This window comes from Psychromonas sp., assembly GCF_047632955.1.
Lineage (GTDB): Bacteria > Pseudomonadota > Gammaproteobacteria > Enterobacterales > Psychromonadaceae > Psychromonas.
Genome location: NZ_JBLIED010000003.1, coordinates 173,014 through 226,728, shown reverse-complemented (window position 1 = coordinate 226,728; position 53,715 = coordinate 173,014). Strand labels below are relative to the sequence as shown.

Here is a 53,715-nt window from a genome sequence, read left to right as displayed (position 1 = left end):
TGTGGTACAACGGTAATAGGCTTCATTCTTACCTGGGTTATTGTTGCCCAAACACTTTTGAAATGATGAACGGGTATTTGAAAAAAGTAGCTTAACTAGGGTGAGTGAATTTAGTTGACCACGTCATGGTGATGAGCAGTTAAGTAACAGAGTAAATGCAGAAATTTTGGTTAAAGAGTATGATCTGAATTAAGCATTGTTATAACTATAATCAAAACTGTAACGTGTTTATCAAAAAGCCAGGTGAAATAATATAGCGTCGGTTAGTTAGGTTACGAACAGCCAAGTTAGTTATGTCATTTAAGTTAATTGACCTGGTGATCAGCAGTTAAGTAACAGAGTAAATGCAGCAAGCTGCAAAAAATGAAGAAAGATAAATAGTCTGGATAATAACAAGCGATACAAAGTTTAAAATAAATTTAGAGTTTAACTGGTAAGCCGTTGTTTTAACCTACCGGAAATAGCACAAGTGAAAATATTCCGTGGCAGTTAGTAGTAGAGATTTATATTTTAGGTAAAGAGCAAGATTGCCAAATATATAATTCATAAATCAAATAGACAGTGATGTATAACGTAGCCATTTTATTTGTAACGTTACAAATAGCTTTAAAATACATAGGGTGAATGATTCACAATAGTTTGCCAATAACGTGTAATATCAGGGGCTATGGACAGTTTGATACCTATGCTCAGACATAACCATTAATGCGCATAATGTATATTATGTTAAATAGGATTTATATATAAGCATATAGATACACCGCTAATTTGTTAGTCGTGTTTTAAAATGAGATCCGATCTCACGTCGATTTAAAACAGTATTTACCATAATCCTATTTAACATAAAATGTATAACATACTGTTATCTTTATAGCGTTTTGCAGTTCAGTCGATTTCAACGTTAAAGCAACTTTGATACGTCTAAACTCTCAATATTCTCCGAATGTAAAATAAGCATGAGATTCATTATCTAGTGAATAACAGCTTAACCTATCAATCGCAGGATCAATGATTAGTAGCGAGTAGCATCAGAAAAGTCATATTTTTCACTGTAATATCTGTTGTTACACATACTAAATGCCTTAAACCCTTTCTAACTGTAGTTTTAATGGAATACTGGATGATATTTCGGCGCTCTGTGCTGCAATCTGACAGATAATTAAGGTGTTTCCCTTGATTGATGAAAGCTACGATAGGTTTTTACTAATTCTCTGTAATATTTCAGTTAAATATAATTTCATGTGCTGTCTTTTGTAATTAAGGACCACAACCTGGTTTCGTTATCTTACGTAGAAATATCATTTCTACATTCCTCAAAACCACCCGTGATAGTTACAAACACTTATTAAGTAGTTAAATATATAAGTACAATAAATTATTTATTATCGCACCAACCCAGATTTAAACTCTCACACATAGTAACTTCCTGTGTTGTTACTTTTTAAATAAAGCAATCTCCCATGGAATCCTAGAACGGTAAAGTTTTGGGAAAATGTTATAACTGTATTGCTGGGATATTTGTTGGATAGAATAATAAAAGTATTTTTAAGTGCCCTGTTTGTATTCTTTTTTTCAGTGACCAACTTGTTCTATAAAATAAAAAATATAATGCGTTTAAAAATAATTTTTGTATTAAGGTGTTACTCCTCCTATGTTATTTATGGTTTATCACTTTTTAATTATACTGATTTATAATGTTGGGGATAAACCTAATAGAGGAATTAAAATGGAATTATTATTGGTAGTTGCGGTTTTTATTGTATTGATATGGGCATTAAATAAGAAGATATTTATAGGAAAGCTATTTGTTATCAAGCTTACCAAGTCCAAAGCAATTATCTTAAAGGGAATACCACCTAAAAAGTTTATTGCTGAATGTAATATCATGGCCCGAAAGAAAAATTCACCTGGTTACATCTATGGGATAAAGAATCATCAAGGAGTTGCATTAAAATTTTCCTCAAATATAAAGGAGGAAACCGCACAACGTTTTAGAAACTTATTCCCCTTTGAACAATATCACCGTTCAAGCACATCAACTTCACCAGATGGAAGAACCAATAGAAAAAAAGCAAAGTAATATGAGCTCTTTTTACTTGTTGTAACACACAAATAAATCATTTGTTATCGCGTAAATAATCTTGAAGCCTTGTCAGCTAAGACTTTTATAACGTATCAAACAAAAAACAAGCGCCCTCACGTAAAATATAGAAAGGAATGAAGCTATTGTATTCAATAATAAAAACTGTCGAAGTAAAATAATATTTACCTTTAGCCTACCTTGAATCAATACTGCCACTTTTCATTTACCAAAAGTTGAAGTATTTAAAGTGTTCCTATGTAGGCTTCATTTAGGAAAAAACTCATCCATTAACATTTTGAAACGGTAATATAATTAATAGCTTAAGCAAGCTTAGGCAATACACCATTTATCAGAAAACTGTCTATATGAAATGATATCGGCTTATTTTCATGTGCATTAAAACTTATTTTTTTAATGGTTGTGTGACAAATCCAGTTAACATTATTTTCTGGTTTCTTTGAAATAATCACATCTGGATGGGTAACTGCAATGTTAACACCTTTATTTTCCTTTGCTCTGGCAGAATAAAATCTTAATGCTGTAGCGCCAGCTATCTGTGTTAAATATTTTCCTAACTGTTGTGTGAAAATGTAGTTTACGGGAGAAACAAGTGCAGCGACAATATCCTTTGATTCGACTTTGGTTAAATCAGCAGTTGCTAGAGCATCTATATTTACACTAAATGACATATGCTCTGATTTAATTGGTTTGTTGTATGGTACAGACATATCGTCAAGAAAAACAAAGCGATAAAATGCGCATTCAGATAAAGCGGTTTTTACATCTTCACTGGCGTAAAAATAGCTGGGCATGGTTACATCGCCAAACCGAGAGCCATGTTTCAAGGGGGGATATCTAAAAGGTGTGGATATTAGATAATGTAGGGACTCCGCACCCTTTCTGTGATCGGGTTTAACTTCATCGAGCAGTTCTTCTAATAATGATTGCTCGTCTAAATCATCAACGATACTTGTTGTTGCTGCATACTCTTGTGTCTCAACGATACGAGTCACATCAGCATTGAACCGCTGTAACTCGCCAATTTCTAACAGTGTACGCGCTATCATAGTTAAACTTTACCTCGCATAGCGTCTAAATATTGATTGGTTCTAAATAGCCCGTCTATTTTCAAAATAATCGCTGCCGGCACGCCATTTAAAGCAGTGTTGTCCGTCTGAAACCAATGATACATAAACTCTGAATCACCACCTGCAATTGCATATAATGAACGATAAAGTCTAATAAAGTGAAGCTGAAGCTCCCATGTTTTTGAGTCTGAAGAAAATCCACTCTGAACATGACGATTTAAAGTCGCCCTGTTTACACCGAGTAATTGAGATCTTTCTTTAATACCCAGTTTTAAAGCGTCGCAAGCATTGTTAAATGCTTTCATTAATACTTCTGACGGGTTAGGTTTAAGTAATGCATTCATAAAAAATATCTCCATTTTCAATATAATTTAAGCTTAGCATTGCGTAGTGCAAATGCAACAAAATATAATAAAATAACGCATTTGCGCCAGTATTTTGCCTTTATATTAAGATTAGCGCAAAAAGGCTGGACACCCACACCTTATATTTTCACGAATTGAAATACTGAACAGATAAAGCCTAATGATTTTTTGTCCGCTAATTACGCAGATTTTCATGAATGGAAAGATTACAAGATTAAAATGGCCTCATCAAATCACGAACTGCACGGGATGTTCTTTGATAAATATTGTGTCTCACAGAGTAATTTAGCATAACGTTCCATCGGAAGATTCATCTCCTCTTGCAACCATTTACCTTTAATAAGCAGCTCTTCTCTTTTTATTAAAGGGATGTTGTTTTTGAATGCGAGTACGATCGTGTTGCCACTTTCCACTTCGAAACTAAGTAGTTGGTTTTCAAATTCAAGTGCGAGTAATTGATCTAACTCCTCTCGTAATTTAAGTGTCGTATGCCAGATATTGAGCACCAATACACCTTGTTTATTGAGTGCGTTTTTGCAATCACGCAAGTAGGATGATTGTACCTGCTTTGGTTCCATGCCTTGTGAGCTATATAGATCTGAAAAGATAATATCGCTTTTCAGCTCGGTGCTTTTCATGTAGTTAACCGCATCGTCTATATGAATGAGAAGGCGATCAGTATCGGGTAAGTGAAAATGTTTTTTTGCCACATTTGCCACTTCTTCACGGAGTTCAATCGCATGAACATTCAACTCGGGAAAACTACTGAGCAGGCTCTTTACCATTGAGCCGGCACCCAGCCCCATGATGGTCGCTGTTTTTATGATAGGGAGATAAAACAACCCCGCCATCATCGCTTGGGTATAACCGAGATTTAATCCATTAATGTCATTTAGTTTCATACAGCTTTGATATATTTTCCCGTCAAAGCTGAGGATCCGGCTGGTTCTTGTTTGGTAAACATAAATTGGGCCGTGCTCATCTACTGTTGATGATATACAGGTTCCTCTGATATCCATGATGGTTTTAAATCCTTATTAAATTCAGTTACATAACGGTGGAAGGATGATTTAGGATACCCAAATATTTCATCCTTTAATAATAGCTGAGTAAGGCCTTTAATTTTGATTTGTTGCAATTAAAGGTTTTCTACCCAAACGATTGGTCTTCTATATTTTCATGAAACAATTATTATTAGATAAAAAGATAATCACACACTATATTCCAATCTATGCAGTCTTACTTGATATTCATTAAATTTCAATTAGATATGGAGGGAAAATAGGGATCTAATTTATTAAAAGAGGCTCAATTGCCATGTTAACTAGGCGGGTAACCGTCTTGAAAAAAACGTAGTACTTTATAAGTAAAATATCGGCCAGCCAGGTTCAATTTAACATGATGAATGTTGATTTTACGCTTATTATTCAATCGATTAACGTCATTCATTTTTAGAAAAACACCTTGAACACCCTTATGGTACTGGCCTCACATCTATTTTGTTGGTTATTTAGGCGCGCTGTGCTGCGATCTGTAATTGAAGTAAGGTATTTTCCCTTGATTGGTGAACGCTGGAATATACTTTTTAGTAAAATAAAAATTCAAATAGCGTCGAGTGAATTAATAATTTTTATTCTGATAAAAGTTAACAAGTAAAATATGTGCAAGTGCCCTGCTTGAATCAGATTAAAGGCTAGGCGTTATTAGCGAGGCCAGACAACAGAAAACCTTTTTTAAAAGATAAAGTCTAAATATTTTTGTCATCTAATTATACAGATTTTCGCGAACTAAAAGATTAAAAAACAAAATGGCTTTCTATTGTTGTGCGCATTAAGTCATGGGCTGCACGATCTTTTTGGTGTAAATATACCCTTCGGGAAAGACGCCTAACCAGGAAATCTTTAATTGGAAAAACACTGTTGTTTGAATGTAAATCAATACCATCATATAGTTTCATTTTTACGTTCTCATTTCAGCTGCGTGTATAACATACACTCTAGGCTTGAACATCAATAGTAGGAACTTACTCTATGATTATCAGGTCTTGTTTTTTGTCTAAAAAAGCAAAACGAAAGACCTGATAATGGTATAGGGGTATAACTATGTTTTGATAATTCTTGATCATTCTCAAATGAATTTTGTACGTGCCTTCGAAAACGCCAAATGATGGAGTTTGAATATTTTTTGATACTCTCTCTTATACCATCATGATGGATAATATCTTTATCTAAGAGTTTATTGAGATAGTTATATGCATATACCTGATAATAATGAGTGTGCTCTTCATTATAAAGGCAATTAGATAACCATATTAAGCCTGTAACTAACCGATATAGTTCAACTTCTTCAGCATCACCCTGATACTTTGTTCCTTTTATCCAAAGTGGAATTGCTTCAAAAGAGCGACAAAGTGTCTCTAATGTATTCGCGTGATTAACTTCTACTTGAGAAAGTAGTTCATCTGATTTTTGTTTATATCTATAGAATTTTCTATGACAAATGATAGCATTTGCATAATCGGTATTGTTCCACTGATCGTTGTTTTGCGATCCTAATTGCTGATATATGTTTGATAAATAATACGTTAATGTACTCTTTATGTTTTATGGAATTTCACAAGTATCTGATACTAATTTTTTTATTTCTTCGCTAATTTTAATTAATGAATCAACATTATTATTCTCAATATATAAATCAATGTCTTCTGCGAAAGATGAAATTTTATTGTTCAAGTCGTTTATTACAACTCTCAATTAAGTGTGTGATATTGATTTAGGTACTCTAATGCCAAGCTCACCGGAACATTAGACGAAGATCGTTTTTGTGGAAAATGAAGCGCAGCGGAATGCACAAAAACGAGCGTAATTAAATGTTTCCGCGTGCAGATTTTTGTTAGGCATTTGACCCCATACGTACCGAAACAAGTTTAAAACCCAGCTTCTCATAGAAATTTCTAGCTAACTCGTTGCCCCAAAACACCTGAATCTCTATATTAGATGTACCATTACTTTCAGCCCACTTCAATACATGCTGGTATAGCGCGGCACCAACACCTTTTCTCCGATGAGCCGACTTTACAAATAAATTGTCTAGGAGAACAAAATTTCTACCGACCCTAAATCTGTCATCCTCAATGTAGTGAAATACTGTATTAGCGAAACCAGCAATTTCGTCCTCTTCCATACAGATGAATAGTTCAGCGTTTTTTCCGGTCATGTAGCGAGCAAACTCTTCTTTGTTCCGTGCAGTTCCGTTGTGTTTCTGAACCCGAGAAGAATCGATATTCGCATGGAGCTCGTCAAGCTCTCTGAAAAGCTCTAGCAAACTTTCGTAATCCTCTATTACTGCGTTTCGAATCTGCATACCTATTACTGCCTAACAGTGTATTACCCTACATTCTCACTAATACACATTTAAAATTTCATTTATTGATAATGATTATATAATAACAGACTTATAAAACAGTTAGATAGACCCAACGCATGATTGTAAATTGACATTTCATATTAGTAAAATGACGCATTGGTATTTATAGAGATCTCTATAAATACAAACCATAAAAATTAACTGATTATTTTCAACAGGTTAATGCATTAATAATGTGAAACTTTTGCATAAAGTATTCATATAATGTTCAATATAAGTGGCAAAGCTCCTCATATGAATTATAACTTTATTTAAAAACAGCTATATTATAAGGAGCGTAAAAATGTCAAACTCTTGTTTTATTGCATCAATACGTACCGAATTAAGAACACAGCATGATCGGCTTCTACACCCAAGTGGGAAAAAATGGATAGCTATCTCTTGTATACCACGTGATAAAGGGTACTTGAGGGCACTCAAAGGAAGAGTGAATTTATTAAATAATCATGATTAGTTTTGGTCGTTGAGTCAGAGGTTATTTTCCTGTGGCTCAATGACCAAAATTTTGTAGGAGTACTCTAACAGGAAATATGCGGAATATGATGCCAGTTAGTTGTATATTGCGGAGTCAGTAATTCACGGCGCATTGACCATTGTCCATCTATGCCTTGGGCTACAAAAAAGGCGCTGTCAGTACCATAACGTTGATTTATTTTATCGAGCACATTCATTAAAGGATCGTTTCCCAGTGGTGGATTGAATAAATCCCATTGTTGGTGCGTTTCACTGCTTAAGTTTAATAAGCCTATGCCTACTTTGTAATAAGCAACGCCCGGTTTAAATAGTTGATGAATATTATTGCTGATCACTTTAAGGAGTTGAGATGTATCATTTGTTGGTGGGTTAAACTGTTTGATGAGTTTATAACTACATGGGTTTTCATCAAAGGGACTATTCGCTGCGAAAGCCATTAAAGTACCACACAATGATTTTTGTTCTCTTGCTTTAAGCGCTGCAATTCCAATATGCTTAGCAAGCGCCTGGTTCAAGCTTTCAATGCTGGTTATTCGCTTTCCCATGCTTCTGGTGGAGAATATCTGTAACTTATCTGCCCTTACACCATCCCATGTTTTACAAGCCTCTCCATTTAACTCTTTAATGGTTCGTTGTAACTCGACATTAAAGCCAGCGGGCAAATAGCGCATGTTTAATTGGCTGAGTTGCTGTGCTGTTGAGATGCCGTTCTGATGTAGTTTGGCATTGGTTTTTCTGCCAATACCCCATACATCAATCGGTGATAATTGCTCAAACACCTTTCTTTTAAAATCATCATCATCAAGTACACAGACACCATTAAACCCAGGCCATTTTTTAGCAACGTGATTAGCCACTTTTGCCAGGGTAAGTGTTTTACCAATCCCAACACAAACGGGTAAACGGGTTTCTTTCCATACTGCCTGACGAATTTTTTGCGCGTGAAGCACTAAGTCAGGTATCGCTTTATGGCAGTTTTTAAAGTTTAAGAAAGATTCATCGATCGAGTAAATATGCTGTGCAGGGCCAAACCGCCCTATTACTTGCATCATTTTATGGGATAAATCTGCGTAGAGTTCGTAATTTGAAGAGCAAGCAATAATGCCCTTTTGTGCACATAACTCCCGGACTTTAAAAAAAGGCTGAAACTTTTGAATACCTAATGCGATGGCTTGTTTATTAGCAGCAACAATACAACCATCGTTGTTAGAGAGGACAATGATGGGTTTACCGCGCCATTGAGGCCTAAAGACTTGTTCAGCACTGCAATAAAATGAATTAGCATCCACCAAAGCAAACATTAAGTGTTTGCCTCTAGCAAGTGACTGGGTCTATGGCATCGTATTGAGCGTATGACAACGCCTTCGATGGTAAATTGATCATCTTCTTTAATGCTAATGGCTTTATACTGGGGATTTGCTGAAAGTAAAAGGCGCTCGGTTATATTCAATATTTTACAAATAAATTCGCCATTATAATTAGCCACAATGACATCAAAGTTTTTAACCGTCACATGACGGTCAACAATTAAGATATCGCCACTGAATATGCCTACCCCTTGCATTGAATGGCCACCAGCTTTACCAATGAACGTGGCGCTTGGGTGCTCGACTAATAGTTCATCCAGGCTTAAAGGTAACTGTAAATAATCACTCGCAGGACTTTCAAAGCCAGTAATACCTGCACTTGCTGTAATTGGAATAAATTTCATAGATAACAACTGTATAAAAACACAGTATTATTATAATTCAGATATTAATATGCACAAGTTAAATTTAGCACTTTGAGATTATCATCTTATTCCCATGCTCTGCGTGGTAACCTCTTCGCTGTTATATGCCTGTTGGAAAATCTTTTTTAAATCTCATGCGAAGGCTCCAATCGGTGAATTTGACCTGTTCAGGCGTTTTAAAAATCGCTGTTTGGTAATTCTTTAATTTAAAATTTTATAGCCGATGCCTATAAAAGATGAGTTATACGGCGCAGCTGTATTTATTATCGAAGGCTTATCAAAGCCTTTATATTTACATTAAACCCCCTTTGTTATGATAATCATCATCATACTTTTTTTAGATTTAAATGGTTGTGATAATTCAATAAATAGACTTTAAATTTGATTTTTACCTAATGCTCGATCAAGTTAATAGCCTGCGGAAATTGGCAGGCTTACCAACATGAATGGGACAGTAAAATTAATCCTAATGTTACTATCCCATTTTTATTGTTTCATTTTTGTTGCGTGGCTATGTTTGCGACCAGTACTCGGTGGATTACCACAAGCAAAATACTAATACGCTATGGTTTATTCGTATGCGTAGTCTCCATTTTGCTTAACAAATGCCAATGCAACAGCTTGTGCTTCTGAATTTAACTTAAGGTCATTTTCTAGCCACTTCCATGTTTGTTTAATCAGTTTATAAGTACCGCGCCCGCCCTGATATTCAGTGCCATAACTGGTCAGGAAATTGTTTCTATTGAGGTGCTCGGCTAACTCCTCACCAGACATTACCATTTTTTGAGCTTGCAAAAATTCAGCGAGTTTCCAAATATAGACCTTCTTATCATTCATACTTTATTCTTCCTTTTTAATTAAAATTTTATTGTAAGCGCGCAATTAATCAGTGCGCCACAGCCCTAAGGGTCCTGGGGAAGGTGTGGGGGGTTTTTGTCACTAATTTAAATTATTTAACCCCTTTTCAACATTCTTCCGTTTATAGCGAGTATCAGTATCAATTAATCATAACGGAGAATAACAATGAAATATTCGACCAAGAAAACAGTACAAGTTGTGGCGCTTTCTAGCGTGTTACTACTGGCAGTTTCAGCATGTGAACCAAATATTGAAGTGGATAACCCCAATAATGTGAATAATGGTCAGATAAAAAAACAGCCGTTAAAGAAAGATCAGGATATTTTGGTAGACGTTGCAGACGTCCGGGAGGTTGATGCGCTAAAAATTGCACAACCAGAGAAAACTTCAAGTTTAACAACAAGTAAAGCTGATTATATGGAAAGTACCACGGCTAAAATAGCGCTTCAGCCACCAGCTTTTCGCCAGCATTCTATTGATAATATGACCCGACAAACCACCAGCAATCGTGAAAACTACTCACACAATACAAACAATCCATTTCATTTGGTGACAGAGCAACCCGTCTCGACCTTTTCCGTTGATGTGGATACGGCGTCCTATGCCAATGTACGAAGAATTCTTAATCAAGGCACCCTGCCACCGTTTGATGCCGTGCGCGTGGAAGAGATGATCAACTACTTTTCATATAATTATGCGCAGCCGCAAAGCGTACCGTTTTCCGTTTACAGTGAAGTTGGCCCTAGCCCCTTTAATGCACAAAAACACTTAATACATATTGGCATTCAGGGTGACAAACAACTGGATTCAACCAGACCCGCGGCAAATTTAGTGTTTTTGGCGGATGTCTCAGGCTCGATGAACAGTGCCGATAAACTGGGTTTATTAAAAAATGCGCTGAAAATGTTAAGTAAACAACTTACCGAGAAAGACAGCGTAGCGATTGTTGTTTACGCAGGCGCTGCGGGCACTGTGCTTACGCCTACCAAAGGAGATAACAATGTGGCGATCAGTGAGGCATTAACCCGTTTATCAGCAGGCGGATCCACCAACGGAGGTGCCGGCATCGAACTGGCTTATAGCCTTGCTAAACAATCATTTATTAAAGGCGGTATTAACCGCGTTATATTAGCTACCGACGGCGACTTTAATGTTGGTATGGTTAATCAACAGGCGTTAAAAAATAATATTGTGCAGCAAAGAAAATCCGGTATTTCCTTGAGTATTTTAGGGTTTGGTCGCGGTAATTATAATGATGCTTTGATGCAGGAGCTTGCACAAAATGGTAACGGTAATGCGTTTTACATTGATAACCTTAACGAAGCACGGAAAGTATTAGTGGAAGAGTTATCGTCCACCCTGGTCACTATTGCTAAAGATGTGAAAATTCAGATTGAATTTAATCCTGAACTAGTCAGTGAATATCGCCTGATTGGTTATGAAACGCGCGTTTTAAAACGTCAAGATTTTAACAATGATAAAATTGATGCGGGTGACATTGGTGCGGGTCATACGGTGACCGCTATTTATGAAATCAGTTTACGGGGGTCAGCGAATCAGAGTGTTGATCCACTGCGTTATCAGTCTTTGCTCAACAAAAAACAGTCAAATGCTGAGCCAATTGAAAATAGCATCTCCCTTAACGAGCTGGCCTTTTTAAAATTACGTTATAAATTACCCGAGCAAAGCAGCAGTCAATTGATTGAAATCGCCATTAACCGCGCCGATATTAAAGACACGCTGCAGGCCACCAGTGAGGCTTTTCAATTTTCTGCTGCTGTTGCAGGTTTTGGTCAACTACTGCGCGAAGGTGAGCATCTTTCTACCATGGATATCAGCAAGGTCATAGCCCTTGCTGAGCAGAGCAAAGGGGTGGATCAACACGGTTACCGCGGAGAATTTATCAACATGGTGAAACTCGCTGATGCCTTAGCACCACAACTTGTTAAAAAATCTACTTTTGCGCAATAAATCGGTGCTAGAGTGGGCTGTTAATGGATTCAAAATAGTTATTTATAGAAGGGTGATGGATTGGACATGAAGGCGAAGGAAAAAATAAGCCGGAAACAACAAGATCAAAGACTGATGCTTGCCTATGCAAAGGGTGATGCCGCTGCCTTTGATCTACTTTATGGCAGGCATAAGGTCGCTGTTTATCGCTTTTTTATACGCCAAAATTTGACCAAAGCCGTGGCCGAAGAGCTCTGTCAGGACACTTGGTTTAAACTTATTAATAACCGGGAAAGTTATCAGGCTAATGCATTATTCAGCACTTATCTGTTTACCATCGCCCGGCGTATCGCGATAGATCACAGCCAAAAGCAAAGTGTAATATTTGATAAAAAACAGGTCCAAGATAGTTTAAATTGCTTAGATAACCAACATAACTTGGCTAATCAAGAGCGGAATAAACCGCTGCAAATAATGGACAATAATCATAGCTCGCCTGCTGATGCCACTGCTAATCAAGCATTAGCCGCAGCATTAAAAGCGCAAATAGCGGCTCTGCCCTATGAGCAACGGGAAGTCTTTTTATTAAAACAAGAGGCAGGGTTTAGCATCGATGATATTGCTAAGATAACCTTTCAGAACAAAGAAAAAGTAAAAAGCTGTTGGCGTTATGCGCTACAGAAAATGCGTAAGGGGTTAAGTTTTTATGGTAACTAACAAGCAAGATGATAAAGCACTCACAGAGGACGAGGCTTTTATACAGTCACTTTATGATGACTTGTCCGATCATAAAACTGAGCATCAAACTGATCAGCCCAGTGAGGCGTTAGACCAGCATATTATCAAAGCGGCACATAAAGCGGTAGAGACTAACCCTGCGCCGTCAATAGATAAAGCATTAAACCGGCCTGCTCCTAAACGGAGAAAAGTGGCCTGGTACTACCCTGTTGCTATGGCAGCTTCCGTGCTGTTAGTTGTGACCATGGTTAATCATCAACTTAGCGGCCCAATTTATGAAACTCCGTCAGTATTGATGGATAATATGGAGAGCTCTGAGCAAAGTGAATCGTTAGTTGCATCGCTAGCAGAAAAGAATTTAAGCACTGCCAGTGATCAAACGCTGCGATCTTCAGGCGCACAACCCGCATTGACAGATAAAATACTGATTAAAGAATCCGATGCTGCTTTTTTTGAACGCGATCAGGCGCTTATTGCATCGGCTGTTTCCCCTGATAAAAAAGCCATTATTGAGGAGCAATCCAAAACAGCAATAGTCACCGCCCCTTTAACAGCAAAAATACAACAAAGCGAATTGGTTATGACGTCTAAGGCCGAAGGAGGTCCTTCAGTTAAAGAGAAACTGCTCAGTAAACAACAGGCAAATTCGCTGTTATCCCCGACAGCTTTGTCGCACGAGGAATACAAAGCACTGCAGGCGCAATCTCAGCAAAAAACCTTATATTGGTCAATGCAGCAAGAAGATCAGCGCAGTTATGTGATTAAGCTGTTTAAAACAGAGCAAACGTCGGTTTTTTATCGCTTAAATAAAAATAGCTTCCAATTAAAACAAAGCCGTGATGATAAAAGTCAGCCCTTTGCTGAGATAATTTATATTGCAGAAAATGACAAATAAAGCTTAAAACGAGTGTGGCAGCGCGTTCCACTCTCCGTTTTGGGATCTATTAATTATCGACCTGTCCTATAATACAAAGGTTCTATAATACAAAGGTTCGATTATACAAAAGTTCATGCGCTAAACGCCATTAGGATAGGATTAAGATTCTTATGACAATGACAACTACAGATAAAAAATCATAGCGCACCACTTCCCAGGCTTATAGAGAAGTATAAATATGCCAAAAAAATCAAATAAATTGCTCAGCATTGTTTTTTTTCTGCTTGCCCCATCTATCTTCATATCCCCCGTTTTCGCTGAGACAGTACGGGTGCCGATCAAACTCGATTATCCCGTTTTACGGCAATTGATGTTAAGCCAACTGTTTAAAAGCCCAGATAAAAAGGTAGAAATCTTAGATGATGCGGCCGGTTGCAGCACTGTTTTTCTGTCTGATCCACGCCTGCGTGAGGATCAGAATAAACTGCGAATCACCACGCATGTAAAGGCAAAGATAGCAGCGCCAGCTTTTGGTAAATGTACACAGCTGTTCAACTGGGAAGGTGACGCCAGATTTATCACTGAACCTGTCATTCAGCCGGACGGCAGATCCATCCGAATGAAGATCCTCAGCAGCCATCTTTATAATGTGCAAGGCCAGTTGATCACCGGACAAATATGGACCTTAGCTAGCGGGCAGCTGCTGTCTTTTATGAAACGTTATGAAATAGACCTGTCACCGACCCTCAATCAGCTGCACGAACTGCTACCGGACATATTAGACAAACGCTCCGCGGTGCAGATAAGCAAAATCGCAGACAGCCTCAAATTGGCTGCAATATCAATCAACCCTGATGGCATCGATGTTGCGGTCACGCTTAAGATAGACAGGCTGTCCGTCACGCAGGCCCCGGTCGCAGTGCTCTCCTTCGAGGAGATAAAACTACTGGAAGCGAACTGGCAAATGATGGATGCGATGCTCACCTTTGCAGTCAAACGTTATGCCAGCACCACTGATCAACAGGAACTGCGTGATACCCTTGCGGAAATATTTTTGGATGCCCGTTATGACCTGGTTGAGGCTTTGACGATGCAGGTCACGGCAAGCAATGATCCGGTTCGCCACTGGTTTATCAACAGTTGGCAAAAATTGGGGCCGATCATGCGCCAGGTAAGTATGGAAAATCCCGGCCATGAAGTGATGCTGATAAGTCTGCTGGCCGCAACCGATGTCCTTGCCGCACTGGACAAGCTGGGCCCTTCAATCGGTCTTGATATTTCTGCAAATGGTTTGCGCCGCATGGGACGGATGCTTATTGATCAACCCGGTATTAATCCTTTGTTTTACGATGATGCCGTTGACCCGGAGCTGCGTCTTCTTTTTAACCTTCCACCCACTGCCGAGTTAAACCCGCCGTCGGGATTCAATTTCAGCTTATGGCCAATCAGTTCCGCCTGGGCAGAATCATCAAATGACCGCCTTAAGCTCTGGGTTCCCACGAAAGACGAGTTGCCTGAGTATCTACCGATCATTCGTGATTTACTTGAGGATAGTGCCGACAGTACTCTCAAGGATCACAGCCTGGATGCTTCGACGAAAAAGATTTTTCAAAATCTGGTGCTGACGACTGCCTGGCAGGAAAGCTGCTGGCGGCAATATGTGACAGAAAACAACAAGATAGTGACAATAAGTTCAAGTACCGGCGATACCGGCATAATGCAGATCAATGAGCGGGTTTGGCGCGGATTATATAACACTCAGAAACTGCGCTGGGATATTGCTTACAATGCCCGTGCGGGTACTGAGATTTTGCTTGGTTATCTGGTTAAATACTCCCTTAAAAGAGGCGAGCACAAACAGCGAGGCGGGCTGGACAATCTGGCGAGATCCGCCTATTCAGCATATAACGGAGGGCCCAGTAAAACTTCCCGCTATCGCGACGCCCAAGCAATTTCGCCGCATAAGAAAATAGATGCTGCATTCTGGAAGAAATACCAGGCAGTCAAACAAGGCAACGAGTTGCAGGTTGCACAATGCCTTGGAGGTGAAGTTATTGCCTCTCCAGTCAATAAACAGTCGACCAAAAATACGCCTATTAAGTCAGACAAGCAGCCATTGGTTATTCCCAGAAACGAGGTCGGTAAAGCATGGCTATTAGCGCAAAACAAGCAACACTATACCCTGCAACTGGCTGTTTTCAGTTCTCTAAAGGCTGCACAACAATTTACCGCCAACACACCGTTAAAGGGCACTGTCGCTATTGCTGCGCTGGGCGGAGATAAAAAGGGGCAGTTTGTGGTACTAAACGGCAGCTTTAAGGAAAAAGCAACGGCTGATAAACTCAAACAGCACTATAAGAATCTCAAACCCTGGGTGCGTCAGATTAAAGACATACAGTCATCTATAAAGTGATGATCAAAAAAGATAGCTAATGTGGCAAAGCGCTGTGTTAATAGCATCCCTTTTAAAAATTGCGACTCGTGGAAAGTTATGTATTAAATATAATAACCACTTTGGCTCAATGTGGAATACTTTTATTTGACACTAATGTGGTTTTATATAACATAAGCCAACTGTTAACAATTACTAAAGCTGTTAGCACTTATAACTGTAACGTTTTTTGGCCGCTTGCTTTTATTCAATCAATAAAAAAGGAATTATTATTATGAAATTAAAAACATTGATGACTTCCATGATCGTTTTATCGTTTTCTGGTGCTGCTTCTGCTATGGATATAAAATTTGCTGACAGTGCATGGGACGGCATAAAGATACCGGAGGGACAACAGTGCCAGAAATTTGGAGGCAACAACCCTTCAACCCCTAAATGGATAATCACTGGGATAACCCCGGGTGCCAGTGCAGTCGTTTTAGAATACAGTGACCGTGATTCAAAGAATATGAATAACGGCGGGCATGGAAGAATGAGCTTTGCAATTGATTCAACTGCTAAGAATGTTGAAATCCCTTCCATTCCCGGGCATACCTTTGATATTCCACCTAAATTTACAATGATCGAAGAACATCGCGGATCGGGTTGGGATATTGCGGGTGCATACATGCCCCCTTGCTCCGGTGGTAAAGACCATGCTTATTATGTGACCATAAAAATACTTAAGGGTGACATGGTAACAGCCGAAAGCGTTGTTGAAATGGGTAAGTATTAAAGCAATTCTTAAGGATCTAGATATACCCTCCCCCACAAGCCCATGACACAAATGTGAATCAATTGCGGATATTCCGGTATTGATTCACATTTTTTATCAAAAATAATCAGTATTGCCACTGTTATTTTTGAAAACATATTCCGCCAGGGCGATTCAAGTTACTGTCTGCTCAACAATCACATCGGCAAGCTGACGTTCGTTTTGTTGGGCTCTGTTTAAGCGTGAGTTTAAACGTGAGTTTAATTGATCGCATATTGAAAAAAGCGCATGTAACTTAGCGACAATGTTAATTGATTCAGAATATGGCGATAGTGTTGCAGGGATAACTCTTCAATAAGGCAGATGAAAACGTTTTAGTTATAGTTTTAGTTATAATAGGGGGAAAATAAAAGGCTGTTCCCGATTTTTAATTTAATTTGAATAGTCACATTGATATTTCCAGTACACCCAAAATTGAAGTTTACTTTTCATCTTCTTCGCATACAAAAGAGTCTGAGCATAGGATAATCACAAAACTATTTTTTTATAGCAATAGCCAAAAATATCGGGAATTCATTTCCTTCTTTTACAACAGTGTGCGCGGTGTGAAAACAGATATTCTCAAACCCGTGTCTTTCTAATAAGGTCTGAAACTCAAACCGATCAAAACCGAGATGAAATACACCCTTTGTTCCGGCAGGATGAAAGCCCCCATCTTCTTTGTCAAGATCAGCCAAAGCAACTATTGCTCCAGGTTTTAAATGCTCGCTAAAGCGCTGGATAAGTTTATCCGCATCGTCGACATGATGCATTGCCATCGCACTCATTATCAAGTCAAACTTTGTAGATAGCGGGTTATCTACAATATTTTGACAAAGTACTTCAACTTTTCCCTGTAAATCAGGTTTTAGCAAAAGTTGCTTGAGCATAGATTCAGAAATATCTAAGGCAATAATTTGTTGTACCAATGGTGCAACGTGAGAGCTTATCAGCCCCGTACCAGCACCGAAATCCATTACTTTCATATTCTTATGAAGCGGTACATGTTTTAGAATTGCAGCACCGATAGTGATGGAAAGTTGAAGTCCAAGATTGTTTGAATCCCACTCTATTGCTTTCTCTTTAAAAAGATCTGTCATCAGATATATCCATTTAGATATATAAATACTATTTTAGAGCATTTATATATCTAATATTTTATTTTAACTCTGCCGCTATCCTTCTGGTTGACTTGCCGCTATTTGCCAGAAATGCTCAGAAAGGCAAACATCCACCATTATTGAGAATAGATGCTGCATCAACTTAGTTGTTTAGTCACTACTATTAATAACAGTATCTGCATCGTCAACCGAGGGGGTTTGATCCTCTTCAGCACTTTTTTCCAGTTTATTAAGTCGTTTTTCTTCCTTTTTCTTTTTCTTTGCAATTTCTTTCTGTCTTTTTTCGAACGAGTAATTAGGTTTTTTGGCCATTAGAATTCTCTACGTTAATGAGGGTGTAACTGATATTTTTATTAAAAAAAACAGCTTTACTGATATTACTATGCACTAAAACACATGTATTTATTTTCTTTACAGTATCTGCTTTTATCATTAAACAAATAGGTTATTTAATAAAGATGTAAAAATAGGCTTTGTGACAGCGGTTACCTTAACATTTTCAAATCATGTGTAACCTTTTAATTCATAAGGAAAATTAAAATAGTCTTCAAAGTGCCATTTATCTGCCGGGAAAATGAATAAAAAACCATTATAAAAACACACTGTGGAACTGAATTATGTATGAGCTAATTGCTAAAGACTTCAATCGCTTTATGGTGCTATTCTCCCTATCAGCAGTCGCCATTAGGCTGTTAAAACAGAGCAGACCGACTGCTATTATTAACCGGCATCAGCGTTCATCTTCCGACCTTCTGCCTGAATAGAGTGTTTTTTTATAAAAATTTTACAACCGAGGAATCATATAACATTAACTTTCGGCGTCTCATTACTTACTCCGGTTATACAAAAATAGTGTATTACTCCACACGGGAATGAATTAAATATGCTAACAGCCCCTTTTTGGTGCACATCGCACCATTCTGGTGCGATTATTGGTGGGTTTTCATAAGCCTGCGTCGAATTAGTTCTAATTAATATGATTAACTCATTCAGGGAATGAGAAGAAATAGGTTCGCAGTGATGGCCATCATATAAATAAATAATATTTAAAATCTTTATTTTTGACATGTTTTTTATCAATAAATTTTCTCCCAAATCACTGTCGATTCCGGTACTCATTTTGCGTTGTTTCACATCATCTATTAGATCACTTTCACTGCCGTTGGTGTTTATAGTAATCTCTGGCCGTTTTAATACCAGTAGTCGCTTATATTTTTCTGGATTATATAAACATTTAACCTGTAAGTGATCCAACACTAGAATATCTATTCACAGACACAAAAAACCTAAGCTAGGCATTAGCCTTGAGTTTGAAACTCTGAATACCAGAGCGGTTTAACATACTTTTCCCTTTTGGTGTCCTCCTTCAGCCTATTTTAGGATGTATAGAATTTGCAGTGGTGCAATCAAATGTTGAGCACTCATTACAAGTAAATACAGTCAGAATAAACATGAATTCCCGCACCCTTATCTTGGTCTATAGGTTGCTGTGCATGGTGAATGATGACGTTAGTATTTGTGCCTTAGCTGGATTCCCCAACCTCAATATACGGCGAAGTGATTTATTGCTTTTATGTAGCGAGGGTTATCTTTGATTTCTTGAAAATGGAGCACAATAGACTGTATTAAAAGCTGTTTTTATTTTTTATGTATTATAATTTTAACTTTGGCTCGTTATTTGCTTTGATTACAACAGTCCAATCTATTCACCTGCTAGTCCCTGCATAGTCAAACAGCTTAGGTATCAGATTTTACGTGGTTGTAACATAGCGTTATACAAAAAAACACACAAACAGGAAGGCTTAAATGAAAATGGATTTAACGAAAAAATTAGCGGTATTATTAGTTGGTATGCCAATAGCTAGCGCGAGTGTTTTAGCTGCAGAACTTAGCTCATTTACAAATGAGGTTAAGGTAAATGATTATGATAATGGATATCAAATAACCGAATGGACTCTAGGCAAAGGAGCTTATAAGTTAAATGATGATCTTAGTTTCATTTTCGATGTAGACAAAAATTTCGTAGACAACGCTGACGGAACAAAAGAGCAAGGATGGGATACTCAATTCGGAATCGTTCAAGCAGTTGACCAACAAGTAGCAGGATTTGATATTGACCTTAACTACTTAGTCAGATATGACGCAGCGTGGAATGCGGGTGATGGTAGTGATGATTGGTATGTTGCTCAATATATTTTCAGTCCATGGCTAAGCAAAGATATAACAATAGCTGGCAAGGACTTCTCATTAGGAATTGAATTATGGGCACAAGTTGGTGAAAAAGATGGTGCCAGCCTTCAAGATTACAATGGCTATGAAACCAGCTTCTACTTAGATGGCGATTTATCTGATAACTGGGTGCTTAACCTTGCATGGTATAACTTTGATTATTATGATGGAGATAAGTATGCCTATCAAATCGGAACTGAGGATTACCTCACTTACACTCTACCATTAAAGTCTGGTTTTTCTTTCGCGGTAGAAAGCTATGTCGAAGCTTATTACACTCCGGATAATTACGATAAATGGGTTTCGGCTCATATTCAACCTATGGTTAAATATAACCAGAAAGTTAACGACGACTTCTCATGGCATGCTTCTATCGCATACAATGCGGTAGAGTATACAAACTCAGAGAGTGTTGATTCTAGCTGGGGTAATAACGAAATGGAAATCCTACTAGGATTTACAATTTAAGCATACTTTAACTTAATTGACTCTAAATATTTTAAAAATACCGCCATGCACAACTTGGTGGTATTTTTTATTTAATTTATTCGATGGTCTTTTCAGTAGATAAGTTACCAAGGTCATTACGTTACAGCGTACAAATGCGGCTGTTTTATTAACAATAGCATTCCCGTCTTATCTCACTAAGTAAAGCGAGATGCCTCTTTTAACGGAGTGCTCATCGGGCATGAATACCAAGTTTGTCGCGGTTTTGCATTAATTTATCTTTATGGTTTTCCCGCTTTACCTCCTTTTTTTCGACATTAATTTCGGGGCAGTTGCATGCGCACGGCTGTTCGCTCATAAGCTTGATATCGTAGGCTAATTCTTTCCTTTGATCGTTATTCTCAGCCAGAGCCAAACTAGCAGACAATGACAGAGCAATAACGATAACTGTTTTTATCTTCTTCATAATGAACTCCCTTGTTAGGTTGCTGAACTTCAGGCACCGCCACTGCAACCAGCTCATGGCTGCACCTACCAGAGCATTAGACTGCATGCCCATTACTTAAAATGTTCATATAAAAAACTAACCACTGATTGAGATTCACTGCATAATCTTTTTTAGCTTTACCAAAAACGAATTTCTATCCAAATAATAGTATAGCCATTAATAAAGCTAAATTTTCCTGCAAGTATTTAGTAACCTAATTGAATATTTTTACAAAATAGGTGATCTCTTATTTAAAAGTCAACGTATCAAGTAGCGCAAACCATTATATAATTATTTTAACCTTAACTTAAAAGGAACGTATTATGTTTAAAAAAATATTAACTGTTGGTGCGTTATTAATGAGCAGTTTGGCTTTCATGCCTGCGGCACAAGCTGAGCACCATGGCATGGACAAAGATATTGTTGATGTGGCTGTTGAAAACGGTTCGTTTACAACCCTAGCGGCAGCATTAACAGCCGCCGGTCTAGTCGATACTTTGAAAGGTGAAGGGCCATTCACAGTGTTTGCACCAACCGACGAGGCTTTTGCTAAATTACCTGAAGGTACGGTGGAAATGTTACTACTGCCTGAAAACAAAGCACAGTTGGTTTCGGTGCTAACCTACCATGTCGTTGCCGGTAAAGTGATGGCTGCAGATGTAATGAAAATGGACAGTGCAGCAACACTTCAGGGACAAAATGTAATGATAAAAATCATGGATGGCAACGTGATGATAAACGATGCTAAGGTAGTGACAGCAGATGTAGAAGCAAGCAATGGTGTTATCCATGTAATAGACAGTGTGATTTTACCAAAATAATTTACCCTTCCAAAGGCACAGCTTAATCATTAAGCTGTGCCTTCTCAATCTACCTATCAATCTACCTATCAATAATTGAACACAAAATATACTCAACATAAACTTCCAATATAATATTCGGAAACAACTACAGTCGCTCATAATTAATTGTAATTATTATGCACTATGCACTATGCAGATTTTAAGATAGATTAGCTGACTACTTGTTAATAAGAAATTGTTATGGATAGTTATAAACATAAAAAAATAGTCGCTATTGGTGGTGGTCACGGTTTAGGGCGCATATTAGCTGCTATAAAGGGAATTGGTGACAATGCTACCGGTATTGTCACTACAACAGACAACGGAGGCTCTACGGGACGAATACGTCACTGTCAGGGAGGCATCGCCTGGGGTGATACACGCAACTGCATAAATCAGCTGATCACGGATCCGACGGTAGAATCGACCATGTTTGAATATCGTTTTAAGGGTGCGGGGGAACTGCATGGTCACAATCTCGGTAATTTAATGCTCACCGCTTTAGATAATTTATCGGTTAGACCTATGGAAGCAATTCGACTGATCCGCAACATGTTAAAAGTACAAGTTAATATTGTTCCCATGTCTGAACACCCTTCCGACCTTAAAGCATTAGCCGTTGACGGAAATTGGGTACATGGCGAAACCAGTGTGGATGAGATGAAACAAGATTTGTTACGGCTAGAACTTGATCCGGTGGTTCCCGCAACCAATGAAGCTATTGTTGCCATTGATCAGGCAGACTACATCGTGCTTGGACCCGGTAGCTTTCTGACCAGTATTATGCCGCCGCTATTATTGCCGGAAATTGGCCGTGCAATACTCAATAACCGCACTGCAAAAGTGATTTTTATTGAAAATATTTCACCTGAAGATGGCCCGGCTGGAAGAATGAAAATCAAACAGAAACTTGAATGGTGTGAGAGAGCATGCCAAGGGCGGAAAATTGATGTGGCTATTGTTGATAACTCTCACCCTGATGTTGAACCGGAATGGTTTTTCTTTAAGGCCGACTTGGCCTCGCCCAACCGTGAATGGCGCCACGATAGAGAAAAACTCAAAAATGCTATTGTCGCGCAATTTGATCATTAGCCAGTAATTTAAATAGAATCACTTTTCAAATTTGAGTTACTTTCTCTAAGATAATCTGGATATTACGGCAAATATTTTTTCCGATATCCAGATTTTCCCATCCAGCACTTTTAAAATGCACTATTCCCCCTTTTCTAAGTGCTAAATTTCATCAGTCATTGTATTTTGACCACCTCACAATCGCTTATGATCGTAAGTTGTCTTTTTTGTAAGACTGGCATCACCCCAAACTACATTACACTTACGAAATAATGTAGTATGGCAATTTTCATAATATACGTATTTTATACAACTTAAAGGTATCACTAATAATGTTTGAGACTCTCTCATTTATTAATTTAACGGCAACTCGCATTTTCCATGTGCTGATTTCGAATCAAATTGTATTAACCATCATTCTGATTTCATTCGTCATGCTGAGTAAATTTTTACTTGTAAAGTTAATCCATAAAAAAGAAAAACAAAATAAACGCTTAAAAATCAACATGCTTGATAATGCAGTCACGGTGCTTATTTTGATTGGTATTTTTAATATTTGGGCGGTTGAATTTCAAAAGTTTGCTATCTCTATTGCGGCCTTTACGGTTGCTATTGTGATTGCAACAAAAGAGTTTATTCAGTGCTTTATTGGATTTTTGTACATTATATCCAGTCGCCCATTTCGCATTGGCGATTGGATACAAGTGGGAGATGATTATGGCGAGGTTCATTCCAATGACTGGGCTAAACTTACTTTATTAGAAGTTGATATTGATGCCTATGAATATACGGGTAAAACGCTTTATTTACCCAATAGTAAATTAATTACAGCTTCAATCAAAAATTTGAATTTTTTAAAGCGTTATGCGATGCATCATTTCACTATTACCCGTGATGCGAGTGTCAACCCGTTTATTTTTTTGGATGGGTTATATACAAAAGCTTATGAATATTGTGCTGATTTTAACGACGTGGCTATACGTTATAATCAGATCATTGAAAACCGTTTAGATGTTAATATTGCGGGGCCTGATCCTAAGATACAAGTAGCGACTTCCGAGGTTGGTGACACGCAGGTTTTATTTACTATTTTTTGCCCGACAGACAGGGCCATGGACATAGAGCAAAGCTTAACGGCTGTTTTTATGGCGTTTTGGTTTGAGCAGAAACAGTTACAGGAAAAAAATATTATAGATGACAAAGTAGAATCGCTCACTTAATCCAGATTAAACCTGGTTAAATTAATATGTTAGTGCAAAAAAAAATGGCAAACCGGTAAAGGTTTGCCATTTTTTATATTAAATTAACCCGCTATTATGCTTTCAGTTTGCGACCTTTAATCACGTAGCAAACAGGATAACGCGTGAATATCCCCCCCTTTTAATTGCGGTCTTTCAGTGCTGCACTGCTCCGTTGCAATTGGGCAGCGTGTCCTGAAAACACAACCCGATGGAGGGTTGATCGGTGAAGGCATCTCCCCTTCCAGCATCTGCACTTTTTTACTGCGTTCGATTTTAGGATCTGGAATCGGGACCGCAGACATTAGCGCCTGTGTATAGGGGTGTTTAGGTTCGGCAAAAATGGCCGCGCATTCGCCCAGTTCAACGGGCTTGCCCAAGTACATTACCAGAACCCGATCGGCGATATGTTTGACCACCGAAAGATCATGCGCAATAAACACTAGGCTTAAGCCAAATTCCTTTTGCAGCTCCTGCAAAAGATTGACCACCTGCGCTTGAATGGAGACATCTAGTGCAGAAACTGGTTCATCACAAATAATCATTTTAGGTTTTAGAATCAATGCGCGCGCAATACCGATACGCTGGCATTGACCACCAGAAAATTCATGGGGATAACGGTTGATAACGTTGGGCAATAAACCCACACGATACATCATCTCTTTGACCTGCTCTTTAACTTCATCTTTACTTAATTTTGGATAAAAAGTGCGCAGCGGCTCGGCAATAATATCGCCAACATTCATGCGCGGATTCAAAGATGCGAGAGGATCTTGAAATATCATCTGAATCTCTTTACGCTTAAGGCGCAGTGCCTCATCTTTAAGTTGCGTAAGATCTTCACCAAGCCACAGCACCTGTCCTGCACTGGCCGGTACTAAACCTATGATGGCACGCGCTAAGGTTGATTTGCCGCAACCCGACTCGCCCACCACGCCAAGTGTTTCACCTTCATATAATTTAATACTGATGCCATCAACCGCTTTTAAATTATCAGGCTTTGCCCAAGGCCAGGGTGATTTAGATGGAATACTGAACTGTACTTTAAGATCTTTAATATCGAGAATTAATTTTTTGTCAGCACTCATGACCAAGACTCCCACTCTGAAAAACAAGCACGAGAACGTTGCCCTGCAAACGGAATTAACAGTGGCGATTGCTCTTTACATTTATCCATCACACGATGGCAACGATCTTGATACGGGCAACCCGTTGGCAGATTAAGTAGATTCGGTGGGTTACCGGGAATAGTCGGCAGGATATCATCCTGAGTATCTAACCGCGGAATGGATTTTAACAACCCTTCGGTATAGGGGTGGCTTGGTTGATAGAATATCTCATCCACTGTGCCGTATTCCATGGTGCGCCCGGCATACATCACCAGCACCTTGTCACAACTTCCTGCGACGACGCCTAAATCATGGGTTATCATAATAATAGCGGTATTAAACTGATCTTTTAAATCATTAAGCAGCGCCATTATCTGCGCTTGAATAGTCACATCTAATGCCGTGGTCGGTTCATCTGCAATAAGCAGTTTAGGACGACATAAAAGTGCCATTGCAATCATCACCCGTTGACGCATGCCACCGGAAAACTCATGCGGATACATATTAATACGCTTACGCGCTTCGGGAATTTTAACCGCTTCAAGCATCTTCAACGATTCTTCAAAAGCTTCTTTTTTACTCATGCCTTTATGCAGAATAAGCACTTCCATCATCTGCGCACTCACTTTCATATAAGGATTAAGTGAGGTCATTGGATCTTGAAAGATCATGGCAATCTGCTCTGCACGTACTTTATTTAACGCTTTTTCAGGCAAATTAAGAATTTCATTACCTTCAAATTTTGCGCTTCCGGAAATAATACCGTTTTTTGCCAGTAGACCCATTAAGGCGAATACCGTTTGTGACTTACCTGATCCAGACTCGCCAACAATGCCGAGTGTTTCACCGGGTTGCAGTGAGAAGTTGAGATCATTCACTGCGGTAAGATTGCCGTCTTGAGTGGTAAATTCGACGCGCAGATCTTTTACATCTAATAAATTCATTGTCTTTCCTTCGATTCTTTTATCTATCTTTAGGATCCAGCGCATCACGCAGACCATCGCCGATATAGTTAAAACAGAACAGCGTGACCACCATAAAAATGCCCGGGAAAATTATCTGCCAGATGGCAATTTCCATGGTCTGTGATCCTTCCTGCAATAAAGCGCCCCAACTGGTCATCGGCTCTTGTACCCCTAACCCTAAAAAGCTGAGAAAAGATTCGGTTAAAATCATACTCGGCACAAGCAAAGTAGAATAAACCGCGACTATACCTAATACATTCGGAATAATATGACGTCTGATGATATTCCATTTGCTGACGCCGGAGACATGAGCAGCCTCAATAAACTCTTTACCGCGTAAGCTTAAGGTCTGACCGCGTACAATACGCGCCATATCCAGCCAGGCAATAGCGCCAATCGCGACAAATATCAGTACAATATGACGACCGAAGAAGGTCACTAAGACAATCACCAGAAACATAAAGGGAATAGAGTAGAGTATCTCCAGAAGACGCATCATCGCCCGGTCAACTTTCCCGCCGATAAACCCGGATGTTGCACCGTAGACAGTGCCTATTACAACAGCCACTAATGCTCCGAGCACACCAACCATTAAAGAGATACGTCCGCCAATAAGAGTACGCACAAAAAGATCGCGACCGAGACTGTCAGTACCAAACAGATGCTCCGCAGAAGGCGGTTGATGCAAGGCGTACCAGTCGGTATCAGCATAGGAAAATTCAGCAAACATAGGCACAAAAATAACCGCCAGAATAATAGCGAATAATATAATCAAGCTAAACATGGCCGCTTTATTGCGCATAAAGCGAATGCGCGCATCCTGCCATAGACTACGTCCGGTAATTTCTAGATTTTCTGTGAAATCATCTATGGTATCTGAATTTAGTTTTTTAGTTAACATAAGCCCCCTCCTTTAGTAACGAATTTTGGGATCAACATAAGCGAGAAGAATATCAACGATAGCGTTGAACAGAATGAACAGTAAGCCAATCAAAATAGTGACCCCCATTACCAACGAATAATCGCGGTTAAAAGCGGCATTGACAAACAATTTACCGATGCCGGGCAAACCAAAGATGGTTTCGATTACCACGGAACCTGTAATAATTCCCACAAAAGCAGGCCCCATATAGGAGACAACGGGCAGCATAGCTGGCTTTAAAGCATGCCTGATAACAATATAGGGAAAACTCAACCCTTTAGCGCGCGCTGTGCGAATAAAGTTACTGTTAAGGGTTTCAATCATACTGCCGCGTGTTATACGGGCAAAGGTGGCAACATACATCATTGCCATCCCAAGAACCGGCAAGACCATATATTGCAGTGACCCATCTAACCAGCCACCTGCCGGAAACCAGCCTAAATTAATTGAGAAGATATAGATAAGAACAGGTGCCAGTACAAATGACGGCATCACAATCCCGAGCATAGCCGTCGACATAACGCAGTAATCAATCCATGTATTTTGCCTCAGCGCTGCGATAGTGCCGATCAAAACACCAAAAAACAGTGCAAAGATAAAAGCAAAAGAACCAATTTTTGCAGAAACTGGCAGTGCTGCGGTAACCAATTCATTGACGGTGAAATCTTTATATTTAAATGAAGGCCCTAAGTCACCCTGAATAACATTGGTCAGATAGGTGGTATATTGCTCCATGACCGGTTTATCCAGTCCGTATTTAGCATTAATGTTTTCCATTATCTGTGGTGGTAAGGTGCGCTCGCTTGAAAATGGGCTGCCCGGGGCAAAACGCATTAAGAAGAAAGAGACAGTAATTAATATCAATATTGTAGGTATTGATTCAATGACTCTTTTTAGTATGAATTTGAACATAATTCACTCAGTGAAGGAAAGTTAAATAAAAAAGAGGCGTTAATAACCTCTTTAAGCTTGGTTGTAATAAAGATTACTCAGCGATAATATACATATCTTTTGAGTAGAGTTTATCTTCTGCATTATTGACCGCGTAACCGCCCACATGAGGGTTTACTAAACGCGTAGTAACATACTGATAAATAGGAGCAATCGGCATGTCTTTGGCAAGCTGAGCTTCTTGTTCGTAATACAGCTCTTTACGCTCAGCCGTAGAGCTTGCTTCAATCCCTCGTTTTATTAAGCTGTCATATGCAGCGCTTTGATAATGGATTCCGCCCGCGGTATTGCTTCCTTCCATTAATGAAGTAAAGGTTGAAGGTTCGTTATAATCACCACTCCAACTCGAACGTGCAGCTTGAAAATTACCCTGATTTAATGTTTCCAGATAAGTTTTCCACTCTTGATTATTCAATGTCACTTCAGCACCCAGTGTTGTTTTCCACATGGAAGCGATTGCGACGGCAAGTTTTTTATGGTTTGCACTGGTGTTATACAACAAACTAAATTTAAGCGGATTAGATTTATTATATCCGGCATCGGCTAACAGTTTTTGAGCTTCGCTATTACGCTCTTTCTGAGTCAACTTACCATAAGCTGGCAATTGAGGATTAAAATCAGCAACAATTTCAGGTGTTAAGAAATAAGCAGGTTTTTGACCCTGTCCCAGTAGTATATTGGCCACGACATTACGATCAATGGCATAGGAGACGGCTTTACGAACGCGCAGATCGTCAAAAGGCGGCTTATGGGTATTAAAACTATAATAATAGATACCGAGATTGCCTTTAATCTGCAGTGATTCCGGGTATTCCTTCTGTAAACGTTTAAAGTGCTCGCTGGGTACTTCGTTAGTTAAATCAATCTCACCAGAAAGAAAACGGTTCATCTCAGCAACCTGATTTTCAATCGGCAAATAAGTGACTTTGGTTAAGACTGTATTGGCATTATCCCAGTAATTTTTGTTGGGCGTCAGTTCAATACGCTCATTGACTACCCAACGACTAACAACAAAGGCACCGTTACCAACAAAGTTTTCTGGCTTAGTCCAATGAGAGCCGTATTTTTCAACCGTTGCCCGATGCACAGGTTTAACCGTTGTGTGTCCCATCATCATCACAAAATAAGGGACGGCACTTTCTAAATGTACCTCAAAGGTGTAATCGTCAACGGCTTTAACGCCTAATGTCGACTTGTCTTTTTTTCCGGCAATGATATCGGCGGCATTGGTCATGGTCGTCATCTCAAGATACCAGGCATAGGGAGAAGCCGTTGCAGGATCAACAACACGTTCAAAACTGTACACAAAATCATGCGCGGTAACCGGATCACCATTTGACCATTTAGCATCTTTACGAAGATGAAAAGTGAAGTTTTTATTATCAGTTGTTTCCCAACTCTCTGCGGCACCGGGGATAGTATTGCCATCGGCATCCTGGTTGACCAGCCCTTCTAATAGATCGCGAATAATCATTGATTCCGGAACACCTTCCGTTTTTTGCGGATCAAGTGAAGCGACTTCTGCACCGTTACCCCTTACCAATTCTTGTTTGGCCGCTAATTTTACGTCCGCGGGAACGTGAGCGGCGACTGCTGTAAATGAGGTTGCAGTAAATGAGATACCGACTGCTAAAAGTAGTGCTTGTGTTATTTTATTTTTATACACTTATGAAGTTCCTTCAAATTTGAAAATAGTTTTAATTACTAATTATATGTTTGATTTCATATCTATACCTATCCAAGATCGAAATTCATGATATAACATTTAAAAAATATGATCAGTTAAACTTGCTAATTTGATCATTAAGGCTTAAAAGATTTTCAGTTATTTTTGGTTTTTTTTGTATTGTTGCGAATGAAATACTGCCAATGGTTTATCATTTGGTTTTTTAAATCCAATATACTCGGTGGCAAAACGGATAACGGCGACTATCAGAGCAGTAATCATTTTTTTATTTATTAAACCATTGATAAATAAAGATAGTTAACAGCTGCTTGTAGCATATAACATGCCAGATAAACAAAGGTATTTCTTTAGTACATAAAGCACTGCTATGAATGCTTGTTTATTCACTATTGGTGACATGACGTGAGATTAAATTCAAAAAACAGAGACTGCGGATAAAGTAAGCAGGCGTTTTCCTCCACAAAAAAACAATCGGCACGAGATATTGCCCGAAAACGTGCAATCTAAAGTGTTATTGCACTATTTTGGTGCGCAAAGGCCGGGGTTTATTTGCTGGCTTGTAATGGTATAAGCTGGTGGGTTTTAATCAAGCGTCAAAACGGGATGGGTTATCTCTCCCGACATTGACTGACCTTTCCTGCAAGAGAAAAGGTCAGTATCAATGCAATGTCGCTTATAAGGATAGCAACATTGTTGGGTTACTCAGCGATAATATACATATCTTTTGAGTAAAGTTTATCTTCTGCATTGTTGACTGCGTAACCGCCCACATGAGGGTTTACTAGACGCGTAGTAACATACTGATAAATAGGTGCAATCGGCATATCTTTGGCAAGCAGAGCTTCTTGTTCGTAATACAGCTCTTTACGCTCAGCCGTAGAGCTTGCTTCAATCCCACGCTTTATTAAGCTGTCATATGCAGCGCTTTGATAATGGATCCCCCCCGTGGTATTGCTTCCTTCCATTAATGAAGTAAAAGTTGAAGGCTCGTTATAATCACCACACCAGCCCGCGCGCGAAGCTTCAAAATTGCCCTGCTTTTTGGTTTCCAGATAAGTTTTCCATTCTTGATTTTCCAATGTCACTTCAACACCCAGTGTTGTTTTCCACATGGAAGCGATTGCGACCGCAAGTTTCTTGTGATTTTCACTGGTGTTATACAACAAACTAAATTTAAGCGGATTAGATTTATTATATCCGGCATCGACTAACAGTTTTTGAGCTTCGGCATTACGCTCTTTCTGAGTCAATTTACCATAAGCTGGCAATTGAGGATTAAAATCAGCAACAATTTCAGGTGTTAAGAAATAAGCAGGTTTTTGACCCTGTCCCAGTAGTATATTGGCCACGACATTACGATCAATGGCATAGGAGACGGCTTTACGGACGCGCACATCGTCAAAAGGTGGCTTATGGGTATTAAAGTTATAATAATAAGTACAAAGATTACCTTTAATCTGTAGAGATTCAGGGTATTCCTTCTGTAAACGTTTAAAATGTTCGCTGGGTACTTCGTTAGTTAAATCAATCTCACCAGAAAGAAAACGGTTCATCTCAGCAACCTGATTTTCAATCGGCAGATAAGTGACTTTGGTTAAGACTGTATTGGCATTATCCCAATAATCTTTATTGGGCGTCAGTTCAATACGCTCATTGACAACCCAGTTGCTCACCGTAAAGGCACCGTTACCCACAAAGTTTTCTGGTTTTGTCCACTCATCACCGTATTTTTCAATCGTTGCCTGATTCACAGGTTTAACCGTTGTGTGTCCCATCATCATCACAAAATAAGGGACGGCACTCTCTAAATGTACTTCAAAGGTATAATCGTCAATGGCTTTAACCCCTAATGTCGACTTGTCTTTTTTTCCGGCAATGATATCCGACGCATTGGTCATGGTCGTCATCTCAAGATACCAGGCATAGGGAGAAGCCGTTGCAGGATCGACAACCCGTTCAAAACTGTACACAAAATCATGCGCGGTAACCGGATCACCATTTGACCATTTGGCATTTTTACGCAGATGAAAGGTGAAGGTTTTATTATCAGTTGTTTCCCAACTCTCTGCGACACCGGGGATAATATTACCATCGGCATCTTGATTGACCAGCCCCTCTAATAGATCGCGAATAACATTTGATTCCGGAACACCTTCCGTTTTCTGCGGATCAAGTGAAGCGACTTCTGTACCGTTACCGCGCACCAATTCCTGGTTAGCGGCTAATTTTACGCCCGCGGGAACGTTAGCAGCGACTGCTGTAAATGAGGTTGCTGCAAATGAGATGCCGACTGCTAAAAGCAGTGCTTGCGTTATTTTATTTTTATACACTTTCGAAGTTCCTTCTTATGTGAAAACAGATTTAATTGCTGATTATATGTTTAATTTTATATTCATACCCATTCCAGATCGAAATTCCGGATATAACATTTAAAAAAACGTTCAGTTATTTTTGCTCTTTTCTGTGCTGTTGTGCATGAAATACTGCTATCTGCTTATCCTTTAATTTTTCCAATCCAATATACTCGCTGGCAAAACACCTAACGGTGACTGAACTAACCGTAATCGTAATGATTCGCGGGCGTTATTTATTAAAGCATTGATAATTAAAGATACTGAATAACTAAAGAATATACATAGCATATAACATGCCAGATAAATAAAAGAATTTGTTTAGTACATAAAGCTCTGCTGTGAGTGCTTTTTTTATTCACTTTTATGGGCCATGGCGTGAAATTAAATTCAAAAAGCAGAGACTGCGGATAAATTAAGCAGGAGTTTTCCTCCACAAAAAACAATCGGCCCGAAATATTGCTCGAAAACGTGCGAATCTAGATTAGATCCGCACTGTTGTGGTGCAGGCGGAGTCCGGGAGAGTTTATTTGCTGGCTGGCAATATGCCATAAAGTTGGCTCTATTGTATTAACGGGTGGGTTTTAATCAAGCGTAATGGGTTATATCACCTGTTATTGAGTGACCTTTCTCGTAGGAAAAAAGGCCACGATGAAGGGAGTTGCTTATAAACTAAGCCCCCCTCTCTACTGCTGCCCTATGCTTTACTGGTCAGAGATTTTAACCGCTAAACATCCAATTAAATCAGGTATTAGCAGCGTTTATTTAGACGTTGCGGCTTTACTTAACATGCTAAGAACCCCGGAAATTTTATTAATAACCGGATCACACCCTTGAATATTATGACGTTCTTTTAGATACTCAGGGTTATTATAGGAAAGCCATACCTGACCTTGGTTATCTTCCCAGAACAGGGCTTTTTGAGGAAGATCTATCGCAACTGTTTTGGAGCACTGCATTAGCGGAGTTCCAACCTTAGGATTACCAAAGATAATCACTTCAGTGGGCGCAAGTTCAAGATTAATACTTGCAGCATTTTCTCCGTGATTTATTCTGGCAAAAACAGTGAGACCTTTTTCTTCTAATATTTTTTCAAAGCGATCCGCGGTTTGTTTGACTGTTGCATGACTCTCCACTGAAATCATACTTTCAGTCGCCAACACCGAATTTGAGAACGCTAATGAAAAAATAATATAGGAAATTTTTTTTATCATAACTTTTTTTATCATAATAAGACCTTTGTGAATGTTGTGAAATACTCAAAAAGCAAACTTTTTAAAGGTTTACGACTCAACTTTGCAGTATAGACTATCATTTACTAATCATGATTTGAGCGGGCTTTTTAGTTCTTTTGCTATAAATAGACACTGCTATTTCATTGAGGTGATGGATAAAGAGGTTACCTATTTAAACCCCCTATTTATTTAAACCACCCATGCATAAATACTTAATTTCCAAATAATCATCTAAACCATATTTAGAGCCTTCTCGGCCACTACCTGACTGCTTCACGCCACCAAATGGCGCTGCTGCATTGGAAATAAGGCCTTCATTAATACCAACCATGCCATATTCAAGGCCTTCTGCAACACGCCAAACACGGCCGATATCACGCGCGTAAAAATAAGCGGCTAAACCATATTCACTGTCATTGGCCATGGCAATCACTTGATCTTCGTCTTCAAAGGCAATAATAGCTGAAACCGGACCAAAAATTTCGTTGCGCGCAATCGGCATGTCATTATGCACATTGGTTAATATAGTGGCTTGATAGAAGTTATCACCGGCACTGTCACGTTGTCCGCCTAAGAGTACCTTTGCGCCCTGTGCAACAGAGTCGCTTACCAGCTTACTGACTGCATCTACGGCGCTGATTGAAATCATCGGCCCGAGATTAACACCCGGTGTTAAACCGTTGCCTAAAGACAATTTAGCCACCGCGGCGCTTAATTTTTGTGTAAATAAATCAAGGACAGAATTTTGCACAAAAATGCGGTTGGTACATACGCAGGTTTGTCCTGCATTGCGGTATTTAGAAGCCATTGCCCCTTCAACCGCCGCATCAATGTCGGCATCATCAAAGACAATAAAGGGCGCATTGCCGCCCAACTCCATGGACACTTTTTTCACTGTTGTCGCACATTGGCTGATTAATAGTTTTCCAACGGCGGTTGATCCGGTGAAGGTGAATTTAGCAACATCAGGGTGCTGAGTCAGTATTTTTCCCATACCCGCTGCATCTTCACCGACTACCACGTTAAACACTCCGGCCGGAATACCCGCCCTTTCGGCAAGCTCAGCCATTGCCAGTGCAGACAGCGGTGTTTGCGTTGCGGGTCGCACCACGAAGGTACAGCCTGCTGCTAACGCCGCTGCCGCTTTTCTGGCAATCATTGCATTGGGAAAATTCCAGGGCGTGATCGCGGCAACCACACCAACGGGTTGCTTAATAACAATAATACGTTTGTCAGCCGATGGTCCGGGAATAGTATCACCGTAAACGCGTTTCCCCTCTTCGGCAAACCACTCAATAAAAGACGCACCATAACCGATTTCTCCCTTTGCTTCGGTCAAAGGTTTACCTTGCTCAAGCGTCAAAAGGCGCGCCAAATCATCCTGATGCTGAATAATCAAATTGAACCAATTACGCAGTAACAACCCGCGTTGATTGGCCGACTTTGCTGACCAGGATTTTAAGGCAGTTTTTGCAGCTTTTACGGCAAATTCGGTTTCAACAATTCCCGCATTACAAACTTTAACAAGGATTTCTCCCGTGGCGGGATTAGTGACATTAAAATAAGATTCACTGCTCTGCCAGCTGCCATCAATATACGAAAAGCTCTTAATTAATTGACTATCTTGTATTCCGTGCATACTTATCTCCCAATTGATTTAACTCGCCTGAATCTGCAACTTAAGCAAACAGCAGTTTTTTTTAAGCTTATGTGTCTTTTAGATCTGCATGTTTTGATCTTTTCGCAGAGCATAACCGTATTCTTTATGCGCACAATAAACAACAAAAAAGGAATCTGAGGTTATGGTTAACAGACAAAGTGCTAATCGTATTAGTCACAAATCATTACTGCACAGTAAATGGACAAAAATACCTGTGTTAAATAAAGAGAAACATTTTATTGTCAGTGAACTTGAGTTTAATGAGGATCAAACAATAATACGCTGCGTTATTCAGGCTGTTATTAACCGTGCAGAATATGAAATAAATTGGCGTTCTCTGAAGGATCCAAAACAGTGGTTAATTGGTTGGCGTTAGACAGTTTTTAGGCAGAACCGGTGAGCTTTAGCTAAACTTATATTAGGTTTGGTGACAAAGGAGGTTATTATGAGTGGCTTTAATGAAAAAATCCACATGCGTGGGAAAGTTGAAGAAGACATTTATTTTGCTAAATTAAACCAGAAATTGCTTGATGTGTTACATGATAAAATGGCTCAAAAGACCAATAAAGAAAGCACTCAATGTGAACAGCCGGCAAACGCTTCTAAAAATATTCCTAAGTAAAAATGATATTAATGAATTTAGGATAAAAGGTTTATTATGGATAAATTATTGCCAGTTTGAAAGCAGACGATGCACCGCCGACGCGGGGGTTTTACATAACTTTTGCAGTAACGCGAAAGAGACCGTTGGTATTTTATAATGGTGCTGAATTTTAGTAATCATGGCCAGCCAAACCTGCGCTGTCATTTCTGAATCAAATAAAGCACGGTGATAACCCCCCTCGCTTTGAATATTTAAATAATCAACCAAAGTGCCAAGCTTATGATTAGGGGCATCGCGCAGAATTCTTCTTGCCAACAGCATTGAACAACTGATTTGTCCCGAGTAGTGCCTTGATATTCTCTGTAATTCAGCATCTAAAAAACTTTTATCAAAGGAGGCGTTGTGGGCAACAAGATTATCGGAGTCGATAAAATCACAAAAGTTATCCATTACCACTGCACAGGGTTGAGCTTCCGCTAGCATTTCATTACTGATACCGGTAAAGTTCTCAATAAAAGAATTAACCCGCATGCCCGGGTGCATTAACGCCTGAAACCGCTCAACCACCAGACCGTTTTTTATACGCACGGCCCCTATTTCAATCGCCCGGTCACCCATTTTTGGGGATAGGCCCGTCGTTTCAAAATCAAATATGACAATATTATTAGCATCGGACATTTTATGGTTTCACTTTAAAAAATTATAAGGTCAAAAAAATATTTTATGGTTTTGCGGAAAACGACTAAACACAGCTAAAGCTAACAGTGCATAGTTGCTGTTATTCGCGTAATTTTAAAACCGCTTTTTTAGTCGATTCAAAAGCAAAACGTGTGATATCAATGTCTGCCAACTTTACCCATTCAACCGCGACAACATCATCCTGTGCTTGAACAGTTGGCTTTTCATCTAATTCAATCACAAAGAAAGCATCACAGGTTTTATATTCCACATCTTTATACAAATAGGTATTACTGTTGGAGAATATATATTTTGCAGCTGTTACGGTAAGTGCTAATTCTTCATACAACTCACGCACCACCGCGTCTTCAAGTGATTCATCCGGATCAACAAAACCACCGGGTAGATCCCACATGCCTATTCCCGGATTTCTCGCTCTAGTGGCAACCAGCAGTTCATTCTGACAACAGATTGCGACCATGACAGCAGCAGCGGTGTTCTGATAAAAGGTAAACTGACATTGATTACAAATAAATTTCTTAGATGAAATAGTTTCAAGCGACTTTGAACCACATTTAGGGCAATAAAACATATCTTCTCCGGATCAAAAAATAAGGCTATATTAGCATCCTGACCGTATTCGGATATAGTACAATCTCAGCTGCACGGATAAAACCATCGAAGAATCTGCTTGTTCTTGTAAAAGTCTAATTTATTAACAGAGTAAAGCGTATTTTATACACTCCATTTGATGGAGCAGCCCATACTGGGTGTTTGCAGTTTCGGGCCGTGACCGGTTTTTGCTATCAAACGCATGGCATTAATGAGTTCAGGCACTCGATTTTTTATGTTCCCAATGCGGACATCATCAAGTCTTCCACGATACTGAAGTTCACCTTTACTGTTAAACCCAAAAAAGTCAGGCGTACACACCGCACCATATTGTCGGCCAATGGACTGATCTTGATCGATCAAATAGGGGAAAGTAAAACCATATTGTGCAGAAAAAATCTTCATATTCTCCGGTGAGTCCGCCGGGACATCTTCATAATCGTTGGACATAATTGCCAGCACATTAATACCTTCTGCCATCAGCAACTTTGTATCTTCTGCCAACTGTAGGCCAATGCGCTGCACGTAGGGGCAATGGTTGCAGATAAAGGCAATCAATAAGCCTTTATCTCCCAGTTGTTCACTCATGGTGAAGATTTTTCCGTTGGCGTCTTTTAATGTAAAATCCGGTGCTTTCCAACCGAAATCACAAATTGGTGTATCCAGTAGCATGGTTAAAATCCTTTCTATATTCAGTGATTGTTCAGTGATTACAAACGACCATCATGAGCCGCTAAACAAATATCAACATCTGTTTCATCATCCCACTTAAAGACGATTTTTAAGATTATTCAGGCTATTCTGGTCATTTCGTTAACACTGAACTTTGCAAGCGCATCTTCAGTGTTGGAAACGAAGTCCTGCAAGTGTTTTCCATCCATGTGTGCCTGCCAGAGTTCACGCGTTGCCCATTTTTCATAAAACACAAAGTGGGCTGGATTTTCATTGTCCTGATGCAAATCGTAATTGAGGCACCCTTTTTCAGCAAGGGTGATATCGATAAGCTTTATAAGCTCGGTTTTTATTAGATCAATTTTATCTTCTTTTGCAATAATGTTTGCAACAATCGTTAATGTATTCATTTTTTATTTCCTTGAGACCGTTGATATTAAGTACTTTTTCTCAGTGACTAGAGTCAGTTGACCTTTAGAGTGAAAATTACTTAAAAATGCACAGGAAAGGTCAACAGTCCCTAAGAGAATAAGTTACTCAGGTAATTTAATACGTACGATATGATAAGGTTTTGTACCCTGCGCCTGACCTTCATTGAGTGGTGCAGTAAGGTGTAACTGGTTTTGTGTGATGTATAACCAGCCGTTATCAATAGCAAATCCATCGGGCCATGAAAGCAGAGTCTTATCTTGAGCTAATACTGAATATCCCGCTTTATTGACTACCCCTACCGCTGAATTTTCAATATCGCCAGTATAAATATTGCCTTTATCATCCATAATGATGCCATCGGAAGGACGTTTTTGTCCAAATAATTCGATGCTTGCTGAAAGTTTTTTATCCGTGGCATGATCGTCGGCCAGCATAGTAGTCGGAATACGGAATAAATCACTGCCATTAACAGTGCCAAAATAAACCCAGTTGTTCTGGCTGTCGATAGTGATTGGATTTAAGCCTAAATAGATAGCATCGAATGACCCATCTTCGCGTGCTGCACCCAGTAACGAGCCATCAATAACCACATCGTGTTGTGGTGGCATCAGTTTGGCGTTTGCTTCAAGTACGCGTCGAGAGTGACCGGTTTCTAAATCAACAACTACAAAGGCTGGTTTTGTTAAGCCGGCAAGATTACCCAGCGTTGTATCGGCAATATAGATCATATTTCTCTGTTCATCAATCGCAAAATCCTGCAGGAAAGAGTTTGCAGCTAAGGCATTTTTTTCAATAGGAATGATTTTAAATAAGCTGTTTTTAATACTATCCCAACCAACCAGTTTAGCCTGACTGGTTGCGCTACCCATATCTAATATCCAGGTTATCCCATCTTGGGTTGTGTGCACACCAATTACAGCAGCAAACCCGACTTCACCTTTTTCAGGACCATCTGCCCAGTCAAGCGTTGGAAATGGTTGTAACGTTCCGTTTGCCATCAGCTCAACGACCCGCAGTTCTGGGCCATCTAAAGGTTGTTGTGAAAGAATCATTCGGCCATTAGGTGTGATGGTCATATTACCTGGTCTAGTATTGCTCAGCTCTGCGACCACTTCAATATCGTTGGTTGCGGCTGTCGCCGCGTTAAATGATAACAGAACAGATAATGCTAATAAGGTTTTTGCTATTTTCATGAAGTCTTCTCTTTATTTGTAAGGGTTAACAGCTTTTGTGTTAACCCTTATTTTAATCACTATTGAAACACTAATTTTTAAACACTAATTTTTAAACACTAATGTTTAAATACTAGGATAATTTTGTTTAGAAACTTTTGTTTAGAAACCCTGTAAAACAATCTTGCCGATAGAGCTACCTGTTTCTAAAGCCTGGTGAGCAGCGCGAAGATTCTTAGCATTAATCGTTCCTAGATTTTTACCCAGCGTAGTTTGGACATAACCCTGGTCAATTAAATCAGATACCCGGTTTAGCAAGCGCCCCTGCTCATCCATATCCGCAGCGTTAAACATGGAGCGTGCAAACATGAACTCCCAATGCAGTGAAAGACTTTTCATTTTTAGTTTGGTGATATCCAACGCTTGTGGATCATCAATCATGGCTATTTTGCCAAAGGGAGCCAATAGTTCCGTATAAGTTTCAAAATAACTGTCGGTGCTGTTTAAGCTGGCAACGTGTGTAACGGAACCAATACCTAATGCTTCTATCTGTGCTTGCAGCGGTTTGCTATGGTCAACAACATGATCCGCACCTAATTTTTTAACCCAGGCTGCAGAGCTGCTCCGTGATGCCGTAGCAATAACGGTGGCCCCGGTGATGGCTTTAGCCAGCTGAACTAAAATAGAGCCTACGCCACCCGCCGCACCGACAACCAAAATCACTTCTTCAGAGGTTTCTTTTGAATCAGCGCCCTGCTGCTTAATAGCCAGATGTTCAAATAATATTTCCCAAGCTGTGATTGCCGTCAACGGTAGTGCGGCAGCTTCGGCATCGGACAAGCTTTTAGGTTTACTGCCAACAAGACGTTCGTCAACAAGCTGATATTCAGCGTTACAACCCTGACGGGTAATATCTCCGGCATAATAGATAATATCACCCGGGTTAAAGTGGGTGGCATCTTCGCCGGTCGCAACCACTTCGCCAACCGCATCCCAGCCAATTACCTTGTATTCGCCCTCTGCTGGTGGCATATTTAAACGCACTTTGTAATCCGCCGGATTAACCGCAATTGCCCTGATTTTAATCAGTAAGTCGCGTTCCGTTGCTATAGGTTGCGGCAGCTCAATGTCGGTTAAAGAGGCAATGTCTGTAATAGGTAATGATTTAGTATATCCAATCGCTTTCATAATATTTTTCCCGTTAAATGTGTCGTTGAATGTTTGATGGAAAGAATAATAGCGCTTGTTTTATCTTTATTAAACAGCATAATGATTGAAACATTATCAAAAAATATTGGATAATATGTTATTAGAAGACCTTCAAGTCATCCTGAAAGTGGCAGAATTTCGCAGCATTACCGCAGCAGCGGCGAGTTTGAATATGCGCACTGCAACGGCCAGTGCGGCACTTAAGCGCGCAGAAAAAAGTTTGGGCACGGAGCTGTTTATTCGCACAACCAGGCACCTTCGCCTTTCCAGTGCCGGTGAAAAGTATATTCCTTTGTGTGAGCAAGCCCTGCTGATGCTCGATCAAGCCAAGCAAAATATGAAAGGTGAACTGGATATTATTGATGGTGACATGCGTATTGCGCTATCATCTGACCTAGGTCGAAACCTGGTTATTCCCTGGCTGGATGAATTTATGGAAAGTTATCCAAATATCAGCTTACGGGCCAATATAAGCGATCATAATATTGATTTTTATCGCGATTCTGTCGACCTTGCGCTCCGTTACGGCTCACCTAATAATGCAAATATTTATGGGTTTAAGATCTGTAACGTGCCGCGCTTACTTTGCGCAACACCGGAATACCTTGATAAAAACGGCACCCCAAAACACCCCCATGACTTAGCATCACACAACGGACTTTTTTATCAGCTGCAGGAAATCACTCACGATGTTTGGGATTTCTCGCAACATAAAGTCTCATTCAAAATCAAAATGAAGGGTAACCGGGTTTCCAATGATGGCGATTTGGTACGACGCTGGTGCGTTGCCGGTAAGGGGGTGGCGGTGAAATCTGCCCTTGATATGTCTAATGATCTGTTATCGGGAAAGGTTATCAGCCTGCTGCCCGAGTTCAGCCCCACCGCAACTGAACTGTGGCTTATCTTTCCGAGCAGACAATCGATCACACCCGCGGCGCGATTACTCCGGGATATGTTGAAAGAAAAGAGCAAAGCTATTTTGCAGCAACTGATTGAAAAAGGGATTGTAGATAAGAGCGCGCTTATCTAGCCTTCGGCAATTTCAAGGTTTTGTCACTGCTACACTTTGACAATAGCTTAAGTAATATCACCGGTTGTTAATAAAACAGCAGTTTAAAACCCATGATAGCGGAAGTCGTGACGATTAACGGACGGATTATTTTACTGCCTTTAGCTACTACAAATTTAGATCCTAATGTTCCGCCTACTGCCTGTCCTATCAGCATAATACCACCGAGCAACCACAATACATGGCCACCTATTATGAAAAAGATCAATGCTGCAATATTACTGGAAAAAGTAAGTACTCTGGCATGAGCCGTGGCTTTCAATAAACCCAAGCCGCTTAATGATACAAATGCCATGGTATAAAAACTGCCAATGCCGGGACCGAAAAAACCATCATAAAATCCCAAACAAAGTGCTGCTGTAAAGGCAAATACGGTGCTGGAAATAAGTTGGTTTTTATCTTCGTCAGTGGTTTTCTTGGCAAACAAAAAATAGGCGCCAATACCTAATACTAAAAAGGGTAAGATCGATTGAAGCTGATCAGCATTAATGTGCTGTACGCTAAGGGATCCTAATGCGCCGCCAATAAAAGCACACATGATCGGCAACTTCATATCCTTTATTTTAACCATGCCGGTGCGAATATAATAATAACTGGCAAAAAAACTACCACCACAAGCCTGCAGCTTGTTGGTTGCTAAGACCACGGCGGGAGGCAATCCAACACACATTAAAGCGGGTATACTTAACAGTCCGCCACCTCCTGCCACTGCGTTGATAAATCCGGCTAATATTGCCACCAAAAAAAGTATAGCGGCTGTTGCTGGCGGTACCCCCAGCAGTACTTCAAAATCCATGTAAATTTAACTCTATTGTGGTAGGAGTGGGCACTTTAATCCTGTATTACTTAACACGCAAAGGAGTTATATTCGCACAGGGGTGAGCTAAGCTCACAGCGTAAAAAACATTGAAAATAAGTTAGTCAGTGACTGGTTTGCACCCGCTAATCGGGGTATATTTACTTTGAGTGTAACAAGTTAAAGTTTTTTACCTGATTAAGATGGATAGCAATGTTTCCTAATTTACCCCCGCTAAACGCGCTAAGATCATTTGAATCTGCGGCTAGAAATGCCAGCTTTACACGCGCGGCCAAAGAGTTGTTTGTTACCCACGGTGCAATCAGTAAACAGGTGAAAATATTAGAAGAGCATTTAAAGGTCGCCCTTTTTTTACGGCAACATTGTAAATTAGTGTTAACCGATGAGGCAAAGCTCTACCTACCTCATATTCAATCTGCATTGCAGACCATTAATAATGCCTCGGTAGCACTGCAGTCAAACCCCCTGCGTCAACAAAGTTTAGCTATCAATGTATTACCCAGCTTAACTATTGGTTTATTGATTCCACGCTTGGGAGACTTTAAATCACTTTATCCAAATCTTTATGTAGACCTTTCTTGCAGCGATTTGGCCATTGATATTTCTAAATGTGAGTATGACGTGGTGATCCGCAGTGCGACTTCTGAGCCTCAAGGTGTTAATGCTATTAAGTTGATGGATGAGGATTTGTGCCTTGTTTGCTCCCCGTTGCTGGCCGCACAAATGCACTGCCTGAACGACATTAATAAAATGACGCTGCTCAAGCACAGCTTACGGCCGAAACTATGGCAAGCATGGGCAAAGGGCGTCAATGTACAAATTACCACGGACAAAAAATACGCGATGGCACATTTTAGTATGTTGCTGCAGGCCGCAGAAAGTCATATGGGGGTCGCGTTAATTCCACGCGCCTTTATTGAGAAACAATTAACCGATGGTAGTTTGGTGATCCCTTTTGCCGCGCCCTTTATCAGCCCCTATTGTTATTATCTGCTGATGCCCAACTCAACGAATCTGTCTTTTAAAGTACAAGCCTTTGTTGATTGGATCCTAGACATTTTTTCCCCGTACCGACATCAAGCACTGCCTGTTCGCAAGTAACAGCGCTGTTTTTTAATACTTCGCAAACAGCTTTATTAAAAGCGTGTCAGATCAGGTGCACTAATCATTAAATTTCAGCCATAAAATGATACAAATCATGGCCTGTTTATGTCATTACCGTATATTTGTGCTGTTATTTTTAGCGCTTTAAACTCCATGGTGTAGTTGGATTAATTTAATAATTAGTCTATTATCCACGCCCAATTTAATATCTTTGCTGCGTATTATCAAAAGGGTCATTAAATTAACAGGTACTCGCCTCTTATTTTATTAAAATAACCAAACTGTCATTTTTATTAATCGCCCTGTTTGAATCATAAATAATGGTGTGATGATTATACTTAGGGTAAATCATGGTCAATTTTCAATCTTTATTACAAACTATCGACAGCTTTATATGGGGGCCGCCTCTACTTATTTTATTAGTCGGCACCGGTATTTATTATACTTTTCGTCTGGGATTACTGCCTTTTCGCTATCTGCCCTACGCACTAAAACTGGTGTTCACTAAAGATGAATCCAGAAATGGTGATATTTCTAGTTTTGCCGCATTGTGTACCGCTCTTTCGGCAACTATCGGTACCGGTAATATTGTCGGTGTTGCAACCGCCATTAAACTAGGTGGCCCTGGTGCACTATTCTGGATGTGGTTAGCGGCTGTTTTTGGTATGGCAACAAAATATGCAGAATGTTTATTAGCGGTAAAATATCGTAAAGTGGACAGTAATGGACAGATGGTCGGTGGCCCGATGTATTACCTGCAATATGGTATGGGCAGTAAAACACTGGCGGTACTGTTTGCCATCTTTGCTTTGGGAGTGGCCTGTTTTGGTATTGGTACTTTCCCGCAGGTTAATGCGATTTTAGATGCTTCACAACTTTCCTTTGGTGTTTCTCGTGAAATATCTGCAGTCACACTCACGGCACTGGTTGCCATTGTGACGCTAGGCGGCATTCAATCGATCGCCAAGGTTGCAGGGAAAGTTGTTCCCTCGATGGCTTTATTGTATATTTTGGCTTGTCTTAGCGTTCTGGTTAGTAATGCCGATCAACTTGTTGCTGCGCTGCAATTAGTTGTCAGCTCAGCATTTACATCTACCGCAGCTTCAGGTGGATTTTTAGGTGCGGGGATCATGCTGGCGATTCAATCTGGTATTGCACGTGGCGTTTTCTCCAATGAATCAGGTTTAGGCAGTGCGCCGATGGCCGCAGCAGCTGCAAAAACGGATTCCTGTGTTAAGCAGGGATTGATTTCCATGACCGGTACCTTTTTTGATACCATCATTATTTGCACCATGACAGGTCTTGCCTTGATTTTAACCCAAGCCTGGCAGACTGATTTAGCCGGTGCAGAGATGACCACCTATGCATTTTCCGTCGGTTTAAACTCGCAAACTATCGGCCCGTTATTAGTCTCAATCGGCTTGATCTTCTTCGCTTTTACCACCATCCTTGGTTGGAATTATTACGGTGAACGTTGTGTTGTTTATCTGTTTGGCACTAAAGGCGTGCTGCCATACAAATGTATTTTTGTGGTGTTGATCGGCTCCGGTGCATTCCTGCATTTGGATATGATCTGGATCATCGCGGACATTGTTAATGGATTAATGGCGGTGCCTAATTTGATTGGGTTGATAGCCTTACGTCATGTCGTCATTGCGGAAACTAAAGCCTACTTTAGTGGTACTATCGGTATCAGCGATGATGAGGAACTGCAAACACAAAATTAATTCTTATAAAGTCATCGTGCTTAACCCAAAAGCGATTTGGGTTAAGCACTACTTTGTGTTTATAGCTTAAGGAATGTATAAAAAATCAAAATAATTGTTTCTCTGATTTTTTCCATGCTGGACTGCAGTAGCAATCGTATTTACCCTTGTTCTCAAATATATAAACAGTTAATAAAATCGAAGGAGGAGTTCACAAGAGGGATTATTCGCACCTCTTAATTAGGAAAAAAAATGAAAATGCACAAAAAGCGATTAGAAATCTTTACTGTTATGACGTGGTTTAATAGATCCCTCCCCTAGTTAAGACATAATGAACTTAACTAGGGAAATAGAATACTTCCTGGTTGGGTGCTGGAAAACAGCACTATTAATGCAAGAAACTGGCGTTTGGGTTTGTTATAAAAAGAAATAACCGGTTTACAAAAACACTTTCCGCACCTTGCGCGTCCAGAATTTTGAAATTATTCAATAAATTATCATCCAACTAAAAATAGACCATTTATTTTCAAGAAGTTAATCACATTTCTTTTTCTTCAAAGCACTCATTGTTTACAAATAAAGCAAACTGTCACTGGTTCGAATGTAGAAAACAGCTGTTCAGCTTAGGTTCATATTCAATAGGGTTTAATAGTCATCAATAACCCTATCAATACGAGTAAGCGATGAATAGTCAATTAATCAAAATACCAAAGCACAACGCAATAATAAATATGAAAAAAGTATCGTCAGGTGTTAACGCTACTTTAATTGCTTTAGTGATGCTTTTTGGATCTTCAATGATCGATCCGGTAAATGCTGATGAGCTAACTGCAACCCAAAGCACGATTTCTTATGGGGTACTATCAGAGACAATAAACGATCAAATGCGCTTAAATATAATTGACACTAATTATACCTCCGTCCTTTCAGACCAGCTAATAGGCAAAGCAACTGGAGAAATCCGGAATGCGCAAAAAACAAGCGTATTAGCACAGCCTATGAGCAGAAGTTATGCGCCAGAGTTCACTATTTACAACGCTTTTACCACACTATTGGATGATTTTGATGGTGATGGTTACTACCAAACATTTAGCGTCATTTTTGATGCAGATATATACAGCTATGACAGTAATGATAGCAGCGCTGTCTACGCACGATTATATTTAAGTGACAATGGCGGTCCCTGGATCAATTATTACACCACGGATGATTTTATTATTCACAGTGACAGTGATCAAGATGAATACGAAGTTATTACTAGTTTTGCGTCAGGATATAACTCAAATAACTACGATCTATTAATTGATTTATACCAGGTCGGTTATGATGAAATCGTTGCGACCTATAGCTCGAATGATAACCAAGCTCTTTACGCTCTGCCATTAGAGAGCGGCGACTATGATAGGCTTTATGTTGATAGAGTTTATGTTCAGGCTGGCAGTTTCTCCTCGTGGTTGTTAATTATTTTGTTTTTACTGCTTGCCAGCCGATTTTACCGGCCTTTCATGAGACGTTTTCATTTCAAAGATTCAGGTTATAAAAAATAAATAAGGTAGCGTTTTCAACCCGTAGTTAAGTTATTTATGAGGTTAAAGATTAGCAACTCGGTTAATGTCTGCGCCGCTAGAGACGTAAGCGCATAAAAAATAAAGTTAATAACTTGCGCCCTTCTTCAAGAAACAAAATCGAGGCCGCTACGCCGTAAGCTATGCTCCAGTCTGAATAGTTCATGCCACCTGTTCCGAAGATTGCCTGCGCAGGCGGCCAGTGCACTGCAACCGTTTGAAGAATAACCACTGCAGTTAGCGATGTCCAAAGCATTATATTAGTGAACAAACGCGGGTTAAAAGCAGAGCCAAATTCGTTGCGAGCATTGAATACATTAAACACCTGAAATAATACAAAGGTTGAGAATGCCAGGGTCAGCGCGCGTTGCTCGGTGCCCGTCTGCAGCGCGAAGTACAAAACAGCAAGCGTACCAAGCATCATTGTCATACCGTAGGTGATAATTTTAAGCAGCCGAGAAAATGGCAGAATGGGATCGCTACGCCGCCGCGGCGGTTCGTACATAATGCCCAAACGTCCGGCGTCTAATGCCAGTGATACGGCTGGTGGACCATCCATGATAATCGCAATCCAGAGGATTTGAACCGGGGTAAATGGTCCGGGCAATCCTAACAGTGGCGCCAAAAACACCGTTAAGATAGCACCGACTGTGGTTGATAACTGGAAGCGCACGAATTTCAAAATGTTATCGTACAGTGTCCGCCCGCGATGTACAGCGAGCACGATAGTAGCGAAATTATCATCAACCAGCACCATTGTTGCAGCCTCTTTTGCCACTGCGCTGCCGGCAATCCCCATGGCCACGCCTATGTCGGCGCTCTTAAGCGCGGGTGCGTCATTGACACCGTCGCCAGTCATTGCAACAACATGTCCCATCGATTGTAGCGCCCGCACTATTTTAACTTTATGTACCGGGTTAACGCGCGCAAAACAGACTGTTTGATCGATCACCGCGGAGAACTTAGCAGAGTCCAACAAATCCAGTTCAGCACCGGTGACAGCAGGTCCTTTCATACCAAGTTCTTTTGCTATTGCGTTACCGGTTGCCTTGTGATCGCCGGTGATCATCTTAACCGCGATACCCGCCTGTCTGCACTGTTTAATAGCAGCCTTTACCTCGGGTCTTGGTGGATCCTGCAAACCTACCAGACTAATAAATATCAGTTCATTTACCCATTGCATAAGATCAGCGTCTGGATTGAACCGCTCTGACGGGATAAGCCGTGTTGCTATCAGTAATCCGCGCAGGCCACCATCGGCGAAGGCCATATATTCAGCGTCGATCTTTTCGCGCTCAGCGGGACTTAATAACTGCTTGTTGCCATTATCAGTATGAAAATTTTCGCACAATGGCAGCAAGGCATCCGGTGCTCCCTTAACGAATAACTGCACCTGATCATCAATTTTATGAAAAGTAACCATAAATTTGTACTTTGAGTCGAAGGGAACTTCTGCAATTCTCGGCAAACGTTGGTTAATCTCAACGCAGGATATTCCTCCCTTCTTAGCCAGAATAAGCAAGGCGGCTTCCATAGGGTCTCCGGTTACCTTTGCATCGCTGACATTACTGTCGTTGCAGAGAATAAGCGCAATCATAAGCGGCTTTAAGTCATGCTTTTGTTTATTATCGCCTAAGGCTGAAATAGTGCCTTCTGCTTGGTAGCCTTCACCGGAAACCTTGAAACGCGCCCCGTGGTAATAAAAAACGCGAGCGGTCATCTGATTGAGGGTAAGCGTGCCGGTTTTATCGGAACAGATAACCGTTGTACAGCCCAGTGTTTCCACACTGGCCAGACGTTTGACGATCGCTCGTTGCCGCGCCATTTGCAGCATACCCAGGCTCAGGGTAACGGTGATAACCAGAGGTAAACCTTCGGGTATGGCAGCCACAGCCAGCGCAATAGCGTCCAGCATAATATGGCTAAGCTGAGTACCGCGCAGTAACTCTAGACAAGCCATCAACCCAACTAAGCTCAGAGCAATTGCCGCCAGACGCCTGGCAAGAATATCAAGCTGAATCTGTAAAGGTGTGGGCGATTCTTTGGTTGCTGCAAGCTCCTTTGAAAGGAGCCCTGTTTCGGTTCGTGTTCCCGTTGCAGTGACCACAAATTCTGCGCGTCCCTTGCTGACAATCGTGTTCATGTAGAGCATATTGATTCGCTCACCCAGTGCCGAGTCCTGCGTTGACAGTGCCCGGCTGTCTTTTGCCACCGTTTGCGATTCGCCCGTTAATGCTGACTCATCAACTTCCAGTCCGGCGGCGATAAGTAACCTGCCGTCAGCGGGTATACGATCACCCGCCTCTAACAACACCACATCCCCTACTACCAATTGTGCGGCTGGAATTTCAATCTTTTGTGCGTCTCGTTTTACCTGTGTTTTAACGGGTAGCATATCCTTTAAGGCTGCCAGGCTTCGTTCGGCCCGATATTCCTGATAAAAGCCCATTGTGGTATTGATCAATACCACAATAAATATGACCACGGCATCTTTAATGTTACCGATCAGCGCAGAGAGAAGCACCGCAGCGAGTAGAATTAGAATCAGAATACTTCTGAACTGTATTAAGAAAACTGACCAAGGACTGCGAGCAGGAGCTTCGGGCAGAAGATTAGGCCCATTTTGAGAATATCTTTGTTTGACCTGCTTCGTTGACAGACCGGATTGGTGTTCTACTTCAAGCTTTGCAGTGACTTCCTGCGCAGAATGAGTATGAGGTAATGGCTCATAATCAGGCGTAATTGGGGAATCGGTTCGCTCATTGCTCATCATTCCATCCTAGGGTTCTTATACACTTAGGTTGCAAAACAGCTTAGAAAGGCCAGGGTCAGTAACTTTACAGTGCGCAGACAATGTCCTGTAATAAATATAGTTGATAGTAAGATAAATAAAACTAGATTTACGGTCATTAGATGGACAGTAATAAATTAAAGCAGAAACAAAGATAAGATTTTTTATTAAAATATAGCAGGATTTTCGACCGCTTTAAAATGGATAAAAAAAATGGCAAACCTGCAAAGGTTTACCATTTATTTGTAAATTTAACCTGTATTAGAGGCTAAAATATCACAACAGATTAAAGTGCTACGATATTTTCTGCTTGCGGGCCTTTTTGACCTTGCGTTACAGTGAATTCTACTTTTTGGCCTTCAGCTAAAGTTTTGAAACCTTCGCTTGCAATAGCACTAAAGTGAGCGAATACATCTGGACCAGATGCTTGCTCAATAAAACCAAAACCTTTAGATTCGTTGAACCACTTAACGGTTCCTTGTACTGTATTAGACATAATAATATCCTGTAATTTTAATGAAAATTGCCTTCAATAGGCTTAAATAGCGTAAAAACAGTCTGGCACTTAAAAACTACAGAGCGTGTATTAGGAATAAAACAACGAAATGAAGTATGTAAACAAAAGGCTTTCTTTTTTTGCTGACGAATACTATATAGAACCTGAATTATTAATCAAGTATTTATTTTAATAATATTTTCCTTATATCGATCGACTGTTTTTTTCCACGCCGAATGTGAGTCTTTAGATTTTCTGCTATTCTGATATGTGCAATGCTTGTTAAGCTCGGACCATAATAGTTTCAGAATAAGAACCGTAGGAGTAAATACTATGATACGTAATTTTGTGATTAGCGCGTTTATATTAGGTGCGCTTGCTGCTTGTGACAGTGGTGATAAAGCGATGGAACAAGACAAAGCCGAAGAAATACCAGTAGAACAACTCAATGAAGATGTTCAGAATAAAACAGAAAATATGCTCGATAGCGTCAAAGAGAGCAGCGCAGATGTTGTTGATGGCACAAAGGAGATGGCTAATGATGCAATGGATACAAGCGAAGATGCCTACGATGCCAGTAAAGGGGCAGTGACAGAAATGGCGGATGATCTGAGCGATGCAAGCATAGATGCTTATGATAAAACCAAAGATGCCGCAACAGAGATAACCGATGATGCAATGGATAAAAGCATAGATGCGTACGATAAAACCAAAGATGCTGCGACAGAGATGGTCGATGATATTGAGAAAAAAATGGACGGTGAAACTAAATAAAATCAGTAAGTCTTTTATTGTTCACAAAAATGTTCAGCACTGCCTGTTAGTGTTGAAATAAGGATTTTTTGTATAAAATACACCGCGCAGCAAGTTGCAAAGGCGCTGATTTAATTTCTGTCGGCGCCTTACTCATTCCATCAATGATGATTTCAATTCAAAGATTATTGCAATTTATTCTTATTTGCTATTTTAAGTCAATAGATCAGAAATGATCTCTTTGTCAAATGCAAACAACTTGATTTTTCCCATTATCTTTTGCTTTATAGAGTGCTTGATCGACCCTATTTAATAATGAATCCACCGAGTCATGAGTATTGACAGTTGTAATACCAAAACTGGCCGTTACTTGTGCATTGGTTAATTGAGATAAAACTTCATCTTTTTCAATACGAACTCTGATTTTGTCAGCAATGAACTTTGCATCTTCCAATTCGGTCTCAATAAAAGCCACAATAAACTCTTCTCCCCCCCAGCGGCCCATGATATCCGTCTGACGAAGATTCTCCTTTAAAATATCGGCAATACGTTGCAGCACTTTATCCCCAATTTGATGCCCAAAGGTATCATTGATGTTTTTAAAATCATCTAAATCAAAAAATGTCAGCGATAAATGGCTATGGCGGCGTTTGCACAGTAATAAAAAGTGCTCCAGCTCTTCATTAAATGCGCGGCGATTTTTTAAATGGGTCAAGTCGTCATATTTAGCAAGATAGTCGATCTCTTTATAATACTTGTTGACACTTTTTAATATTAAAAAGGCTATCAGGAGCGTTCCAAAGAGTGAACATATCAAGTTGAAATAGAATGTTTTTTTCACATTCTGCAAAAATTCTGAAAGTTTTGCTTCTACCACTAAATAAAGATCCAGCTCGGGAATATACTTTGTATTTATTAAATACTCTTGGTTATCCTTTGTATATTCAAGCAGCTTAGACTCTTTACTGATAATTAAATCTTTCATGTCGTTCAGTTCTTTAACGTCTTTAATATTCCTTAGCGGGTTAACGCCATGCTCATAGAGGACAACCTCACCGGATTTATTTAAAAAATAAACATTAAAATGATATTTTTGTCTAAAGTAATTGAGCATCTCGTTTACATAGGAAATTTTTAAACCGATACCTGTAGCGCCAATCATATGATACTGCTGATCATAAATTTTGTGGTTAATAAACATAATCATGGAATCATCAATATGATCATTAAAATCGAGGTTAATCTCATGCTTATTAGGGCTTTGTATAAAGTTAAAATACCAGGCATTATTTGGATTATCCTGCGCAACCTGCTCTAATAAACCGTTGGCGGTATAATAGTTTTTGGTCTTTTCAGAGACCAGAAAGGTGATCAGCATATTGTGTTTATTTTTAATCATTTCAAGGTATGTTGAAATTTTATCAACATCGCCTTCATGATTAATTAACCAGTCTTTAAGAAAGGTGTCATTGGCCATCATGGACGAGACAAGATTCGGTTCGATAATTTGTTTTTGAATTTTTGTATAGATGTTATCAACGGTTAACGGCAAAGAACTTTCTCTGAGTTGCACGCCTGTTGAATTTAGAGAGATAGCATAATTCACCGTGGAGATAATCAGTGAAAGTGTCACTAATAAAAAAGTGACTAGGATTACAATGTGATATCTAGATTTCATGTATAGACCTGTTTAATAACCCATAAATATAAGATAACAACATTTTTTTGTTTTATTGATTGGGGTTTAATTGTTAATTGTTAATTGTTAATTGTTAATTGTTGCAGGATAATCATTGATTTTAAAAAATGCAATGAGATTGCAGTCATATTTTCAAATAAAAGAAAAAGCTCAAATGACTGTACTATCAGGTCCAGTCTGTTGAGCTTTTTTGGTCTCTTAGTCAGCCTTAGCAACGGTCAATAAACCGACTTCTATCTCGATTATCTGGACTTCAGTTCCGGCAGACAGTGGCTCTTGTGCTGTGACCTGCCAATTAATGCCGGAATAGCGGTGAGTGACCGTTTTTCCGGTTAACAGGTCTTCGGTTAACACGAATCGATGTCCGATCATGTCGTTATCTACCGGTTTTGATTCAACTTTATTCTGCATATTTTTCATTGGTTTCCAACTGATTAAAGCTGCGGCAGCAGAGATGATCGCGGTTATCAATAATGCGTTAAGAAAAGTTTGCGGAACAATCCCAAGCGCCATTAAGATACCGGTCGCTATGGCACCGATCCCAATAAAAAACAAAACAAAGGTTGAAAAACCCAATACCAAGACTTCAATCGCTAATAAAATAAGTCCCAATACGATAAAACTTTGTGCTAAATGCGCTAAAAAATATTCCATAATTAGCCTTTATTTAAGGTATTAATAATGGTCATTGCCTGTGCGACAATAGAGGCCGCATCATTGCCACTATCGGGTAACAACACCACTGACGATTCTCGAGCAATAGCGGCTTTAGCTTCAATTGCTTTAGTCGCCAAATCAAGTTGAATCGCTTTTTGTCCCTGCTCGGTATTGGCGGCTTCACCAACCTTGTATAACGCCTCGGCCTGCGCCTCGGCGACTGCAATAATAGCATTGGCTTCACCCTGAGCGCGCAGAATCTGCTCTTCTTTTTGAGCTTCCGCCTGTAGTACTATCGATTGTTTCTGACCTTCAGCCACGTTAATCGCAGCCTGTCTATCACCTTCCGATTCTAATATTTGAGCCCGTTTTACACGCTCAGCTTTCATTTGCGCTTCCATCGCTTCCATAATGGTTTGCGGCGGCACAATGTCTTTTATTTCGTAGCGTAAAACTTGAATACCCCATGGACCGGCAGCTTCATTGATTGCCGCAACAATATTAGTATTGAGTACATCACGCTCTTCAAATGTTTTATCGAGCTCCATTTTACCCAATTCTGAACGCATGGTTGTTTGGGATAATTGT

At 39.8% G+C, this 53,715-nt stretch carries 48 protein-coding genes (1 of these 48 only partly in view); 17 read left to right on the top strand and 31 right to left on the bottom strand.

The annotated features are described in order from the left end of the window. The first annotated feature begins 1,726 nt into the window (after window positions 1-1,726). Complete coding sequence (locus ACJAZP_RS04275) at window positions 1,727-2,080, top strand: DUF3634 family protein (protein WP_415229493.1); 354 nt, start codon at window positions 1,727-1,729, stop codon at window positions 2,078-2,080. 323 nt (window positions 2,081-2,403) lie between these two features. On the opposite strand, the gene ACJAZP_RS04270 is transcribed toward ACJAZP_RS04275, so the two are convergent. The 7 genes from ACJAZP_RS04270 to ACJAZP_RS04240 all read right to left on the bottom strand — a co-directional run bounded on the left by ACJAZP_RS04270 (window position 2,404) and on the right by ACJAZP_RS04240 (window position 10,005). Continuing rightward, window positions 2,404-3,150: an RES family NAD+ phosphorylase gene (locus ACJAZP_RS04270; RefSeq protein ID WP_415229492.1), complete on the bottom strand. Its 747-nt coding sequence runs from the start codon at window positions 3,148-3,150 to the stop codon at window positions 2,404-2,406. Between the two features lie 2 nt (window positions 3,151-3,152). After that, window positions 3,153-3,515, bottom strand: a complete 363-nt coding sequence (locus ACJAZP_RS04265; RefSeq protein ID WP_415229491.1) for an MbcA/ParS/Xre antitoxin family protein — start codon at window positions 3,513-3,515, stop codon at window positions 3,153-3,155. A 254-nt stretch (window positions 3,516-3,769) separates the two neighbouring features. Continuing rightward, a complete protein-coding gene (locus tag ACJAZP_RS04260; RefSeq protein ID WP_415229490.1) occupies window positions 3,770-4,555 on the bottom strand; it encodes a spermidine synthase in 786 nt (261 codons plus the stop codon). 1,873 nt (window positions 4,556-6,428) lie between these two features. Then, window positions 6,429-6,899 (bottom strand): GNAT family N-acetyltransferase, encoded by a 471-nt coding sequence (locus ACJAZP_RS04255; protein ID WP_415229489.1) that lies wholly within the window; start codon window positions 6,897-6,899, stop codon window positions 6,429-6,431. A 581-nt stretch (window positions 6,900-7,480) separates the two neighbouring features. Further along, on the bottom strand, window positions 7,481-8,737 hold the full coding sequence (locus ACJAZP_RS04250; protein WP_415229488.1) for a Y-family DNA polymerase: 1,257 nt from the start codon (window positions 8,735-8,737) through the stop codon (window positions 7,481-7,483). Further along, the gene (locus ACJAZP_RS04245) at window positions 8,737-9,147 is read right to left on the bottom strand and encodes a LexA family protein (RefSeq protein ID WP_415229487.1); all 411 of its coding nucleotides are present in this window, start codon (window positions 9,145-9,147) and stop codon (window positions 8,737-8,739) included. The genes ACJAZP_RS04250 and ACJAZP_RS04245 overlap by 1 nt, the downstream gene beginning before the upstream one ends. Window positions 9,148-9,738: 591 nt before the next feature. Continuing rightward, entirely contained in the window at window positions 9,739-10,005 is a 267-nt protein-coding gene (locus ACJAZP_RS04240) for a hypothetical protein (RefSeq protein WP_415229486.1), read from the bottom strand. 186 nt (window positions 10,006-10,191) lie between these two features. Between ACJAZP_RS04240 and ACJAZP_RS04235 the strand changes: the two genes are divergently transcribed. The 5 genes from ACJAZP_RS04235 to ACJAZP_RS04215 all read left to right on the top strand — a co-directional run bounded on the left by ACJAZP_RS04235 (window position 10,192) and on the right by ACJAZP_RS04215 (window position 16,758). Then, window positions 10,192-11,997, top strand: a complete 1,806-nt coding sequence (locus ACJAZP_RS04235) for a vWA domain-containing protein (protein ID WP_415229485.1) — start codon at window positions 10,192-10,194, stop codon at window positions 11,995-11,997. A 66-nt stretch (window positions 11,998-12,063) separates the two neighbouring features. After that, entirely contained in the window at window positions 12,064-12,693 is a 630-nt protein-coding gene (locus tag ACJAZP_RS04230) for a sigma-70 family RNA polymerase sigma factor (protein WP_415229484.1), read from the top strand. Beyond that, window positions 12,683-13,609 carry a hypothetical protein gene (locus ACJAZP_RS04225; protein ID WP_415229483.1) on the top strand — a complete coding sequence of 309 codons (927 nt, stop codon included), beginning with the start codon at window positions 12,683-12,685 and terminating at the stop codon, window positions 13,607-13,609. The genes ACJAZP_RS04230 and ACJAZP_RS04225 overlap by 11 nt, the downstream gene beginning before the upstream one ends. Window positions 13,610-13,829: 220 nt before the next feature. Next, window positions 13,830-16,004 carry a transglycosylase SLT domain-containing protein gene (locus ACJAZP_RS04220; RefSeq protein WP_415229482.1) on the top strand — a complete coding sequence of 725 codons (2,175 nt, stop codon included), beginning with the start codon at window positions 13,830-13,832 and terminating at the stop codon, window positions 16,002-16,004. Between the two features lie 253 nt (window positions 16,005-16,257). Further along, window positions 16,258-16,758: a hypothetical protein gene (locus tag ACJAZP_RS04215; RefSeq protein WP_415229481.1), complete on the top strand. Its 501-nt coding sequence runs from the start codon at window positions 16,258-16,260 to the stop codon at window positions 16,756-16,758. A 515-nt stretch (window positions 16,759-17,273) separates the two neighbouring features. On the opposite strand, the gene ACJAZP_RS04210 is transcribed toward ACJAZP_RS04215, so the two are convergent. From ACJAZP_RS04210 to ACJAZP_RS04200, 3 genes are all read right to left on the bottom strand, one after another. After that, window positions 17,274-17,876: a class I SAM-dependent methyltransferase gene (locus ACJAZP_RS04210; protein ID WP_415229480.1), complete on the bottom strand. Its 603-nt coding sequence runs from the start codon at window positions 17,874-17,876 to the stop codon at window positions 17,274-17,276. A 171-nt stretch (window positions 17,877-18,047) separates the two neighbouring features. After that, on the bottom strand, window positions 18,048-18,209 hold the full coding sequence (locus ACJAZP_RS04205) for a hypothetical protein (protein WP_415229479.1): 162 nt from the start codon (window positions 18,207-18,209) through the stop codon (window positions 18,048-18,050). A gap of 486 nt (window positions 18,210-18,695) precedes the next feature. Next, window positions 18,696-19,154, bottom strand: coding sequence for a hypothetical protein (locus ACJAZP_RS04200; RefSeq protein WP_415229478.1), 459 nt, complete (start codon window positions 19,152-19,154; stop codon window positions 18,696-18,698). Window positions 19,155-19,703: 549 nt separating this feature from the next. Between ACJAZP_RS04200 and ACJAZP_RS04195 the strand changes: the two genes are divergently transcribed. Then, entirely contained in the window at window positions 19,704-20,594 is an 891-nt protein-coding gene (locus ACJAZP_RS04195; protein ID WP_415229477.1) for a hypothetical protein, read from the top strand. Window positions 20,595-20,805: 211 nt separating this feature from the next. Here ACJAZP_RS04195 and ACJAZP_RS04190 read toward each other — a convergent pair whose 3' ends face one another. Further along, window positions 20,806-21,039, bottom strand: a complete 234-nt coding sequence (locus tag ACJAZP_RS04190) for a hypothetical protein (RefSeq protein ID WP_415229476.1) — start codon at window positions 21,037-21,039, stop codon at window positions 20,806-20,808. 344 nt (window positions 21,040-21,383) lie between these two features. Between ACJAZP_RS04190 and ACJAZP_RS04185 the strand changes: the two genes are divergently transcribed. The 3 genes from ACJAZP_RS04185 to ACJAZP_RS04175 all read left to right on the top strand — a co-directional run bounded on the left by ACJAZP_RS04185 (window position 21,384) and on the right by ACJAZP_RS04175 (window position 24,193). Continuing rightward, a complete protein-coding gene (locus tag ACJAZP_RS04185; RefSeq protein WP_415229475.1) occupies window positions 21,384-21,881 on the top strand; it encodes a fasciclin domain-containing protein in 498 nt (165 codons plus the stop codon). A gap of 222 nt (window positions 21,882-22,103) precedes the next feature. Continuing rightward, window positions 22,104-22,994: a uridine diphosphate-N-acetylglucosamine-binding protein YvcK gene (gene yvcK / locus ACJAZP_RS04180; protein WP_415229474.1), complete on the top strand. Its 891-nt coding sequence runs from the start codon at window positions 22,104-22,106 to the stop codon at window positions 22,992-22,994. A gap of 311 nt (window positions 22,995-23,305) precedes the next feature. Continuing rightward, window positions 23,306-24,193 (top strand): mechanosensitive ion channel family protein, encoded by an 888-nt coding sequence (locus tag ACJAZP_RS04175; RefSeq protein ID WP_415229473.1) that lies wholly within the window; start codon window positions 23,306-23,308, stop codon window positions 24,191-24,193. Window positions 24,194-24,309: 116 nt separating this feature from the next. Here ACJAZP_RS04175 and oppF read toward each other — a convergent pair whose 3' ends face one another. The 8 genes from oppF to ACJAZP_RS04135 all read right to left on the bottom strand — a co-directional run bounded on the left by oppF (window position 24,310) and on the right by ACJAZP_RS04135 (window position 35,070). Next, the gene (oppF, locus tag ACJAZP_RS04170; RefSeq protein WP_415229472.1) at window positions 24,310-25,299 is read right to left on the bottom strand and encodes a murein tripeptide/oligopeptide ABC transporter ATP binding protein OppF; all 990 of its coding nucleotides are present in this window, start codon (window positions 25,297-25,299) and stop codon (window positions 24,310-24,312) included. Then, complete coding sequence (locus ACJAZP_RS04165) at window positions 25,296-26,264, bottom strand: ABC transporter ATP-binding protein (protein ID WP_415229471.1); 969 nt, start codon at window positions 26,262-26,264, stop codon at window positions 25,296-25,298. Before ACJAZP_RS04165 ends, oppF begins: the two co-directional genes overlap by 4 nt. A gap of 19 nt (window positions 26,265-26,283) precedes the next feature. Then, window positions 26,284-27,186 (bottom strand): oligopeptide ABC transporter permease OppC, encoded by a 903-nt coding sequence (gene oppC / locus ACJAZP_RS04160; RefSeq protein WP_415229470.1) that lies wholly within the window; start codon window positions 27,184-27,186, stop codon window positions 26,284-26,286. Between the two features lie 12 nt (window positions 27,187-27,198). Continuing rightward, a complete protein-coding gene (gene oppB, locus ACJAZP_RS04155) occupies window positions 27,199-28,119 on the bottom strand; it encodes an oligopeptide ABC transporter permease OppB (RefSeq protein WP_415229469.1) in 921 nt (306 codons plus the stop codon). A gap of 73 nt (window positions 28,120-28,192) precedes the next feature. Next, a complete protein-coding gene (locus ACJAZP_RS04150) occupies window positions 28,193-29,824 on the bottom strand; it encodes an ABC transporter substrate-binding protein (protein WP_415229468.1) in 1,632 nt (543 codons plus the stop codon). 719 nt (window positions 29,825-30,543) lie between these two features. Further along, window positions 30,544-32,175, bottom strand: a complete 1,632-nt coding sequence (locus ACJAZP_RS04145) for an ABC transporter substrate-binding protein (protein ID WP_415229467.1) — start codon at window positions 32,173-32,175, stop codon at window positions 30,544-30,546. A 782-nt stretch (window positions 32,176-32,957) separates the two neighbouring features. Further along, window positions 32,958-33,425, bottom strand: a complete 468-nt coding sequence (locus tag ACJAZP_RS04140; RefSeq protein WP_415229466.1) for a DUF302 domain-containing protein — start codon at window positions 33,423-33,425, stop codon at window positions 32,958-32,960. 187 nt (window positions 33,426-33,612) lie between these two features. Next, window positions 33,613-35,070: an NAD-dependent succinate-semialdehyde dehydrogenase gene (locus ACJAZP_RS04135; RefSeq protein WP_415229465.1), complete on the bottom strand. Its 1,458-nt coding sequence runs from the start codon at window positions 35,068-35,070 to the stop codon at window positions 33,613-33,615. 163 nt (window positions 35,071-35,233) lie between these two features. Here ACJAZP_RS04135 and ACJAZP_RS04130 point away from each other — a divergent pair, with 163 nt between their 5' ends. Further along, window positions 35,234-35,467: a TIGR02450 family Trp-rich protein gene (locus ACJAZP_RS04130; RefSeq protein WP_415229464.1), complete on the top strand. Its 234-nt coding sequence runs from the start codon at window positions 35,234-35,236 to the stop codon at window positions 35,465-35,467. Between the two features lie 69 nt (window positions 35,468-35,536). Then, a complete protein-coding gene (locus ACJAZP_RS04125) occupies window positions 35,537-35,713 on the top strand; it encodes a hypothetical protein (RefSeq protein ID WP_415229463.1) in 177 nt (58 codons plus the stop codon). Between the two features lie 45 nt (window positions 35,714-35,758). Here ACJAZP_RS04125 and ACJAZP_RS04120 read toward each other — a convergent pair whose 3' ends face one another. From ACJAZP_RS04120 to ACJAZP_RS04095, 6 genes are all read right to left on the bottom strand, one after another. Then, window positions 35,759-36,373: a PolC-type DNA polymerase III gene (locus tag ACJAZP_RS04120; protein ID WP_415229462.1), complete on the bottom strand. Its 615-nt coding sequence runs from the start codon at window positions 36,371-36,373 to the stop codon at window positions 35,759-35,761. 100 nt (window positions 36,374-36,473) lie between these two features. Continuing rightward, window positions 36,474-36,965, bottom strand: coding sequence for an NUDIX hydrolase (locus ACJAZP_RS04115; RefSeq protein ID WP_415229461.1), 492 nt, complete (start codon window positions 36,963-36,965; stop codon window positions 36,474-36,476). A 143-nt stretch (window positions 36,966-37,108) separates the two neighbouring features. Next, window positions 37,109-37,657, bottom strand: a complete 549-nt coding sequence (locus tag ACJAZP_RS04110) for a thioredoxin family protein (RefSeq protein WP_415229460.1) — start codon at window positions 37,655-37,657, stop codon at window positions 37,109-37,111. A gap of 119 nt (window positions 37,658-37,776) precedes the next feature. After that, window positions 37,777-38,067, bottom strand: coding sequence for a putative quinol monooxygenase (locus tag ACJAZP_RS04105; RefSeq protein ID WP_415229459.1), 291 nt, complete (start codon window positions 38,065-38,067; stop codon window positions 37,777-37,779). A 123-nt stretch (window positions 38,068-38,190) separates the two neighbouring features. Further along, window positions 38,191-39,282: an L-dopachrome tautomerase-related protein gene (locus ACJAZP_RS04100; RefSeq protein WP_415229458.1), complete on the bottom strand. Its 1,092-nt coding sequence runs from the start codon at window positions 39,280-39,282 to the stop codon at window positions 38,191-38,193. Between the two features lie 141 nt (window positions 39,283-39,423). Then, a complete protein-coding gene (locus ACJAZP_RS04095; RefSeq protein WP_415229457.1) occupies window positions 39,424-40,449 on the bottom strand; it encodes a zinc-binding alcohol dehydrogenase family protein in 1,026 nt (341 codons plus the stop codon). A gap of 115 nt (window positions 40,450-40,564) precedes the next feature. On the opposite strand from ACJAZP_RS04095, the gene ACJAZP_RS04090 reads away from it, so the two are divergent. Further along, window positions 40,565-41,500, top strand: coding sequence for a LysR family transcriptional regulator (locus tag ACJAZP_RS04090; RefSeq protein ID WP_415229498.1), 936 nt, complete (start codon window positions 40,565-40,567; stop codon window positions 41,498-41,500). 67 nt (window positions 41,501-41,567) lie between these two features. Here ACJAZP_RS04090 and ACJAZP_RS04085 read toward each other — a convergent pair whose 3' ends face one another. Beyond that, window positions 41,568-42,335 (bottom strand): TSUP family transporter, encoded by a 768-nt coding sequence (locus tag ACJAZP_RS04085; protein WP_415229456.1) that lies wholly within the window; start codon window positions 42,333-42,335, stop codon window positions 41,568-41,570. Between the two features lie 213 nt (window positions 42,336-42,548). Between ACJAZP_RS04085 and ACJAZP_RS04080 the strand changes: the two genes are divergently transcribed. From ACJAZP_RS04080 to ACJAZP_RS04070, 3 genes are all read left to right on the top strand, one after another. Beyond that, window positions 42,549-43,457 carry a LysR substrate-binding domain-containing protein gene (locus tag ACJAZP_RS04080; protein WP_415229455.1) on the top strand — a complete coding sequence of 303 codons (909 nt, stop codon included), beginning with the start codon at window positions 42,549-42,551 and terminating at the stop codon, window positions 43,455-43,457. 353 nt (window positions 43,458-43,810) lie between these two features. Continuing rightward, window positions 43,811-45,187, top strand: coding sequence for an alanine/glycine:cation symporter family protein (locus ACJAZP_RS04075; protein WP_415229454.1), 1,377 nt, complete (start codon window positions 43,811-43,813; stop codon window positions 45,185-45,187). A gap of 662 nt (window positions 45,188-45,849) precedes the next feature. Then, a complete protein-coding gene (locus ACJAZP_RS04070; RefSeq protein WP_415229453.1) occupies window positions 45,850-46,713 on the top strand; it encodes a choice-of-anchor H family protein in 864 nt (287 codons plus the stop codon). 76 nt (window positions 46,714-46,789) lie between these two features. Here the strand turns inward: ACJAZP_RS04070 and ACJAZP_RS04065 are convergent, their stop codons facing one another. Together ACJAZP_RS04065 and ACJAZP_RS04060 are read right to left on the bottom strand one after the other, a co-directional pair. Next, window positions 46,790-49,501: a cation-translocating P-type ATPase gene (locus ACJAZP_RS04065; protein ID WP_415229452.1), complete on the bottom strand. Its 2,712-nt coding sequence runs from the start codon at window positions 49,499-49,501 to the stop codon at window positions 46,790-46,792. Window positions 49,502-49,808: 307 nt separating this feature from the next. Then, window positions 49,809-50,018: a cold-shock protein gene (locus ACJAZP_RS04060; protein ID WP_011770217.1), complete on the bottom strand. Its 210-nt coding sequence runs from the start codon at window positions 50,016-50,018 to the stop codon at window positions 49,809-49,811. Between the two features lie 333 nt (window positions 50,019-50,351). On the opposite strand from ACJAZP_RS04060, the gene ACJAZP_RS04055 reads away from it, so the two are divergent. Then, on the top strand, window positions 50,352-50,792 hold the full coding sequence (locus ACJAZP_RS04055) for a hypothetical protein (RefSeq protein ID WP_415229451.1): 441 nt from the start codon (window positions 50,352-50,354) through the stop codon (window positions 50,790-50,792). A 223-nt stretch (window positions 50,793-51,015) separates the two neighbouring features. On the opposite strand, the gene ACJAZP_RS04050 is transcribed toward ACJAZP_RS04055, so the two are convergent. The 3 genes from ACJAZP_RS04050 to ACJAZP_RS04040 all read right to left on the bottom strand — a co-directional run. Further along, window positions 51,016-52,449: a diguanylate cyclase gene (locus ACJAZP_RS04050; RefSeq protein ID WP_415229450.1), complete on the bottom strand. Its 1,434-nt coding sequence runs from the start codon at window positions 52,447-52,449 to the stop codon at window positions 51,016-51,018. Window positions 52,450-52,668: 219 nt separating this feature from the next. Next, entirely contained in the window at window positions 52,669-53,124 is a 456-nt protein-coding gene (locus ACJAZP_RS04045; protein WP_415229449.1) for an NfeD family protein, read from the bottom strand. 2 nt (window positions 53,125-53,126) lie between these two features. Continuing rightward, window positions 53,127-53,715: the 3' portion of an SPFH domain-containing protein gene (locus tag ACJAZP_RS04040; protein WP_415229448.1), read on the bottom strand. 347 nt of this gene lie beyond the right edge of the window; the window shows 589 of its 936 coding nt (coding positions 348-936); its start codon lies off the right edge, out of view — the gene reads right to left on this strand; its stop codon occupies window positions 53,127-53,129.

Bases quoted from the DNA above. Each gene is read 5' to 3' on its own strand.
- ACJAZP_RS04230 (WP_415229484.1), top strand. From the start codon at position 12,064: ATGAAGGCGAAGGAAAAAATAAGCCGGAAACAACAAGATCAAAGACTG.
- ACJAZP_RS04065 (WP_415229452.1), bottom strand. From the start codon at position 49,501: ATGAGCAATGAGCGAACCGATTCCCCAATTACGCCTGATTATGAGCCA.
- ACJAZP_RS04175 (WP_415229473.1), top strand. From the start codon at position 23,306: ATGTTTGAGACTCTCTCATTTATTAATTTAACGGCAACTCGCATTTTC.
- ACJAZP_RS04080 (WP_415229455.1), top strand. From the start codon at position 42,549: ATGTTTCCTAATTTACCCCCGCTAAACGCGCTAAGATCATTTGAATCT.
- yvcK (WP_415229474.1), top strand. From the start codon at position 22,104: ATGGATAGTTATAAACATAAAAAAATAGTCGCTATTGGTGGTGGTCAC.
- ACJAZP_RS04165 (WP_415229471.1), bottom strand. From the start codon at position 26,264: ATGAATTTATTAGATGTAAAAGATCTGCGCGTCGAATTTACCACTCAA.
- oppB (WP_415229469.1), bottom strand. From the start codon at position 28,119: ATGTTCAAATTCATACTAAAAAGAGTCATTGAATCAATACCTACAATA.
- ACJAZP_RS04225 (WP_415229483.1), top strand. From the start codon at position 12,683: ATGGTAACTAACAAGCAAGATGATAAAGCACTCACAGAGGACGAGGCT.
- oppF (WP_415229472.1), bottom strand. From the start codon at position 25,299: ATGAGTGCTGACAAAAAATTAATTCTCGATATTAAAGATCTTAAAGTA.
- ACJAZP_RS04090 (WP_415229498.1), top strand. From the start codon at position 40,565: ATGTTATTAGAAGACCTTCAAGTCATCCTGAAAGTGGCAGAATTTCGC.
- ACJAZP_RS04270 (WP_415229492.1), bottom strand. From the start codon at position 3,150: ATGATAGCGCGTACACTGTTAGAAATTGGCGAGTTACAGCGGTTCAAT.
- ACJAZP_RS04205 (WP_415229479.1), bottom strand. From the start codon at position 18,209: ATGGCCAAAAAACCTAATTACTCGTTCGAAAAAAGACAGAAAGAAATT.
- ACJAZP_RS04085 (WP_415229456.1), bottom strand. From the start codon at position 42,335: ATGGATTTTGAAGTACTGCTGGGGGTACCGCCAGCAACAGCCGCTATA.
- ACJAZP_RS04045 (WP_415229449.1), bottom strand. From the start codon at position 53,124: ATGGAATATTTTTTAGCGCATTTAGCACAAAGTTTTATCGTATTGGGA.
- ACJAZP_RS04100 (WP_415229458.1), bottom strand. From the start codon at position 39,282: ATGAAAATAGCAAAAACCTTATTAGCATTATCTGTTCTGTTATCATTT.
- oppC (WP_415229470.1), bottom strand. From the start codon at position 27,186: ATGTTAACTAAAAAACTAAATTCAGATACCATAGATGATTTCACAGAA.
- ACJAZP_RS04220 (WP_415229482.1), top strand. From the start codon at position 13,830: ATGCCAAAAAAATCAAATAAATTGCTCAGCATTGTTTTTTTTCTGCTT.
- ACJAZP_RS04275 (WP_415229493.1), top strand. From the start codon at position 1,727: ATGGAATTATTATTGGTAGTTGCGGTTTTTATTGTATTGATATGGGCA.
- ACJAZP_RS04235 (WP_415229485.1), top strand. From the start codon at position 10,192: ATGAAATATTCGACCAAGAAAACAGTACAAGTTGTGGCGCTTTCTAGC.
- ACJAZP_RS04240 (WP_415229486.1), bottom strand. From the start codon at position 10,005: ATGAATGATAAGAAGGTCTATATTTGGAAACTCGCTGAATTTTTGCAA.
- ACJAZP_RS04055 (WP_415229451.1), top strand. From the start codon at position 50,352: ATGATACGTAATTTTGTGATTAGCGCGTTTATATTAGGTGCGCTTGCT.
- ACJAZP_RS04125 (WP_415229463.1), top strand. From the start codon at position 35,537: ATGAGTGGCTTTAATGAAAAAATCCACATGCGTGGGAAAGTTGAAGAA.
- ACJAZP_RS04115 (WP_415229461.1), bottom strand. From the start codon at position 36,965: ATGTTTTATTGCCCTAAATGTGGTTCAAAGTCGCTTGAAACTATTTCA.
- ACJAZP_RS04060 (WP_011770217.1), bottom strand. From the start codon at position 50,018: ATGTCTAATACAGTACAAGGAACCGTTAAGTGGTTCAACGAATCTAAA.
- ACJAZP_RS04265 (WP_415229491.1), bottom strand. From the start codon at position 3,515: ATGAATGCATTACTTAAACCTAACCCGTCAGAAGTATTAATGAAAGCA.
- ACJAZP_RS04195 (WP_415229477.1), top strand. From the start codon at position 19,704: ATGAAAATGGATTTAACGAAAAAATTAGCGGTATTATTAGTTGGTATG.
- ACJAZP_RS04260 (WP_415229490.1), bottom strand. From the start codon at position 4,555: ATGGATATCAGAGGAACCTGTATATCATCAACAGTAGATGAGCACGGC.
- ACJAZP_RS04110 (WP_415229460.1), bottom strand. From the start codon at position 37,657: ATGCTACTGGATACACCAATTTGTGATTTCGGTTGGAAAGCACCGGAT.
- ACJAZP_RS04140 (WP_415229466.1), bottom strand. From the start codon at position 33,425: ATGATAAAAAAAGTTATGATAAAAAAAATTTCCTATATTATTTTTTCA.
- ACJAZP_RS04105 (WP_415229459.1), bottom strand. From the start codon at position 38,067: ATGAATACATTAACGATTGTTGCAAACATTATTGCAAAAGAAGATAAA.
- ACJAZP_RS04130 (WP_415229464.1), top strand. From the start codon at position 35,234: ATGGTTAACAGACAAAGTGCTAATCGTATTAGTCACAAATCATTACTG.
- ACJAZP_RS04120 (WP_415229462.1), bottom strand. From the start codon at position 36,373: ATGTCCGATGCTAATAATATTGTCATATTTGATTTTGAAACGACGGGC.
- ACJAZP_RS04210 (WP_415229480.1), bottom strand. From the start codon at position 17,876: ATGACAGATCTTTTTAAAGAGAAAGCAATAGAGTGGGATTCAAACAAT.
- ACJAZP_RS04250 (WP_415229488.1), bottom strand. From the start codon at position 8,737: ATGTTTGCTTTGGTGGATGCTAATTCATTTTATTGCAGTGCTGAACAA.
- ACJAZP_RS04215 (WP_415229481.1), top strand. From the start codon at position 16,258: ATGAAATTAAAAACATTGATGACTTCCATGATCGTTTTATCGTTTTCT.
- ACJAZP_RS04050 (WP_415229450.1), bottom strand. From the start codon at position 52,449: ATGAAATCTAGATATCACATTGTAATCCTAGTCACTTTTTTATTAGTG.
- ACJAZP_RS04245 (WP_415229487.1), bottom strand. From the start codon at position 9,147: ATGAAATTTATTCCAATTACAGCAAGTGCAGGTATTACTGGCTTTGAA.
- ACJAZP_RS04070 (WP_415229453.1), top strand. From the start codon at position 45,850: ATGAATAGTCAATTAATCAAAATACCAAAGCACAACGCAATAATAAAT.
- ACJAZP_RS04135 (WP_415229465.1), bottom strand. From the start codon at position 35,070: ATGCACGGAATACAAGATAGTCAATTAATTAAGAGCTTTTCGTATATT.
- ACJAZP_RS04075 (WP_415229454.1), top strand. From the start codon at position 43,811: ATGGTCAATTTTCAATCTTTATTACAAACTATCGACAGCTTTATATGG.
- ACJAZP_RS04255 (WP_415229489.1), bottom strand. From the start codon at position 6,899: ATGCAGATTCGAAACGCAGTAATAGAGGATTACGAAAGTTTGCTAGAG.
- ACJAZP_RS04095 (WP_415229457.1), bottom strand. From the start codon at position 40,449: ATGAAAGCGATTGGATATACTAAATCATTACCTATTACAGACATTGCC.
- ACJAZP_RS04185 (WP_415229475.1), top strand. From the start codon at position 21,384: ATGTTTAAAAAAATATTAACTGTTGGTGCGTTATTAATGAGCAGTTTG.
- ACJAZP_RS04190 (WP_415229476.1), bottom strand. From the start codon at position 21,039: ATGAAGAAGATAAAAACAGTTATCGTTATTGCTCTGTCATTGTCTGCT.